The organism is Arthrobacter sp. ISL-65 (assembly GCF_018613795.1).
In the GTDB taxonomy this organism is placed as follows: domain Bacteria; phylum Actinomycetota; class Actinomycetes; order Actinomycetales; family Micrococcaceae; genus Arthrobacter.
The window spans coordinates 1-57,671 of record NZ_JAGGPN010000039.1 but is presented as its reverse complement, the minus strand read 5'-3'; the positions used below and the strand labels follow the sequence as shown (position 1 = coordinate 57,671).

Below are 57,671 nucleotides of genomic sequence, written 5' to 3'. Positions count from 1 at the left end.
AAGTACTCGGCTTTGGCCAGGAAAATGACGGGCCGCGGCACCATCAGCGGCATGAAGATAGAGTCCGAAAATGAGAGGTGGTTGGAGGCGATAATGGCCGCCCCCTCGGACGGGATGTTGTCCAGCCCTTTGACCCACGGCCGGAAAAGAGTGCGGACCACCGGCCCCAGGAAGATCCGCTTCATGACCCAATAGAACACGTGTCTTACCTCTCCGGAAGGCTACCGCCCGGGCGTTCCAAACGGCCCAGCGGCACTGCAATGCAACCCTACTCTAGTGAGAATTGTCTGGAACAGTGACACGATGGATCCATGACAGAAAGCAGCGACCGCACAAGGCCCGCCGCTTTCAGCTACGCGGGACACGGTGTCAATGCGCGGATCGGAATCGCGATTTCCCACGGCTTCACCGGCAGTCCCCTCAGCATCCTGCCGTGGGCTGAATTTTTGGCCGGGCGCGGTTTCGCCGTCACGGTTCCGCTGCTCCCCGGGCATGGCACGAGCTGGCAGGAACTGGCCAGGACAGGATGGCGGGAGTGGCACGGCGCCTTCGAACGGTCGTATCTGGAACTGGCGGCCAGGACCGACGAATGCTACGTGGCAGGCCTCTCCATGGGCGGTGCCATCGCCCTGCTCACCGCATCCCGCCACAACGTGGCGGGTGTCGCCGTCGTCAATCCGGGCCTGAGCTTTTACGACCGGCGCGTCCGGGTCATTGGCCTGCTGAAGTACATCCAAAGAACCACCGTGCCTATGGCGGAGGACAATCCGACGGCGGCCCCCACGGACGATGGCGACTACTCCCTCACGCCGCTGGCGGCGGTTCACCAGCTGAAGAGGCTGTTCGCTGCCGCCGTCCGCGGCCTGCCGCGGATCACTGCCCCGGTGCTGGTCTTCAAGTCGGTCAGTGACGCAGTGGTACCCCCGACATCGCTAAGCCTGATCCGGAGGCGCCTCGGCTCCGCGGCCCTCGACGTGGTGCTGCTCAGGAACAGCGGTCATGTGGCTACGCTGGACACGGACGCCCAGGAAATTTTCGAGTCCTCGGCGCGGTTTTTCCAGCTGCATTCCCGAAGCCACATACCGTCGGAGAAGTCATGACCACAGTTCCCGATCACAGCCCGTTCAGCAGCGCCTTCTCCGGCGAGGGGCCGTCCATCGGCATCGCCCTGTCCCACGGGTTCACCGGCAGCCCGCACAGCCTGCGTTCGTGGGCCCAATCGTTTGCCGATGCCGGCTTTGCCGTCAGGATGCCGCTGCTGCCGGGCCACGGCACCACCTGGCAGGAGCTGTCCCGCAACCGCTGGCCGCAGTGGCATGACGCGATGGACGCCGCGTACCTGGAGCTCGAGTCCGAGTGCGACCTTGTCTTCGCAGCGGGCCTGTCCATGGGCGGCGCCCTGGCACTGCGCATCGCCGCAACCAGGCCCGTCGCCGGAGCCATCGTGGTCAACCCCGGCCTTGTCATTGATGACCGCCGTGCCCCGCTGGCCGGGATCCTTAAGCTGGTCCTCAAGAGCACCCCGGCAATAGCCAACGACATCCGGAAGCAGGGCGTCGACGAGGGCGCATATCCCCGCACCCCTGTGGCAGCCGCCCACGAACTGAATAAAATGTTCAAAGACACGGTCCGGCTGCTGCCGCGCATAACGGCGCCGGTGCGCGTGTTCCGCTCCACGGTGGACCACGTTGTTTCCGATACCAGCATCACGGCGCTGCGGCGCGGGCTTACCCACGCCCCGCTGCAGCTCACACTGCTCGACAACAGTTACCACGTGGCCACGCTGGACCACGATGCCGCTCAGATCTTCAGCGGCTCGGTGGACTTCGTCCGCTCCGTGGTGGCGGGCGGCCACCAGGAATCCGCCGACTCCGCGACAGCCAGCCAGAAGGGCGCGACCGATGAATAGGCCCGATTCGAATTCATCCGATCCGAGTGCCAACCAGGATGACGCCGTCTGGCTCGACCTGGTGGCCAGGCTCCAGGGCGGCGACAGCCCGGCTCCGGATGCGGACGCCGTCCCCGGCGACGGGGAATCCCCCGCCACCAAGTCTCCGCGCCATCACGGCGGTCCCCGGCACAGCACGGCTACCAGCGACGACGCCGCCGGCTCTGCACGGGCAGAACAGCCGGACGCCGGTTCCGGTCCGGAAAGCGCGTCAAAACGCTTCACCGACTTCGATCCGCTGGGTCTGGCGCCACGGGCGCCCCGGGAACTGTCAGCCGCCGAGCGGCAGCAGGCCGCCGAGCGGGAGAAAGCAACCGGGCAGGAGAAGGCCGCCCGGTCCGGGCAGCCTGCCGTTCCCCCCGGCGCCGGGGACCCGCGCGACTACAGTGTCGAGGACGACGACGGTGAGTTCGTGCCGGAGGAGCCGCCCAAGCTTTCGGCGACGGACCCGCTGACGATGCTCGCGTGGCTGGGCGCCGTCGGCGCTCCGGTTGCCCTGGTCCTGTCGGCGATGTTTTGGCGCTCCGCGCCGCTGCTGGCAATCCTCGGCATGGTTGCCGCGTTCATCGCGGCTGTGGTGTATCTGATCATGAAGCTGCCGCAGGAGAAGGACGAGAACGACGACGGTGCCCGGGTCTGACGCGTCCGTCAGCGGCGCGTACGGCTACTGGCCCGGGACAGGTCGGCAGCCCCGATCAGGCCGGCATACGGCCCTAGTGCAGCCAGCTCTATTTCTGCGGCCGGACGGAATCCGCGGCCGGTGAGGTTGCGGGCGAACGCCTTGCGCGCCGGAGCCACCAGCAGTTCCCCGGCCGCGCACAGACCGCCACCAATCACGAACTTCCCGGGATCGAGGGCGGCGGCAAGGTTCGCCAGCCCCAGACCGAGCCAGTTCCCGACGTCCTCCAGGAGTTCCCGGGAGGCGGCGTCGCCCGCAATGGCCAGTTCCGTCACCGTCGTTCCGGTGATGCGGTCGGCGCTTCCGTCCACGGCCTTGAGAAGTTCCTGCGCCACGGGCGAATTCGCCATCGCCAGTTCCCGAGCCTCCCGGCCGAGGGCGTTGCCTGAGGCGTACTGTTCCCAGCAGCCGCGGTTGCCGCACTCGCACCGGTGGCCGCCGGGCATGATGATCTGGTGGCCGAACTCCCCCGCCACACCAAACCTGCCGCGCTCGACGCGCCCGTCCATCACCATGGCTCCGCCGATGCCGGTGCCAAGGGTGATGCAGACCAGCCGGTCCTGCCCCTGCCCGGCACCGAAGCGCCACTCGGCCCAGGCCGCAGCGTCGGCGTCGTTAACCAGCATGACGGGGCGGCGCAGCAGGTGCTGCAGGTTCTCACGCAGCGGTTCGTTCCGCCAGGCGAGGTGCGGGCTGAACAGCACCGTGCCGCCATCGAGATCCATCCAGCCAGCGGCGCCAATGCCCACCGACCGGATCCGGGCACCGGCGCTCAATTCCTCAACCAGTTCCACGATGACCCGCTCCACCGCACGCGGATCGCTTCCCGGCGTGGACCGGCGCGCCTCGCGCAGGATGCGGCCCTCGGCGTCCACCACGCCGCCGGCAACCTTGGTGCCGCCGATGTCGATGCCGATGGCAAGCCCCCGGCGGCCCAGCCGCAGTTGCTGCCGGAACAGGCGGTGGCCAGCCAACTGGCCCCCGAACCCTGAGGCCGGGCGCCGTGACATTGAGTGCCGCGACTCCGCGCGCCGGGACGCCCATCCCCCGGGCCGGCCGCTCCGGATGGAGTCAAGGGGCGGTGCTGGCTGCTCGTTGGGCGGGGAGGGCTGCATAGTCCCCCATTCTAGGTGTCGCCGCAGAACGTCTTCGCAGGTAGGACACGTGAACGACACGTCCTGCACACTGGCGGCCCGCACCCCTTAGCCGTAAAGTTACCGATGGGTAACCACGATCTGCAGGCCCCCGCCATGGGACGTACTAAGGTTAGGACTACCCGCTGCGGCCAACGGATATCAAAGGAGCTAACGTGCGCGAATTCAGCGTTCCGCCCTTGGCGAACGTCCCTCTGGACAGCAATATCACGGACCTTGTACTGCGCCAGGCAGCGAAGGCATCCAACCCTGCCCTGTTTTCGCGCCTCGACTCTGCCGGCCAGTGGCAGGACATCCGGGCCAAGGAATTTGTGGCCGACGTGTCCGCCCTCGCCAAGGGGCTCATCGCCAGCGGCGTCAGTGCGGGCGACCGCGTGGGCATCATGTCGCGTACCCGCTACGAGTGGGCACTCATCGACTTCGCCATCTGGTTCGCAGGTGGCGTTTCCGTTCCCATCTACGAAACGTCATCGCCTTCCCAAGTCGCCTGGAACCTGGGCGACTCCGGCGCCGTCGCTGCAATCGGCGAATCGGACCACCACGAAAACATCATCCGGCAGGCCGCTGCCACCGAAGGTCTCACGGCACTGACCCACGTGTGGCAGCTGGAGGGGGACGGCCTCGACACCGTACGTGCGGCGGGCACCGCCATCAGCGACGACGAACTCGACGCCCGGCGGCGCTCCGCCGGGCTCCGCGACCTCGCCACCATCATCTACACGTCGGGCACCACGGGCCGGCCCAAAGGCTGCGAACTGACCCACGGAAACTTCGTGGAGCTGTCCGAGAACGCCCTGGCCACCTCGCTGAGCGGCGTGGTCAATGAGCAGTCCCGCACCATCATGTTCCTGCCGCTGGCGCATGTCTTCGCGCGCTTCATCTCGGTCCTGGCCGTGGCCGCCGGCGTCACCGTGGCGCACACCCCCGACATCAAGCACCTGCTGCCCGACCTGCAGAGCTACAAGCCGACGTTCATCCTTGCCGTTCCGCGCGTCTTCGAAAAGGTATACAACTCGGCCCTCACCAAGGCCGAGGACGGCGGCAAGGGCGCGATCTTCCACAAGGCCGCCGAGACCGCGATCGCCTACTCCCGTGCACGGCAGGGCGGCGGCGTCGGCCTGGGCCTGAAGATCAGGCACGCGATCTTCGACAAGCTCGTCTACGGCAAGCTCCGGGCCGCCATGGGCGGCGAGGTGGCTCATGCGGTGTCCGGCGGCGGCCCGCTGGGCGAGCGGCTGGGCCACTTTTTCCAAGGCATCGGCCTGCAGATCCTGGAAGGCTACGGCCTGACCGAGACCACGGCCCCCGTCAGCGTCAACACGCCGGAGCGCATCAAAATCGGCACCGTGGGCGCCCCGATTCCAGGCAACAGCGTTCGGATCGCCGACGACGGCGAGATCCTCGTCAAGGGCACCTGCGTCATGCGGGGGTACTACCAGCGCCCCGACCTCACGGACGAGTCGTTCGCTGACGGCTGGTTCCGCACCGGGGATATCGGCCAGCTCGACGAGGACGGCTACCTGCTGATCACCGGGCGGAAGAAGGAAATCATTGTCACCGCCGGCGGCAAGAATGTGGTTCCCGCACTGCTCGAGGACCAGATCCGGGCGGATGCCCTGGTGTCACAGGTACTCGTCGTTGGTGACAACCGTCCGTTCATCGGCGCCCTCGTGACTCTCGATGAGGAAGCCCTGCCGGGCTGGCTGCAACGCCACGGGCTGCCGGCGGACACGAAGCTGAGCGACGCCGCCGACCACGCCGAGATCAAGGCCGCCGTGCAGGAGCTCATCAACCAGGCCAACCAGTCGGTCTCGCAGGCGGAGGCCATCAAGTCCTTCCGGATCGTGCCGAGCGACTTCACCGAAGCCTCCGGCCACCTGACCCCGTCCATGAAGGTCAAGCGCGCGCAGGTCATGAAGGACTTCGAAGCGGTGATCGACGACATGTACAAGTCGCCGAAGCCCACCCGCGCCTAGGGCTGGAGTACTTGCCTCGTTAGGGAGTTTTGTCCACTTGTCGGGACTTCCGGGGCCTCCGGAGGCCAATAAGTGTACAAAAACTCCCGACGGCGGCGGGTCAGGCCTGCTGAAGCTCGTCCACCACCAGCGCGGCCAGCTCCACGGCGGCGGCGCGGGTTGCCGGCTTCAGCTGGCCCAGGCGGATCCGCGAGCCTTCCGCCAGGTGCCGGTCATGCGGAATCCGCACCACATTCTTTACCCGGGACAGGAAGTGCTGCTCAATTTCGTCGATGTTGACCAGGGTGCGGTTGCCGGCAGCCATGTTAATGACCACTGTTGCCTTGGCGACGAGATCCTGCCGGCCGTGGGCCTCAAGCCAGGACAGCGTTTCGGACGCCAGCCGGGCCTCATCCACGCTGCCGCCCGAGACGAGCACCACGGCATCGGCCTTCTCCAGCGTGCCCTTCATGACCGAGTGCACCATGCCGGTGCCTGAGTCGGTGAGCACGATCGAGTAGTACCGGCCCAGGATGTCGGTGACTGCACGGTAGTCGGAGTCGTCGAAGGCGTGCGCCACCATGGGATCTGTGTCCGAAGCCAGCACATCGAGGCGCGAGCCCTCCCTGGCCGTGTAGTTGGACAACTGAGCGAATGAGTCGACCGTGAACCTGTCCTTCACCAGCTGGCGGGCCGTGAAATCGGCCCTGCCCGGCGACCGGTCCGATAGGGTGCCCCGGTCCGGATTCGCATCCATCGCGATGATCCGGTCCTCACGCAGCTCCGCGAGCACCATGCCGAGCAGCGTGGTGACGGTGGTCTTGCCCACTCCGCCCTTGCGCGAGAGCACCGGCACGTACCGGGTCCGCTCCCCCAGCCGCATGGCGATGCGGTGCTCCATGGCCCGCTGGATACGGACCTGGTCCGAGTCGCCCAGGTTCACGTAGCCCAGGGTTGCCTGGTACAGCCAGCGGCGCCAGCCTGACACCGGGGCGGCTGCGGCTCTGGTCAGGAGACGGTCGGCGGTGAGCGCAGCAGCGGGCTCCGGCCCCTCGGGCCGCTCACGGCGCCCGGGAAGGTCCTTCGCTTCTTCACTGATATCACCCGGCTCGGTCGCCGGTTCGGCGGCAGTGGCTGCGCCCGATGCATCAGCCGGCTCTGTGCCCGCAGCGGCTGCGCCGGTTGCGCTAAGTTCGTCGATGTCGCTGACGGTAACACCGGGGCCGGCGGTCACAACGGGCATGGCCGATGTCACCGTCCCCTGTTGCACCACGCCGCCGACTGCGGAGAGCGATCCGGCGGAGGTGCGGTCCTGGCCGTCGGAAACGGTCACCACGCTGATGTCCCCTGCCGGAGCCACGTCACTGGTCACCGCTGCGTCCGCGGCGTCCGCCGGAGACACGCCGCCCGGACCGGCCCCAGCCTCCCCCGCAACGTCGACGACGCTGCCTTGGGAGATTGAAGGCCTCCGGTCGGGGCGCGGCCCGGGCTTGGGCGTATTGGTCTGCGTCATGGCTTCCGCTCTGTTTCGTACTGGCTGCCGGCTGGGTTCCGGCAACCAATGTGGTTCGGAAATGGCTGTGGGGGCGGCTCAGCGCCGTCCCCACAACCTTTTTTCTGTCTTCCACCCTACCTGCAGGGTGGCCGCAGGCCGCCCTGCAGGCTATTCAGCGGTCGTCTAGCCGCCGGTCATCTGCTCAACAGTCATCTATTCGACGACGATCAGCAGGTCACCGCCCTGAACCTGTTCCACAGCGGAAATGGCCAGCCGCGTCACCTTGCCGCCCACCGGCGTCGTGATGGATGCCTCCATCTTCATCGCCTCGATGGTGGCAACCGTGTCGCCCGCGTTGACGGTGTCACCCGCCTTGACGGTGACCGTCACGGCGCCAGCGAAGGGAGCCGCGACATGACCCGGCACGGACGCGTCAGCCTTCTCCGCCGTCTTCACATTGCTGACCACGGACTTGTCGCGCACCGAGACCGGGCGGGACTGACCGTTGAGCGTGCACATGACCGTGCGCATACCCTTCTCGTCCGGCTCCGACACAGCTTCCAGGGACGCGATGAGGCGCACACCCTTTTCGAGCTGCATCACGTGCTCTTCGCCGCGCTGCAGGCCGTACAGGTAGTCGCGGGTGTCCAGGACCGACACGTTGCCGTAGGTCTCGACGCTCTTGAGGTAGTCCTTCGTCGGCCCCGCGAAAAGGAGCCGGTTCAGGGTCTGCTGGCGGGTCTTCGAGTCGCCGCGGAGAGCCGCGCTGTCCTCGGCGCTCAGCTCGGCGTCGCGCACCTTGACGCTGCGGCCCTGAAGGGCCTTGGTGCGGAACGGCTCCGGCCAGCCTCCCGGGGGATCGCCCAGCTCACCGGACAGGAACCCGATGACGGAGTCGGGGATGTCATAGTTCTGCGGGTTCTCGTTGAAGTCGGCCGGGTCTGCGTTCAGCCCGACGAGGTGCAGGGCAAGGTCGCCCACCACCTTCGACGACGGGGTCACCTTGACCAGGTGGCCCAGGATCCGGTCCGCGGCGGTGTACATGTCCTCGATCGCCTCGAAGCGTTCGCCCAGGCCCAGCGCCATGGCCTGCTGGCGGAGGTTGGACAGCTGCCCGCCTGGGATTTCGTGCTGGTACACGCGGCCTGTCGGACCTGGAAGGCCCGACTCGAAGGGAGCATAAACCCTGCGCACGGCCTCCCAGTATGGCTCGAGGGAACAGACCGCGGCCAGGCTGAGCCCCGTGTCACGTTCCGTGTGGGCCAGGGCCGCAACCAGTGCCGACGCCGACGGCTGGCTCGTGGTGCCAGCCAGGGACGCCGAGGCCACATCGACGGCGTCGACGCCTGCGTCGGCTGCCGCAATCAGGGTGGCCAGCTGTCCACCGGCGGTGTCGTGGGTGTGCAGGTGGACCGGGAGGTCGAACCGTTCCCGCAGCGCCGAGACGAGCTTCGCGGCGGCTGCCGGACGCAGCAGGCCTGCCATGTCCTTGATGGCCAGGATGTGGGCACCGGCGTCGACAATCTTGTCCGCCAGGCCCAGGTAGTAATCCAGCGTGTAGAGCTTCTCTTCCGGATCCAGCATGTCGCCCGTGTAGCACAGTGCCACCTCGGCGACGGCGGTGCCGGTGGCCCGCACCGCGCGGATGGCCGGCGCCATCTGGCTGACGTCGTTCAGCGCGTCGAAGATGCGGAAGATGTCGATGCCGGTGGCGGCCGCCTCGTTAACGAAAGCCTCGGTCACTTCCTCGGGGTACGGGGTGTAGCCCACAGTGTTCCGGCCGCGGAGCAGCATCTGCAGGCAGATGTTCGGCAGGGTCTTGCGCAGCGCGGCCAGCCGGTCCCAGGGATCTTCGCCGAGGAACCGCAGCGCGACGTCGTAGGTGGCGCCGCCCCAGGCTTCAACGGACAGCAGTTCCGGCAGGAGGTTGGAGACCGCGGGTGCGGCAGCCACCAGGTCCCTCGTGCGGACGCGGGTGGCCAGCAGGGACTGGTGGGCGTCGCGGAAGGTGGTGTCGGTGACGGCGACGGCCTTCTGCTCGCGCAGCGCCTTGGCGAAGCCCTCCGGCCCGAGTTCCAGCAGCCGCTGGCGGGAGCCGGGGCGTGCCTCGGCTCCGGCGACGGCCGGGAGCTTGTCTGCCGGGTCGGTGCGGACCGGAAGTTCGCCGTTCGGCTTGTTCACGGTGACCTCGGCCAGCCAGGTCAGCAGCTTGGTGCCGCGGTCCGCGGATACGCGCGACTTCAGCAGTTCGGGCCGTTCGTCGATGAACGATGTGGCCACGTTGCCGGCGATGAAGTCGGCGTCGTCAAGGACGGCCTGCAGGAAGGAGATGTTGGTGGAGACACCACGGATACGGAATTCCGCCAGTGCCCGGCGCGCCCTGGCCACCGCGGCGGGGTAGTCCCGGCCGCGGCAGGTGAGCTTCACCAGCATGGAGTCGAAGTGCGGGCTGATTTCGGCGCCCGAGTAGACGGTGCCGCCGTCGAGCCTTACGCCGGCACCGCCGGCGGAGCGGTAACCGGTGATCTTTCCGACGTCGGGCCGGAAGCCGTTGGCCGGGTCCTCGGTGGTGATGCGGCTCTGCAGCGCGGCACCCTTGAGGAAGACGGTCTCCTGGGACAGACCCAGATCGGCCAGGGTCTCGCCGGCGGCGATACGCAACTGCGCCTGGACGAGGTCGACGTCGGTGACCTCCTCCGTGACGGTGTGCTCCACCTGGATGCGGGGGTTCATTTCGATGAAGACGTGCTGGCCGGCGCGTTCGCCGACGGTGTCCACCAGGAACTCAACCGTTCCGGCGTTGACGTAGTTCAGGGCCTTGGCGAACTTCACGGCGTCCCGATAGAGGGCCTGGCGGATGCCTTCGTCCAGGTTGGGGGCCGGGGCGATCTCGATGACCTTCTGGTGCCGCCTCTGGATGGAACAGTCACGCTCGAAGAGGTGCATGACGTTGCCCTCGGCGTCGGCCAGGATCTGGACCTCGATGTGGCGCGGGCGGAGCACGGCCTGCTCAAGGAACATGGTGGGGTCACCGAAGGCTGCGTCGGCCTCGCGCATGGCGGACTGCAGCGCCTCCGGCAGGGCCTCGCGGGTGTCGACGCGGCGCATGCCGCGCCCGCCGCCGCCGGCTACTGCCTTGGCGAAAATGGGGAAGCCGATCTCATCCGCAGCAGCGATCAGTTCGTCAAGGTCCTTCGACGGCGCGCTGGACTTCAGCACGGGGACGCCAGCCTTGCGGGCGGCCTCCAGGGCGGCCACCTTGTTGCCGGCGAGCTCCAGGACCTCCGCGGGCGGGCCCACGAAGGTGATGCCTGCCGCCTTCGCGGCACGCGCAAGGTCGGGGTTCTCGGAGAGGAAGCCGTAGCCCGGGTAGATGGCGTCCGCACCGGACTCCTTGGCAACCCGCACCACTTCGTCGACGTCCAGGTAGGCGCGGACCGGGTGGCCCTCTTCGCCGATCAGATACGCCTCATCGGCCTTCTGGCGGTGGATCGAGTTGCGGTCCTCGTTGGGGAACACGGCGACTGTCTTGGCGCCCAGTTCGTAGCCGGCGCGGAAAGCACGGATTGCGATTTCTCCGCGGTTGGCCACCAGAATCTTGGAAAACATACTTCTCCTGCATCATTGCGGGTGTATCGGGTGAGTGGTCACAGTGTGTAAGACGGGCCGGACGAAACACAAATCATTGTGTCTACCATCACAGAATTATCCGTCATGTCCGGGCCAAATTCACTGCCGGTCCATATTTACTGCCGCTAAACCACCACCATTCGCTTTCGGCGCACTGCCGCGGACGGACGACGCCAGGCGGGCAGGCCGGGAAGGCATGCCCGGATCCGCATAAGAAGGGATTCGGGCCGAGGTCAACATATGATGAATGGGGCGGCGGAAGCCTGCCCCGGTTCCGGCAGCACCGGAACGGAACGTACCCCAACACGGCAACCGGCGTTAGGTATTGGTCTCTCAAGTGCAAGTAGTCAGCATCAGCAGCCTCAAGGGCGGTGTCGGCAAGACATCCGTTACAACCGGACTGGCGTCTGCGGCACTGGCCGCAGGCATCCCAACCCTCGTAGTGGACCTCGATCCCCATGCCGACGCAACCACAGCCCTCGGCGTGCAGCCCAGCGACAAGCTGGACATCGGCAGGATGCTGAAGAATCCACGCAAGGCCAGACTTGCGGAGAACGTCGTGCCCAGCGGCTGGATCAGCCGGGCGGCCGTCAACGGTTCCGGCCCAGCGGTCCTCGACGTCGCCGTCGGATCCGCGTACACCGGAATTTACGACCGTCCGGACCTTGGCAAGCGCGATTTGCGCAGGCTGTCCGCGGTACTGGCCGGCGCGGACTCGTACGAGCTCGTCCTGGTGGACTGCCCGCCGTCCCTGAACGGGCTGACCCGCATGGCGTGGTCGGCAAGCAACAAGGTTGCCCTGGTGGCCGAGCCCGGGCTCTTCTCCGTGGCCGGCACCGAACGCACCATGCGGGCCATCCAGCTGTTCCGGCAGGAATTCGCGCCGAACCTGTCCCCCGCCGGCATCGTGGCCAACCGCGTTCGCTCCGGGTCCTCCGAGCACGCGTTCCGCCTTGCCGAGATGCAGACAATGTTCGGCGACCTCCTGCTGGCTCCGCACATCCCGGAGCAGGCCAACTGGCAGCAGATCCAGGGCGCGGCCCATTCCGTCCACCACTGGCCCGGCGACTCCGCCAAGACCGCGGCCGGGCTCTACGACACGCTGCTCGGAAATCTTCTGGCCACCAACAAGACCAGCCGCAGCCGAAGTGCCCGCTAAACCGCACGCCGGCTGAAACAGAAGCTCCCGCTCCAAACGCGGAAGGCCGCCTCCCCGACGGGAGGCGGCCTTCTGCGTAAATCTTATGGCTGGCGCCGCTAGCCGATCTTGCGGGTCGCGCGGCGCTTGCTGAGTTCGTCGTCCGGGAATGTCTGTTCGCCGGCATGCTCGCTGGGCAGCGAGGCGAGGCTTCCCTCGACTTCGCGCCACACACGGCCCACGGCGATGCCGAACACGCCCTGACCGCCCTGCACGAGATCGATGACCTCGTCCGCGGAAGTGCATTCGTAGACGCTGGCGCCATCGCTCATGAGGGTGATCTGGGCCAGGTCCTCGACACCGCGTTCACGCAGGTGCTCCACAGCGCTGCGGATCTGCTGCAGCGATACGCCGGTGTCCAGCAGCCGCTTGACCACCTTCAGGACCAGGATGTCACGGAAACCGTAGAGCCGCTGGGAGCCGGAGCCGGCCGCGCCGCGGACTGCAGGCTCCACGAGGCCGGTGCGGGCCCAGTAGTCGAGCTGCCGGTACGTGATGCCGGCGGCTTTACAAGCCGTGGGCCCGCGGTAGCCGGCGTCCTCATCCAGAACCGGGAGGTCCTCAGTGAAGAGAAGGCCCTGAGCACCGCTTGCGGGCACGGCAACGCCGGCCGTCGAGGGCTGCTTCAGCTCGCCTGCTTCGCCTTTCGGACTCACGTGGATCCTCCTTGTCATGAGCTCCCCTGGGGAAGTTGCCGCAACAGCTGCTACGCGCATGAAGTCCGGATGAAATTCACGCTTGTAATTCGGCCGCAGTAGCACTTTCCAGTGTGACTTGCGCCGCTGTCGTATGCAATGGGAACTTGGTACCTTCGACGTTAGGCCTGCCATGGCCCAAGGTCAAAGACGTTCGCATGATTAGTAGGGCGTGTCGAAAGTTTCAGCCTTAACTTTAACCTTAACGTTACCTTTAGCCGTCGAAATCCTCGGGCTCGACGTCGTCAAGGAACTCCCGGAACCTGCGCAGCTCGCGCTCTTCCTCCACGGTGGGGCCGGGCTCCGTGTCCTCCCCCTCGTCGTGCTCGGTGATGCGCACGCCGGCCTCGTCCATGACGGAGTCAGCGCACCAGATCCTGCATTTGGCGCGCAGCGCGATGGCCAGGGCGTCGGACGCCCTGGAGCTCACAGTGGCGCCGTTGTCGAACTGGAGCTGGCCGTAGAAGATGTTGTCCTCCACGGCCACGATGTTCACGCTGACCACGGAATGGCCAAGCGTCTCCACGACGTCCACAAGCAGGTCGTGCGTCATGGGCCGTGGCGGCACCACGCCCTGCTGTGCCAGCGCGATGGCGCTTGCCTCGGGAGTCCCGATCCAGATGGGAACGTGCCGTTCTCCGTGCATCTCGCGGAGCAGGACCAGGGGCTGGTTTGAAGGCAGTTCGATGCGGACGCCCACAATCTCGACTTCGATCATCAGATTTCCATCCGCGAGATACGGTCCTGGACAAGGGCCCGGTGCAGGGTAAGGCAGAGGTCGCTGATTTCCCTGGCGGCTTCCGCAGCGCGGGCCTGTGACGCAGCGTCCCTGCGCGAGGTCAGGGTGGCCACAGCGCGTTCCACAAGTCCGAACTCGCGCTCCGCGGCAGCCTGGAAGGGGCGGAGGTGCCGGGGCTCCAGGCCGTGGCTCTCCAGCTGGACGCAGGCGCGGGCCACTTGGAGGGCGTGCTCGTCGAATTTGCCGTCGGTGTGCCCAATGAGGCCGAAGCTGAGGAGGGACTGCAGAAGCGGCACGCTGGCCCCCGACTCCGCGCGAAGCTGCTCCTCGCTGAGCCTGCGCGACTTGTTCTGCAGTTCCGCGGCGAGCTCGTCCGAGACGATCCGCGGGGACACGGTAACCCCGGGCGGGAGGTTCTCGGGCCGCTCGCCCCGGTCGATGGCGTCAAGGTAGTCCTTGATGACCTTGAGAGGCAGATACTGGTCGCGCTGAAGCGACAGGACGAAGCGCAGCCGTTCGACGTCGCTGTCCGAGTACTGCCGGTAGCCCGCGGGTGTACGCCGGGGGTTGATGAGCCCTTTTTCCTCAAGGAACCTGATTTTTGACGCCGTCATGCTCGGAAAGTCGTCGCTCAACTGAGCGAGCACTTCCCCGATGTTCAGGACCAGTGGTCCCCGGCGCTCCGGTTGTGCCATTGCCACAGGCAGCCGCTCCGAATCAGACGCGTCCTGCTGCGCGGGCAGGGCTCAGGTAGAAGGTGAGGCGGAACTTGCCAATCTGGACTTCGTTTCCGGACCTCAGTTCCACGCTGTCCACGCGGTCATGGTTGACATAGGTGCCGTTCAGGCTTCCGGTGTCCACCACCTCGAAGCTCCGCGAAGTGCGCCGGAACTCGACGTGGCGGCGGGAGACCGTCACGTCGTCGAGGAAAATGTCAGCATCCGGGTGCCGCCCGGCTGTGGTGACATCGGAGTCAAGGAGGAAACGGGCACCCGAGTTCGGCCCGCTGTGGGCCACGAGCAGGGCGGAGCCGGAGGGCAGTGCCTCGACTGCAGAGCGTTCCTCCGGGGAGAGCTTGGGTACGATCGTCGGCTCGTCATGAACCGGGGTGAGGTTGATCGAGGTGGTTTCCGAAGCCCTGCCCGCACCTGTGCCGTAATCGCCGCTGGTGTGGTTCTGTTCGCCGCCAACCATGGATTCCTCCTCATTCGTTGCAGATGTCCCCCTGCAATCAACGCGTACCGTCCGGAACTGCCTGGCAACTCCGATATGCCGCCCGCCGTCCGGCCGCAGGACTCCATGGCTGGAGTCCGGTGGCCGGCAGCGGGACCGGTTAGCTTTAGCCTACCTGTTGTTCGTACTCGGATGCACTGAGCAGGGAATCCACTGCATCAGGTTCGGCCAGCTTGACTTCAATGAGCCAGCCATCCCCGTAGGGATCAGAGTTGATGAGCGCGGAGTCGCCGTCGAGTGCCTCGTTGCGGGCCACGATCTCGCCAGAGACAGGCGCATAAATATCGCTGACGCTCTTGGTGGACTCAACCTCGCCGACGACGTCGTTTGCCTTAACGGTGGTGCCAACTTCGGGCATCTGGGCGTAGACGACATCCCCGAGGGCGTCCTGGGCGAAGTCGGTGATCCCCACACGGACCACACCATCGGCATTCGGTGCGGACACCCATTCGTGTTCGGCGGTGTAGGACAGATCAGAGGGAATGTTGCTCATCAGGGGCCTTTCATCGGGTCAATCACCAATGTCAACGGAGGCGTAGGGAACAGCCACCGGTTGAAAGTATATGCACAACTCCCTGGCCGCCGGATGAGCCATTAGGCCCGCGGGAACCGCCCAATCCGGCATCCCGTGTGGCAAAGTGGTGCCATGCCGGAACTACCCGAGGTGGCCGCACTGAGCTCGTTCCTCGACACACGGCTGCGAGGCGCGGTGCTGGAGAAGCTGCAGATTCTGTCCGTCGCGGTCCTCAAGACGGCGGACCCGCCCTACACAGCGCTGGCGGGCCGAGTTATCACCGGAGTGGAACGGTTCGGGAAGTTCGTCAGCATTGACGCGGACGGCCTGTATTTCGTCTTCCATCTCGCCAGGGCGGGCTGGGTCCGTTACACCGAAAAGCCCTCGCCCGATCCGCTCCGGCCCGGCAAGGGTCCCATCGCGGCCCGGCTGCACCTTGCCGGCGGCGACGGCGGGAAGTTGGGCATCGACCTGACCGAGGCCGGCACCAAGAAGGGCCTGGCAATCTACGTGGTGTCAAAGCCCGGCGACGTTCCCGGCATCGCAGACCTCGGGCCGGATCCGCTGGCCCCGGCCTTCAGCCGGGAGATGTTCGCCGAGATCCTCGCCGGGCACGCGCACCAGATCAAGGGCGTGCTGCGGAGCCAGAGTGTCATTGCCGGAATCGGAAACGCGTACAGCGACGAAATCCTGCATGCAGCGAGAGTTTCCCCGTTCGCCATGGCCAATTCCCTGGAGCCGGCGAAGGTCGAAATCCTGTTCGACGCCATCCACACCGTCCTGGGAGCCGCAGTGGCCCAGGCCCAGGGGAAGGCGCCCGCGGACCTCAAGGATGCTAAACGGAGCGGCATGAATGTGCATGGCCGCGCCGGCCAGCCCTGCCCGGTATGCGGGGACACGGTCCGGGAGGTCTCCTTCGCGGATACTGCACTGCAGTATTGCCCAACCTGTCAGACCAACGGCAAGGTCCTGGCCGACCGCAGAACGTCCCGCTTCCTCAAGTAGCACGTGCTGTTCCAAAAAAGAGCGCAGCATTCCGGGCAACAGAAAACCCCGCCAACCCTGTTGGGTTGGCGGGGTTTTTTTGCGGTCGGGCTGACAGGATTTGAACCTGCGACCCCTTGACCCCCAGTCAAGTGCGCTACCAAGCTGCGCTACAGCCCGTCAGTTCCGCCGTTCTCCGCCAGATGAATCTTCCGAAGAATTTCACCTAAGCAGTCCGGCCGAACCACCTAGAAGAGCTTACACGATTCCGGCGGCTGCCAGTGACACTTTCCGGTATTCGCCGCCCGGTGTGTCGTAATTAACGCTTCTTGCCGCGCTTTTCCCGCACACGCATGTTGACTTCGATGGGCGTTCCCTCGAAGCCAAAGGTTTCCCGCAGGCGGCGGGTGATGAACCGGCGGTAGCCCGGGTCCAGGAATCCCGTGGTGAACAGGACGAACTTCGGCGGCCGGCTGGAGGCCTGCGTGCCGAAAAGGATGCGGGGCTGCTTGCCGCCGCGGACCGGGTGCGGGTGCGCCGCCACCAGCTCGCCCAGGAAGGCGTTGAGCCGTCCGGTCGGAATGCGCCTGTCCCAGTTTTCCAGCGCCAGCTCCAGGGCCGGCACCAGGCGGTCCTTGTGCCAGCCCGTCTTGGCGGAGATGTTGACGCGCGGCGCCCACTCCACGTGCGCCAGGTCCTGCTCGATCTCGCGTTCCAGGTAACGGCGCCGTTCGTCGTCCAGAAGATCCCACTTGTTGAAAGCGAGCACCAGGGCACGCCCCGACTCAATGGCCAGCTGCAGGATGCGGACGTCCTGCTCGCTGAGCACCTCATCAACAGCCAGAAGAACGACGGCGACCTCCGCCTTTTCCAGCGCACTCTGGGTCCGGAGCGAGGCGTAGAAATCGGCGCCCTGCGCCATGTGCTGGCGCCGGCGGATGCCGGCGGTATCCACGAAACGCCAGGTTTGGCCGCCGAGCTCGATGAATTCATCAACGGGGTCGCGCGTGGTGCCGGCAGTGTTGTCCACCACCACACGCTCGGAGCCGGCCAGCTTGTTCAGGAGGGAGGACTTGCCGACGTTGGGGCGTCCGATCAGGGCGATCCGGCGCGGGCCGCCGGAGCGTTCGACGCCCTCAACGGTGGAGAACTCCGGCAGGGTGTCCATGACGTGGTCCAGCAGGTCGGCGACGCCACGGCCGTGCAGCGCGGAAACGGGGTACGGCTCGCCGAAGCCCAGGCCCCACAGGACTGCGGAGTCGGCTTCCTGCACAAAGTCGTCCACCTTGTTGGCCACGAGGATGACAGGCTTCTTGCTCCGCCGGAGCATCTTCACGACGGCCTCGTCGGTGGCGGTTGCGCCCACTGCCGAGTCGACGACGAACAGCACTGCGTCAGCCAGCTCCACTGCCATTTCGGCCTGCTCCGCCACCCGGGCATGGATGCCGCGGGCATCGTGTTCCCAGCCGCCGGTGTCAACCAGCGTGAAGTTCCGCCCGTTCCAGTTCGCCGAGTACATCACGCGGTCGCGCGTCACGCCCGGGGTGTCCTCCACGACCGCCTCGCGGCGGCCCAGGATGCGGTTGACGAGGGTGGACTTGCCAACGTTCGGGCGGCCGATGATGGCGAGCACGGGGTCCAGCTTGAGCGGGCCCTCAAGCTCATCCTCGTCGTGCAGGCCGCTGAGGAGTGCGGCGTCTTCCTCGTCGAGTTCGTAATCGTCCAGTCCGGCGCGGAGGGAGGCGGCGCGAAGCTCCGCCTCGTCGTCGTCCATGGCCGCCAGATGTTCAGCCACCTGGTCTGTGCCCGTGGGCGTGTATTCGTCTTCGCCGGCGCCGGAGTGGCCGGAAGTTTGAGTCGTATCGCTCATTGCGCTTTCCTTAGTGGTGGTCTGCCGGCGGTCCGGCTACTGCGGTGGAACGTTGGTGCGGATGATCCGCGGAGGGCAATGACATCCCGCTGTGCCGGACAGTGTTCCGGACGTGCGCGGCCAGAGTGTCCCGGATTTCCGTGGCCGCCCTGTCCATTGAAGCACGCCCGGTTTCATCCGGATTCCGGTCGAACGCGAGAGGCTTGCCAAAGCTGACGTGCAGCCTGCGGCCCGGTTTCGGGATGCTGTCCAGGTGCTCGCCGCCCTGCCGTGTGCCCAGGATGGCCACCGGCACCACGACGGCATCCGAATTCAGGGCGAGCCAAGCCACCCCGTTGCTGATGCCCGTTGCCGTGCCGCTCCCCCGGGTCCCTTCGGGCAGGATGCCGATGCAGCGGCCGGCGTCGAGCACGTCCTTGCTGAGCTGCAGGACCGAGCGGTCCCCCGCCCGGTCAACCGGAAGCTGGCCCGAGGCCCTCAGCACGCGGCCGAGGAAGCCCTTGAACATCTCCTTCTTAACGAGGATGTGCATGGGCCGGGGCGAGGCGCCGAACATGACGGGTCCGTCGAGGAAACTGACGTGGTTGCCTGCGAAAATCACCGGTCCCGCGGCCGGAACGTTGGTGTGCCCGGTGACGGATGTGCGGTAGACAGCGTTGTTCAGGAACCGGCCGACGGGCCGGCTCCACGCCATGGTCCAGGCGCCGGGAACGACAGTCCCCGGCAGCCCGGTCCGGGGCTTCCTGGCGGAATCACTCATGGTTGATGACCTTTGTGACGATGCGCAGCGCGGCAACCACGGTTTCCTCGAAATCCAGTTCGGACGAATCCAGCGTCACCACGCCGTCCGCCGCCTGGGTGAAGTTCACCACGGTGGAGTCCTTCGCGTCCCGCTGGGTCACCTGGGCGGCCAGTTGCTCAGCGCTTTGGGTCCCGCCGAGCTGGATCCCGCGGCGGCGAAGCCGGGCTTCCTCGCTGGCGGTCAGGAGCATGCGCACCTGTGCACCGGGCACGACGACAGTGGTGATGTCCCGGCCCTCCACCACCATGCGGCGGTTGTGCTTTTCGATCAGGGCGCGCTGGCGGCGGATGAGTTCGGTCCGGGCACCGAGCGTGGTGGCGACGGCGCTGACGGCCGAGGAGATGCCCGGTTCCCTGATGGCGTCGGTGACGTCGGCGCCGTCGACCCGCACAAACTCGGTGAGTGGGCTGGTGCTGATGTCCAGCGGCAGTTCTTCGGCTGCCAGTTCGACGGCGGCGGCATCGGCAAGGTCCGTTCCGCGGTCCAGGCAGTACCAGGTGAGGGCCCGGTACATGGCGCCGGTGTCCAGGTAGGCGAGGTTGAGGCGGCGTGCCACTTCCTTGCTGACGCTGGACTTCCCCGAGCCTGATGGCCCGTCGATGGCCACAACCAGCGGTCGGCCCAGCCGGAGGGCAGGCAAAGTGTCGATCAGTTCCTGTGTCATTACTGAAGTACCCGCCATCCACGGTCGCTAAGTGCTTCTACAAGTAGGTCATGCGCGCTCGGCAGCACCGAGATCTCCACCATGCCCACGTTCTGTCCGGAGGAGTGGTCCAGCCGCAGGTCTTCGAGGTTGACGCCGATCTCACCGATCTCGGTCAGGAGCCTGGCGATCTGGCCGGGCCGGTCATCGACAAGCACTGTGAGCCAGGAATAGGCCTGCGGAGGTCCGCCGTGTTTACCCGGAATCCTGGCCTGCCCGGCATTGCCTTCGCTCATCAGCTGGGCCAGGTCAAGACGGGCCCCGGCGGCCGCGGGGTCTTCCAGTGTCCCGATCAGCCGGTTGAGGTCTTCGCGCACACCGTAAAGGATGTCCACCACCTTTCGGGCATTCGCCCCCAGGATCTGGACCCACAGCGTGGGGTCGCTGGCTGCGATGCGGGTGGTGTCGCGGAGCCCGTTCCCGGCGAGGGAAAGGGCATGCATCGGAGTGTCCTGCAGCCGGCTGGCCAGCAGCGAGGACATCACCTGCGGCAGGTGGGAGACCAGGGCCACGGCCCCGTCATGTTCCTCGGCCGTGAACTGCGAAACGAGGCCACCCAGGTCGGTGGCCAGCGCCCGCGCAGCCTGGACCGCCCCGGCCGAGGATTCCTCGGTCGGGCACATGACCCACGGCATGGAGGTGAAAAGCTCGCCCCGGGCGGCGACGGGCCCGGACTTTTCGCGTCCTGCCATGGGATGGGTGCCCACGTAGCGGCTCAGGTCCGCGCCGCGGCTCCGCAGGTCATGCAGGATCGCTGCCTTGACGCTGGCGATGTCGACGACGGTGGCGTCCGGGAAGTCTGCCAGCGCGCGTTCCACAACGTCCGCGGTCACGTCCGGCGGCGACGCGACGACAACGAGTTCAGGACGTTCGTCACGCATGGCAGCCAACGGGAGGCCGGCGCCGATGTCGACGGCGACTGCCTGGTTGGTCGGCGACGGATCGGACAGGTACACGGCAACGCCGCGGCCGCGCAGGCCGAGGCCGATGCTGGTGCCGAGCAGGCCCGTGCCAATAACGACGATCGGGCCGTTCAGGTGTCCCCGGCCGTGCGTACGGAATGCCGACATCCCTTACAGCCCCACGGATGCCAGCAGGTGGCCGACTTCCTGCTTGCCGAGGTTGCGGATGCTTCCCTGGCGCTGGTCGCCCAGGCCGATGGGGCCGACCTTGACGCGCACCAAGCGCAATACCGGGAAACCGACGGCGTCGAACAGGCGCCGGACAATGCGGTTCTTGCCGGAGTGCAGCACCACTTCGATCAGGACATGGCCCGGGGTCGAGTCGACCAGGCGGAAGGAGTCGACCGACGCGAAGCCGTCCTCGAGTTCGATGCCGTCCTTGAGCTGTGCGCCGATGCCCTGCGGGAAGGGCCCGCGGACCTGGACCAGGTACGTCTTGGGAACCTCGTAGGACGGGTGCGTCAGGCGGTTGGCCAGCTCGCCGTCGTTGGTCAGCAGCAGCAGGCCCTCGGTGGCGACGTCCAGGCGGCCGACGTGGAAGAGTCGCTCGCCATGGGTGTTGCGGACGAAATCGCTGATGCAGGGACGCCCGTCCGGGTCCTCCATGGTGGACACGACGCCCTTGGGCTTGTTGAAGACCATGTACACGAGCGACTCATCCAGCTGGATGCGGAGGCCGTCCACGTGAATAACGGATGTCTTGGGATCGACGCGCACACCGAGTTCGGTGACTACCTGGCCGTCGACCTCCACGCGGCCTTCGGCAATCATCTCTTCGCAGACGCGCCGCGAAGCCACTCCGGCCTGGGCCATGACCTTCTGCAGGCGGACGCCGTCGGCGTCGTGCAGTTCGGACTGCGGCACGGGGCCACTGGGGCCGCGCTTGCGCGAAGGCTTGCGGACGGCGCCGAGGCTCTGGCCGAACCGTTCGCCGCCGAACGCGCGCGTACCGAAGGTCTTGGCCGCAGCGGAACGCGGCTTGGGCTTGAGCGCGCCAGGAGTGCCGGGCGTCTTTCCGGCCCCGGGCTTGCGTGCTCCGGGCTTCCGGGCTGCCGGCTTGGCGCCGGACTTCCAGTCGCCTGCGGCAGGCCGGCCCGTCTGAGCGGCGGGCGATTCGTCGGGATCGACAAAACGCTCTTCCCGCGGCTTGGGTGCCTTGTACGGGCGGTCGCCGCCCTTGGAGAAGTCCCGCTGGCCGGCGCCGAATCCGCCGCCCCGCGGGCTGGGGGCACCGCGACCTGCGCTGCCCGCTGAATTGCGTTCCGGACCTTTACGTCCTGAACTGTTACGTGGTGAACCCTGGCGTCCCGCCTGTGTCATGACCCGTCCTCTGTGATTTTGACCGGCAAAGGTTGTCCAAAGACAACACTAGCCAGCCGTGCAGATTAAATCTGCCCTGGTAAAAACTGCTTCGCAGGCGTGCCGCCTACATTCTTCCGGCGTCGTAGAACTCTTCAATTCCTTCAAGCCCCGGAAGGTGCGGTGAAAGCTGAGGCAACTCAGCCACCGAGCCGATTCCCATGCGTTCAAGGAAATACGACGTCGTGCGGTACAGGACAGCGCCCGATTCCGGATCTGTTCCGCCATCCTCGATCAAGCCGCGCTGGGTCAGCGTCCGCACAACAGAGTCAACGTTGACTCCACGAATTGCAGACACCCTTGCCCTGGATACCGGTTGCCGGTAGGCGATGACGGCAAGTGTCTCGAGCGCCGCCTGGGTCAGCCTGGCTGTCTGCCCCTCCAGGACGAAAGTACCGACGACGTCGGCGAATTCAGCCCGCGAGTAGATGCGCCAGCCGCCGGCGACATTCCGCAATTCAAAACCCCGGGGGCTGGAAGGGACTTCATGCTCAGGTCCATTACTGCCAGTTTCCATATCCGGGGCTTTAACAGTATAGCCGTCATAGTCGCGCTGCAGATCCAGCAGCAGCGCCTCGACGGCAGCCACCGTCAGGTTCAGTCCTGCGGCAAGGTCGGTGGCAGAGGTGGGCTCGTCCAGCACCATCAGCACCGCCTCAAGCGCGGCGCGTTCCCGGCCCGCAACTGGATCCGTCATTGCTGCTCCTCGTATTCCTCGCTCAGGTGCTCCCCGGTCCATCCGGTGCCCGCCGCGGTCCAGCGCACAGTCAGGTCTCCCAGCGGCGCCACCTGGTCGAAGGCCACCACCTGGTCCCTGAACAGCTCCAGCAGAGCCAGGAAGCGTGCCACCACAACCAGCGTGGATTCGGCGTCGGCTATCAGTGCGCGGAATGTCAGGGGCCGGCCGTCCTGCAGCCGCAGGCCGATCAGCTCAGCCTGTTCGCGGACGCTCACCGTGCTGCCGTGCAGGTGGGCCACTCCGACCTCCGTCGGGGCCGGGGCCTTTGGCTTGAGCGCTGCCTCGGCCAGTGCCGCGAACTGTGCGGGGCTGTGCTTCCAGACGAGTTCCGGCAGCATCGCTGCGAAGTGTTCCTCGAGGGCCACCTGCCGCGGATAGCGCCGGGACTCCAGTTCCAACGTGGCGTCCATCAGCGCGGCAACCTTTTTGAAGGCCTTGTACTGCAGCAGCCGGGCAAAGAGCAGGTCACGTGCCTCGAGAAGGGCGATGTCGTCGTCGTCCTCCACTTCACCAGCGGGCAGCAGGCGCGCTGCCTTCAGGTCCAGAAGCGTGGCCGCGATGACGAGGAACTCACTGGCCTCATCAAGGGCCCACTCCTCCCCCAGCTCCTGGAGGTTCCGGATGTACCGGATGAACTCGTCGGTCACCGTGGCAAGAGCCACCTCGGTGATGTCCAGCTGGTGTTTGGAGATCAGCCCCAGCAGGAGGTCGAAGGGGCCGCTGAAGTTGGCCAGGCGTACTTCGAAGCCGGACCGCCTGGCCTCGGCGGGGGGCGTTGCCGGCTCTGCGGTCATCCCGGCTAGGGCGCGCCGCCGCGCGAAATCAGTTCCTTGGCGAGGCGGCGGTAGGCGTCGGCACCCACATGGTTTCCGGCGTAGCTCGTGATGGGTTCGGCGGCCACGGTGGCGTCGGCGAACTTGATGGAACGCTTGATGACGGTTTCGAAGACCTTGTCCCCGAAGGCTTCCACCAGGCGGCTGATGACTTCCCGGCTGTGCAGCGTGCGGGCGTCGTACATCGTGGCCAGCACGCCGTCCACCTGCAGCCGCGGGTTGAGCCGGTCCTGGACCTTGTCGATGGTTTCGACCAGCAGGGCCACCGCGCGCAGGGCGAAGAATTCGCAGATCAGCGGAATGATCACGCCGTGGGCCGCGGTCAGGGCGTTGACGGTGAGCAGGCCGAGGGAAGGCTGGCAGTCGATGAGCACGACGTCATAATCGTCCTCGACCTTCTTCAGGGCCCGGTCGAGGACCTGTTCGCGGGCGACCTCGTTGACCAGCTGCACTTCCGCTGCGGAGAGGTCGATGTTGGCGGGCAGCAGGTCCACGTTTTCCACCCCGGTCTGGTGGATGGCGTCCCGGATGTCCACCTTGCGGTCCATCAGGACGTTGTAAACGGTCAGGTCCAGTTCGTGAGGGTTGATCCCGAGCCCGGCGGAGAGGGCGCCCTGCGGGTCGAAATCCACCAGGAGCACGCGGCGGCCGTATTCGGCGAGCGCTGCGGCGAGGTTAATGGTGGAGGTGGTCTTCCCCACCCCGCCTTTCTGGTTGACCATGGCTATGACGCGGGCCGGTCCATGGGAGGACAGCGGCGCGGGCTCCGGAAATTCGCGGTGGGGGCGGCCTGTGGGACCCATGACGGCGTCTTCCAGGTCGAGTTCCGTGCCTTCCAGAGTTGCTGAACCCTGTTCGCTGCTCACGTATCAATCCACACTTTCGATGACGGTGATTTTTCTGCCGCTGTCTGCCAGCGCCCCTGCTTCTTCCACCCCAAGGCTACAGCGCCCGACACGGCATTCCGTGGACCTTGACTTTTGGTGGCGTTTGAGCCTTTACCTTGTACCTGAGGTCGAAGGTTACTGCGCCGGCAGCAATGAAACCGCCCGCACAGCGGGGCCTGTGCGGGCGGTTTCACTTTGGCTGTACTGGCGCCGGGCCTTAGGCCTTGGCAGGTACGGCTTTCTCGGGGATTTCGGCCAGGCCGTGGTGGTGGGCGACCATGGTCTGCTCGTCGAAGGGCTCTTCGCCGGACAGGACACGCTCCACCTGGCCGCCGTCGATCTCCTTGACCCAGGTGCCGATCAGGACGGTGGCTACCGCGTTGCCGGTGAAGTTGGTCAGGGCGCGGGCCTCTGACATAAAGCGGTCGATGCCTACGATCATGCCCACGCCGCCAAGCAGCTGGGGTGCGTGGGCCTGGAGGCCGGCCGCAAGGGTGGCCAGGCCGGCACCGGTGACACCGGCGGCGCCCTTGGAGGCGATGATCATGAAGATCAGCAGGGAAATCTGGGCGCCCAGGTCCAGCGGGGTGCCCATGGCGTTGGCCACGAACAGCGACGCCATGGTCAGGTAGATGGCTGTTCCGTCGAGGTTGAAGGAGTAGCCGGTGGGAACCGTGACGCCGACAACCGGCTTGGAGACACCCAGGTGTTCCAGCTTGGCGATGAGGCGGGGCAGTGCGGCTTCGGAAGATGAGGTGGAGAAGATCAGCAGGTATTCCCGGGCCAGGTACTTCATGAGCCTAAAGATGTTGACGCCTGCCACGACCTGCAGCAGTCCGCCCAGGATCACGACGATGAACAGTGCACAGGTGATGTAGAAGGCGATCATGAGGGTGAACATGCTCACGATTGCCTGGAAGCCCGTGGCACCGACGACGGCGGCGATCGCACCGAAGGCGCCGACCGGGGCAAGCCACATGATCATGATCAGGATGCGGAAGACCAGAGCCTGGCCATGTCCGATCGCTTTGAGGATGGGAGCGCCCTGGGGGCCCATCCTCTGCAGGGCGAAGCCGACCAGGATGGCAGCGAGGAGGGTGGGGAGCACCGGAATGTCGCCGGGAATGATGCCAAGCAGGAAGTCGACGGTGCTGTCAGTAGCCGCCTTCTTGTTGGGGTCGTATGGCGTCAGATTAAGCCCTTCGCCGGGGTGGATGAGGTTACCCACCACCAGGCCGATGGCCAGTGCGAACGTGGACATAATGACGAAGTAGCCCAGGGCCAGTCCGCCGACTTTACCAACGGTGGCAGCCTTGGCGATTGAACCGATACCCAGCACGATCGTGCAGAAAATGATGGGGGCGATCATCATCTTGATCAGCTTGATGAAACCGTCACCCAGCGGTTTCAGTGACTTGCCGACCTCCGGGAACAGCAGCCCTACCAGAGCGCCCAGAATAACGGCCGCGATGACGGCCATGTAAAGGTAGTGGGATTTGTCCAGCCCTTTGCGCCCGGCTTTGGCCGGTGCAGCCGACTCTCCTCGTTGAGAAGCCATGATGTGTCTCCTTATGGATAATCTGGAAGACGCTACGGCACAGCCTCTGGGCTCTTCGCGTCGGTCCTTTGTGATTTCCATCATTCGCCACGGAGTGACTTGGCTCACCGTTGCGTTCATATTGGTCATGGGAGGTGTTGATGATCCACCGCTGGAGCATCGCGAGGCGGCTGTTCGTGGCGAACCTGCTGTTCATGCTGGCTCTCACGGCCATCGTCGGGACGGCAGTCTTTGTGGACGCCAGGGACCATGCCTACGAAGAGGCCGGCCGCCGTATGGGGGTCCTGGCAACGTCCATCGCCGATAACCCCCTGGTTCTGCAGGCCGCCGGCGCCGGGAACCCCTCGGCGCAGCTGCAGCCATACGCGCTGAGGGTCATGGCCGACTCCGGAGCCGATTTCATCACCATCATGGCGCCGGACCGGACGAGGTGGACGCACCCGCTGGACGAGGAGCTTGGCCGTCCCTACATCGGTTCAATCGAGGAGGCCCTCAAGGGCCGTGTGTTCACGGAGATCACTGCAGGCACGCTCGGGCCGTCCGTGCGGACGATCGCCCCGGTCAAGGATGCCCGGGGTACGGTTCGTGCGCTCGTGGCGGCCGGTGTGACCGTTAATACGGTGGACGTGGCGGTCTCCGGCAGGCTGCCGGCACTGCTGGCCGTATCCGGCTTCCTGCTTGCGGGCGGATCGCTCGCGTCGTGGTTTCTTGGCCGCTACCTGCGGCGGGTGACGAGGGGGTGGGGTCCCGAGCAGCTGGCCCAGCTCTTTGCCTACTACGAATCAGTGCTCCACTCGGTCAGGGAAGGCGTTGTACTGATTGACCCGGCCGGAAGGGTGGTCATCTACAACGACCAGGCGGCCGAACTGCTGGGACTGGAACCGCGGGAAGCGGAGGACGACCACGCGGACACGCCGCTGCTCGCCGACCTGCCCCTCGCCCCCAGCCTGAAGGAACTCTTTGAGTCGGGGCGCACGGCCCACGACGAAATCCACCTCACCCGTGACGGTGTCCTGGTGGTTAACCAGCGGCCGGCAGTGGGGCCAGGATCCTCCGCCGGACGGCAGCGGGGCCCGCTGTTCGGCACCGTTGCCACCATCCGCGACCGCACGGAAATCGAATCCCTGGGCACCGAGCTTGAGAGCATGCGGACACTTTCCGATGCCCTCCGTGCGCAGACCCACGAGCACGCAAACCGCCTGCATACCATGGTCTCCCTGCTGGAGCTGGGCCGGACTGATGAGGCCCTCGACTTTGCTACGAAGGACCTCGAGCTAAGCCAGCAACTGACGGACGACATGGTCAATACAGTCCAGGAGCCGGTGCTTAGCGCACTGGTCATGGGCAAGGCAGCCGAGGCCCACGAGCGCGGCGTCGAGCTGGTGGTCGAGGCGTCCGGGCCGGCCCTCAGCGGAGAGTTGGCCGTACAGGACCTGGTCACCGTCCTAGGCAATCTGCTGGACAATGCCATCGACGCTGCCGGCGACGCCCCCGCACCAAGGCGGGTGGAGCTGCTGGTGGACACAGCGGGCGGCGGCCTGGACATCACAGTGCAGGATTCCGGCAAAGGCATTGACCCAACAGCTGTGGACGACGTGTTCCGCTACGGTTTCAGCACCAAGACGGCCGGGCCCTTCGGGCGGGGCCTCGGCCTTGCACTGGTGAAACAGGCCGTCCAGCGCCTGGCCGGTACCATGAGCATCAGCAACTCGAGCACCGGCGGGGCACGCTTCCACATCGCGCTTCCGGCCACGATCGCTTCGGACACATTGCTCCCAGACACATTGGTCCCAGACACTTTTCCACCCAGCACCCCGCCGTCAAACACATTCCCGTCAAGCACGGCCGCATCGAGCCCCCCGGAGGAGCACGCGTGACAGACATCCGAGTCCTCGTCGTCGAGGACGAGCCCGTAGCGGCTGCGGCACACGCCGCGTACGTGGGCAGGGTGGACGGCTTCACGCTGGCCGGAACGGCCCCGGACGGACAGTCGGCGCTCCGGATGCTCACCGAATTCTCCGCCGCTGGCAGCCCGGTGGAGCTGGTGCTGCTGGACATGAACCTGCCGGACCTGCATGGCCTCGACATCGCCCGGCGGATGCGCTCCGCCGGGCACTTCGCCGACATCATCGCGATCACAGCCGTTCGGGAACTGGCCATTGTCCGCAGCGCCGTCTCCATCGGCGTCGTGCAGTACCTCATCAAGCCGTTCACCTACGCAACGTTCGCGGACAAGCTGGAGAGTTACCGGCAGTTCCGTGAGCAGCTGGCAGGACCGGCGGCGGGACGGGCGAAGGCAGCCGCATCGCAGAGCGACGTGGACCAGGCCTTCGCCAGCCTGCGGGCGCCGTCCGAGCTGCCGCTGCCGAAGGGCCTGGCCCCTTCAACGCTCGACGCCGTCCGCGACTTCATGAAGGAACAGCCCGGGGCCGTCTCGGCCACCGAAGTCATGACGGCCTTGGGGATGTCGAGGGTCACCGCGCGGCGCTACCTCGAGTACCTTGCCGACGCCGGAACGGTCTCGCGCACGGCACGGTACGGGGCTCCGGGCCGCCCTGAGAACGAGTACCGCTGGTCCCGCGCCTGATCACTGACGGGCAGGGTGGGTTTTGCAGCCCTTCGGCAATCCGACGCTTACGCACCCGAGTAAAGAACAGGCACCGGAACCGAGATCCGTCCTCAGGCGGCCGCGGGTGAGGACCAGTAAGGCCAGGGATCCAAAGGCAGCGGTGGATCCAGGTCGTCGGGTCTGTCCGGCGGCTCCAGCCAGTCTTGCGGCTCCGGCCAATCCTGCGGGTCCGACCAATCCTGGCCGGGTGCTGGTTCGGGCCAGTTCTGGCCGGGTGGCCGTTCTTGCCAGTCCGGCGGTTCCGGCCAGTCCGCGACGTGTGGTGGTTCCGGCCAGCTGGGTGGTTGCCAGTCCTGGTATTCGGCCGGGTAGGACCTTCCCGAGGGTGAGACCCAGCCCGGTGGGGCGTCCCGGGTGGCACCGACCGGTCTCCACGCTGTGGTGTGTTTCAGGCGGTGGTGTTTCGGGCAGGGCTGGCCAAGATTGGCGACGCCGGTCCCGCCGCCGTCGGACCAGACCAGGATGTGATCGGCGTCGTTGTCCAGGGAGTGGTTGTTGCAGCTCGGGAACGTGCACCGCGCGTCACGGAGCCGCAGCCACTGGCGCATCGGCTTCGTCAGCCGGTAGCTGGTCCGTCCGATTTCCAGAGGTGCACCGTCCCGCGGGTCGGTCAACACCCGCAGGAACGACGTCCCGCCGCCGGCGACGAGCCGGCGGGCCATGGACGGTGGAATCGGCCCGTGACCATCCAGCGTGGCCGGTTCCTCGGTCAGACCGAGCAGCGAAAACACCGGAACGGTGACCAGGACTTGCGCCGCCGGGGACGGCACACCACCGGCTGGCACCTCACCGGCCGGGACGGAGCCTGCGGGGACCGCGGCTGCGGGCAGGGACCCTACGGCCGGGCCCTCAGCCGCGCTGTCGACCCCGGAGCCCGCCGTGAGCAGCCATGTGGCGGCGGCATCGACCCGCAACTGGGTCAGGGTCCGCGATTCTGTCGGGCCCTGCATGGCGCGGGCGGCGGTGGTGCGGTCCCAGATCCCGGCAACCTGATCCGCCGGCAGGTAGGCGGAGAGCCAGCCATGCCGTCCCGGTCCGGGACGTATTCCAGCCACCGGTCCTTCGCACTGTTACGGTGCCGGGTTTCGATGCTGACCGGGTGGTGCCGTTCCCGCCAATACCGGACCTTGGCCCGAAACCTCGCCGGCGTCAGCTCCCCGGCCGCGCAACCCCGGGCAGCCCCTGGCGCGTCCGGGTCCAGGAAATGCACCTCAAAAGCCGCGGCCGCTCCGGGTTCCAGTCCATCCGTTTCGTCGCACATGATGCGCCCGTGCTGCCAGGAGATTGTTCCTGAGCCCAGCGCGGCCAGCGTCAACGGCAAATCCGTGCTCAGCCTGGAGGATTCCTCCAGAAACCGTGCCGCCGCCCCTTCACTCACGGTCAGCGCGCCAGCCACCTCCGCGGTCAGGGACATCTGCCGGACGGATTGTTCCTGCACAGACGCGTCGGGCGTCGCCATCGCCACTTCGGCAGCAGCGAATCCGGCGCCGAGGTGCACCTTCACGGCCGCTAGGCGGGCCTCCATCCCGGCCGCCTCGGCCAGGCCGTTCAGGCAGGCGTCCGCTATCTGCTGCAGGGGATTCGACTGATCCGCCAACGGATCCACGCCCGCCAGACGCGGCTCAGCCGTCCTGCGCAGCTCGGCAGCCAGCGCCGCGGCAGAGGCACTAATAGCCTCCAACGCCTCCACCGCAGCTGTGCTTTCCACACCCACAGCATGACAGCGGGGTATGACAAAAACACCGGCCATGGGACACCTTCTCATGCAACACCCGCCTGCCGTCCCAAGCACTGCGGGTCACGCGATGCCGGCCCGCGATTCCAGAAACCGGCGAGACAGGAGGCCCCTCGGCGAGCACGGCTCGCCTTTAGCCAACATGGTCGGCCATGTATACACAAGGCCAGATTTTAGAGGTGGCGTCCGCGGAATCGCTAGTCAAACGCTCCAGCCCGTGTATACACTCAGATTGAATCGAAACGACGGAAGGAGGCGGGATGCGTGCCAGTGACAGGGCCTATGCGGCACTGCGCGAAGACATTATCGAGTGGCGCCTCCTCCCCGGCACGGTACTCGCCGAGGTCGAGCAGTCCGCCCGGCTGGGAATCTCCCGGACGCCACTTCGCGAGGCCCTGAGCCGCCTCACGGCGGAAGGACTGACGAAGGCGGGCGGCCGCGGCGTCGTCGTCACCGATATCTCACTGGACGACATTGACGAGCTGTTCGAGCTCCGCGAAACCCTCGAGGGCAAGGCTGCCGCGCTGGCGGCGCAGCGCGGCGATGCCGCCATTTTCCGCGGACTGCGGGAAGAACTGCTGGACGCACCCGCCCTGCTCAACTCCCCGGACCCCGCCCGGCACGACTATTACGAGCTCGTCGGCCGCCTGGACGCCGCCATCGATGCGGCCATCTCCAACTCCTACCTGGGGCAGGCCATGCGGAGCCTGCGCGTCCATCTGGTCCGGGTCCGCAGGCTGGCGGCCGACGACCACGCCCGGCTCACAGCCGCCGCAGCTGAACATGCCGCCATCGCCGAGGCGATTGCGGCCGGCAACCCCCGGCTTGCCGAGGCCGCGACCACAGTCCACCTGCACCGCAGTCTTTCCCACGTCAAAGCCGTCCACACATCCGTCCAGAAGGAGCCCCATGGTTAAGGAACACCACGTCCGCGTCTACAAGAGCGAGGAAAACCTCGCCCGCGAGGACCAGCTCGCCCACAAGATCGCCGTCGTCGCCGCCGACACGGTAGAGGTCACCGCCGACGTCACGGACATGGTCATCAACCGGATCATCGACAACGCCTCGGTGGCCATCGCCTCGCTGAACCGCGCCCCCATCGTCGCGGCCCGGGCCCAGGCCCTCACGCACGGCCCGTCCAACGGCGGCAAAGGGGCCAAAGTCTTCGGCATCGGCGAGCGTGTCTCCCCGGAGTGGGCAGCGTGGGCCAACGGCGTGGCGGTCCGCGAACTGGATTACCACGACACCTTCCTCGCCGCGGACTACTCGCATCCGGGCGACAACATTCCGCCGATCCTGGCTGTCGCCCAGCACGTTGGCTCCAGCGGCCACGAGCTGATCCGCGGCATCGCCACCGGCTATGAGATCCAGGTGAACCTGGTGAAGGCGATCTGCCTGCACAAGCACAAGATCGACCACGTGGCCCACCTTGGCCCCTCCGCCGCGGCGGGCATCGGCACCCTGCTGGGGCTGGACGTGGAAACCATCTTCCAGTCCGTGGGCCAGGCGCTGCACACCACCACGGCCACCCGCCAGTCCCGCAAGGGCGAGATCTCCACGTGGAAGGCGCACGCACCGGCCTTCGCCGGCAAGATGGCCGTCGAGGCGGTGGACAGGTCCATGCGCGGACAGACCTCCCCGGTGCCGATCTACGAAGGAGAGGACGGCGTCATCGCCTGGCTGCTGGACGGCCCGGACGCCTCCTACGAGGTCCCGCTGCCCGAAGCCGGCGAGGCCAAGCGCGCCATCCTGGACACCTACACCAAGGAACACTCGGCCGAGTACCAGGCCCAGGCCTGGATTGACCTCGCCCGCAAGCTGAACAGGGAGCACCCCGAGGCGACCGATCCCGCCAACGTGAAGTCCGTCCTGATCAAGACGAGCCACCACACCCACTACGTGATCGGCTCCGGCGCCAACGACCCCCAGAAGTACAGCCCCGCCGCCAGCCGGGAAACCCTGGACCACTCCATTCCGTACATTTTCACCGTCGCGCTGCAGGACGGCGCGTGGCACCACGTCGATTCCTACTCCCCCGAACGCGCCGCCCGCGCGGACACCGTGGAGCTGTGGCAAAAGGTGTCCACGGTGGAGGATCCGGAGTGGACCCGCCGCTACCACTCCCTGGACATCAGCGAAAAGGCCTTTGGCGGTTCGGTGGAAATCACGCTCACCGATGGCACAGTCATCCGGGATGAGATCGCCGTGGCCGACGCGCACCCCCTCGGTGCCAAACCGTTCACCCGCGAGCAGTACGTGAACAAGTTCCGCACGCTGGCTGCCGGGCTGGTGACGGAGGACGAAATCGAGAGGTTCCTTGCCGCCGTCGAACGCCTCCCGGAACTGGCGGCAGGCGAACTGGACCAGCTCAACATCGCGGCGGCGCCTGGCGTCATCGATTTCAGCGCCGCGCCCAAGGGGCTGTTCTAGATGCTGTACTCCGCCGCCACCCCGGAGCAGAAGCGGCTCCGCTTCCGTGAACTGCTGGCTTCCGGAACCATCGCCCAGTTCCCCGGAGCGTTCAACCCGCTCTCCGCCCGGCTAATCGAGGAAAAGGGTTTTGCCGGGGTGTACATCTCCGGCGCCGTGCTCGCGAATGATCTTGGCCTGCCGGACATCGGCCTGACCACGCTCACCGAGGTGGCTACCCGGGCAGGACAGATCGCCCGGATGACCGACCTGCCCTGCATAGTGGACGCTGACACCGGTTTCGGCGAGCCCATGAACGTGGCCCGCAGCGTGCAGGAACTGGAAAACGCCGGGCTCGCGGGCTGCCACATCGAGGACCAGTTCAACCCGAAACGCTGCGGCCACCTCGACGGCAAGAACGTCGTGGACCTGGACACCGCCACCAAGCGGATTCGCGCCGCGGCGGATGCGCGGCGGGACCCGAACTTCCTGATCATGGCACGCACCGACATCCGTGCGGTGGAAGGTCTGGAAGCAGCGAAGGACCGGGCCAGGGCCCTCGTCGAGGCCGGCGCCGACGCTATCTTCCCGGAAGCCATGGCGGACCTGGCGGAGTTCCAGGCCATCCGCGACGCCGTGGACGTGCCGATTTTGGCCAACATGACCGAGTTCGGCAAAAGCGACCTCTTCACCGTGGACCAGCTGCAGGCTGTGGGCGTGAACATGGTGATTTATCCGGTGACCCTACTCCGTAGTGCCATGGGGGCCGCTGAGCGTACGCTGGACTCAATTAAGGCTGACGGAACGCAGGAATCGCAGGTAGGGACCATGCTGACGCGCGCGCGGCTGTACGACCTGGTGGATTACGAGGCCTACAACCGCTTTGACACCGGCGTCTTCAACTTCCGGATCCCCGGAACCGACTGACGCCCAAATCCCCGCAGGACCACCGGCCTTTCCGGCCGGTAATCGGACGCAAGGAACAAAGGAGTTCAGCATGGCTGAAGAAGAGATCAAGAAGGGCCTCGATGGCGTCGTGGTGGACTACACCGCGGTATCGAAGGTCAATCCCGACACGAACTCACTGCTGTACCGCGGCTACCCCGTCCAGGAGCTCGCCGCCAGGTGCAGCTTCGAAGAGGTCGCTTACCTCCTGTGGAACGGCGAGCTGCCGTCTTCCGGCGAGCTGGCTGACTTCACGGCCCGCGAGCGCGCCGGACGGCCGCTGGATCCCGTGGTCAAGCAGGTGATTGATGCCCTGCCGACGACGGCGCACCCCATGGATGTCTGCCGCACCGCGGCATCGGTGATGGGCGCCCGCCACACTCTCGCGGAGGATTCCTCCCGGGAGGCCAACATGGCCAAGGCCCTGGACCTGTTTGCCGCGATGCCGGCCGTGGTGGCGTACGACCAGCGGCGCCGCCACGCGGCCGGGCGCCCCGTTGATCCGGTGGAGCCGCGGGATGACCTGGGGTACTCGGCCAATTTCCTGTGGATGACCTTCGGCGAGGAGTCCGTCGCCGAGGTGGTGGAGGCCTTCAACGTCTCCATGATTCTTTACGCGGAGCACTCCTTCAACGCCTCCACCTTCGCCGGGCGCGTCATCATGTCCACGCTATCCGACCTCCATTCGGCGGTGACCGGCGCCATTGGTGCTCTCAAGGGGCCGCTGCACGGCGGAGCCAACGAGGCCGTGATGCACACCTTCGACGAGATTGGCATCCGGCCCGAGGAGTCCCTCGAGGAAGCCGCCGATCGCGCCAAGGCATGGATGGAAAACGCCCTGGCCGAGAAAAAGAAGGTCATGGGTTTCGGCCACCGGGTCTACAAGCACGGCGACTCGCGCGTGCCCACCATGAAGGCCGCACTCGACAAGATGATCGCCCACTACGGCCGGCCCGAACTGCTGGGCCTGTACAACGGGCTCGAATCGGCCATGGACGAGGCCAAGGGCATCAAACCGAACCTCGACTACCCGGCCGGCCCCACGTACCACCTCATGGGCTTCGATACGAACATGTTCACCCCGCTGTTCGTGGCCAGCCGGATCACGGGCTGGACCGCCCACTTCATGGAGCAGTTGAACGCGAACTCGCTCATCCGCCCGCTGAGCGCCTACAACGGTCCGGACGAACGGCACGTGCCGTAGCCCCTCACCTGTAACGCGTACGACGCCGGGCCGGTCACCTTTCGGGGTGGCCGGCCCTGCGTCCTTGACCGCGGGTCTCAGGAGGCAGCGGGCTGCAGCGCCAGGGAGACCAGCATGCGCTTGACGTCCTTGTACTCCTGCGTGCCCGTATAGGCCTTCGCAGCGGCAACGGAATCAAATGTCAGCGGAGCGTCCCTTCCGTCCGCAGTGAGCCAAACAGTGTCGCCAAATTGTGCGATGGGAACGTTGTCCGGGCCGAGAATGCCGTTGTACAGGCCACATGTCGTGGTCTGCGGCGCCAAATCTCCGTCAGCCAGGGCAACGGATCCGTAGACCTTGTCACCCTGGATCACGCGGAAGACGAAGGCGGACGGGCCTTGAGGGTGTTCCCTGAGCTTGGCCGCCTTCTGCGGAACGTCCACGATCACCGAGTCGAGGGTCTGGTAGGGCTTCGGGTCCGGGCACACCGGGCCACCCGTGACGTCGTAGACCAATCGCAACGTGGCCACGGTCTTGCCGGCGGCATTCTTCACCTCGACGATGTTGTAGGAACCGCCCGCGATTGTCTGCGGCGATTGGGACACGGTCCACCCCAGCGGGTGTTCAAAGGTGGCCTGGCCGGTGGCGTCCGTGAAGGCGGTCCACGAAGCTGCGGCGGCAGTGGGTGTCGGCGTCGGCGTTGCTGTCGCCGACTGTGTTGCGGAGGGCGTAGCCGTCGGCGTTGGCGTGGCCGGCCCCGCCGTTTCGGACCCGGACGGCACCACGGTGCCCGCCGGAGCGGGAGCCGATACCAGCGGTCCGAGGTTCGTCGCCACCAGCACGCCGGCGGTCACCGCCGCTGCAGCCAGGGTCAGCACACCGGCCACGCGCGCCCGCCGCCGTTTCCGGTCCTCGAACTGCAAGACATTCGGCGGCAGGCTGTCCGTGAACATCGGGGCCCCGGTGGTGACCCGCCGCAGGGCCTCGTCGGCGTCGGGCACGGCGGCAGGATCGTTGCGGATCGGGTCAGACCCGGAAATCAGGTTTTTGATCGGATCCATCTCATGCACCCATCTTCTGTGTGAGCGAGTTGTGTCTGCCCGCGCTCTTTTTGCCCGAGTTCTGTCTCCCCGACCCTGCGGGCACCGGCATTTGCTTGCGGAAGGCGGCCCTGGCACGGTGCAGGCGGACCTTGGCAGCAGCTTTGCTGCACTGCAGGACGCTAGCAATCTCCGCCACGCTCAATTCGTCCCAGTAGGCCAATTGCAGGATGTCGCGCTCAATGTCGCGCAGCGCGGCCATGGCGTCGTGGACCACCAGGTCCTCGGACTCCGCGCCGGAGCGGAGCTCGGCGGACGCCCGGAGCTTTGCCTGCAGCGCCACGAGGCGGTCGCGGCTCCGGTAGGCATTTCCGATCAGGTTCCGCGCCACGGTCAAAAGCCATGCGATGTCCGAGTGCGGCTGGTCGTGCCATTTTTGCCATACGACGCGGAACACGTCGGCGGCGAGCTCTTCAGCGAGCTCCGGCGATTCCACCCGCCGCCGCACGTACCTGTAAACCCGCGGATAGCTGTCCCTGTGAACGGCGATGAACGCCAGTTCGCGTTCCGAATCCACATCTCCCCCAAAGTAAGAAGTAGTGTCCTGACCTGGCAGGCTAACCGTATAGTTTCCGCCAGGGAACGGGCGGTTACACGGCCCGGAAAGAATATTCGGCGGACGCCACGGTCTCATTGTCCTCGTTCAGGGTGATGACGGCATCGACGACGCTCCCGGCCAGCGCCAGGGGCAGCCAGTGCTCCGCATCCTGCCACATGCGCTCCAGCGGAAGGGCGGAAACCAGGAACCACTCCGGAATGATCTCGGAGCTCTCGACGGGCTCACCGGCCCACCGGCGGGTGGTGAACAGGCTGGAGGACATGTTCCAGTCAGGGCGGGCGGGAAAAATGAACTCCACTGTTCCCGCGTCGAACAGGTCCTCCTCGAGGACCACGACGCCGGCTTCCTCCAGCACCTCACGGCACGCCGCCTGGGCATCGGTTTCGCCGGCCTCCACGTGGCCGCCGAGTCCCACAATTTTGCCGGTTCCGAAGCCGGTCCTCTTCAGGCCAAGGAGCACCTCGGGCCCAACCTCCGCGCGTTCCCGTAGCAGGAAGCAGAGGGTGACGGCCACGGAAGTCATGCAGACCAGCCTAGCGTTGCCGGCGCTACCCCAGCACTGGGCTTCCCCAGCTGGGCCTATCCCAGGGCCCGGGGGTGTGCTGCGGCGTAGACTTCCCGCAGCGTGTCGGCGGTCACCAGGGTATACACCTGTGTGGTGGTCACCGAGGCATGGCCGAGCAGCTCCTGGACCACGCGGACATCCGCTCCGCCTTCGAGCAGGTGGGTGGCGAAGGAGTGCCGCAGCGTGTGCGGGGACACATCCTTGGTGATATGGGCCTTGTCCGCCGCGGCTTTCAGGATGGTCCAGGCGCTTTGCCGGCTGATGCGCCCGCCCCTTGCGTTGAGAAACAGCGCAGGGGTGCCCTTGCCTTTCCCCGCGAGCAGTGGGCGGCCCCGGACCAGGTAGGCGTCGAGGGCGCGGGCCGCGAAGGAGCCGAGCGGGACGAGGCGTTCCTTGGAGCCCTTGCCGAACAGCCTCACGATGGCCGGGCCGGATTCGGCGGCCTGCACCGAGAGGTCGTCGACGTCCAGGCCCACGGCTTCGCTGATACGGGCTCCGGTGGAGTAGAGGAATTCAAGCAGCGCCCGGTCCCGGAGGCCGGTTGCGGTGTCCGTACCGGCGGCTTCCAGGATCTTGGTGACTTCCTCCACGGTGATGGCCTTGGGCAGCCGTTTGCCGGGCATCGGCGGGTGGACGTCGCTGGCGGGGTCCGCCGTCGTCGTCCCTTCCAGCGCCCAAAAGCGGTGGAGTCCGCGGACGGCCACCACGGTCCGCGCTGCGGACCGCACCCCCAGCGGAGTGCCGCCGTCGGCTCCGTCGGAGAGCGCCTGCGCGAAGCCCGTCACGTGGTGGCGGGTGATGTCGGCCGGGCTGCTGAGGCCCTGCCCGGCGAGGTAGGTCGAGTACCGGGCGAGGTCGCGGCGGTACGCAGACAGCGTGTTGGCGGCCAGGCCCCGTTCGACGCCCATGTGCTGGAGGTAGTCGGTCACGCCGCGGTCAATGGCCGTGCGGGGCCGTCCGGGCGGTACCGCGTCCGCGCCGTCTATCAGCTTTGCTGCCGCCGTGGCGGAAGAATTCTCCGGTGCCGCCGTGTCCGCGGACATCAGCGCTGGCTGGGGTGGGCCGGCCAGGGGGCGTCGCCCGGCCGTAGTCCGCTGAAGCTGTCCGCTTTCGCGGCGGCGGCGGCGAGGATTCCGACGACGGCGGACGGGTTATGCAGGCGTCCCTCCAGCACTGCGGCAACGGCATCCTCCAGCGGGATCCAGTGCAGCTCAATTTCCGCTTCCTCGTCCGTGCGGACGTGGAGTTCGTGATGCGGGACCTCGGTGAGGCCGCGGGCCAGGTAGATGCGGATCGCCTCGCTGGAGGATCCGGGCGAATTATAAAAGTCCACCAGAACATTCCAGTCACTGGCGATCAGGTCGGCTTCCTCGGCGAGTTCCCGTGCGGCGCCCACCACGAAGTTTTCCCCCTCGACGTCGAGCAGGCCGGCGGGAATCTCCCACAGGTCCATGCCCACCGGGTGGCGGTACTGCTTGATCAGCAGCACCTCGCCGTCGTCGTTCATGGGGAGCACAGCGACGGCCCCGGGGTGCTCGATGTAGTCCCGGACCAAGGGATCACCCTCGGCGGTGAGCTTGAAGCTGTCGCTGACAACGTCCCAGATCCGGCCGTTGTAGACCCGCTCCCGGGAGAGCAGACGGCGCGGGCTCGGCGCATCCGAAACCTGCCGGCCAGCAGGTGTATCTTCAGAATTGCCGGGCATCGCGCCGTCCTTACTCTATGGGTGTTGTGAAATTACTCTGCGGCGGCTTCGCCGGAGCCGGCCGCGGCGGGTTCGAAACCGCCCCCGGCGCTGCCGCTCTGGTGGTCCAGGGCCGCCTTCACCAGGCCGGCAAAGAGCGGGTGCGGCCTGGTGGGCCGCGAGCTCAGTTCCGGGTGCGCCTGGGTGGCCACGTAGTAGGGGTGAACCTCGCGGGGCAGTTCCACGTATTCCACCAGCTTGCCGTCCGGCGACGTGCCGGAGAACACCAGGCCCTCGGCAGCAATCTGCTCGCGGTACTTGTTGTTCACCTCGTACCGGTGGCGGTGGCGTTCACTGACGGTGGTGGTGCCGTAGGTCTCGGCGATGACCGAGCCCTCGGCCAGCTTGGCCTCGTAGAGGCCAAGGCGCATGGTGCCGCCGAGGTCGCCGCGGCCCTCGACGAATTCCAGCTGCTCTTCCATCGTGGCGATGACCGGGTACTTGGAGTCCGGCTCGAATTCGCTGGAGGAAGCACCCTCCAGGCCGACGACGTTGCGCGCGTACTCGATGACCATGCACTGCAGGCCGAGGCAAAGGCCCAGCACGGGCAGACGGGACTCGCGTGCAAACTTCAGGGCGCCCAGCTTGCCTTCCAGGCCGCGGATGCCGAAGCCGCCAGGAACACAGATGGCGTCCACACCCTCAAGGGAGCGAACCGCACCTTCGTGGCTTTCGCATTCGTCGGACGGCACCCAGCGGATTTTGACCTTGGCGTTGTTGGCGAATCCGCCGGCGCGCAGGGCCTCCGTAACGGAGAGGTAAGCGTCCGGGAGGTCGATGTACTTGCCCACCAGGGCAACCTCGACCTCGTGCTTGGGGTTGTGGACAGCTTCGAGGAGCTTGTCCCAGCTGGTCCAGTCCACGTCCTTGAACGGCAGGTCCAGCGCCCGGACGATGTACGAATCCAGGCCCTGGGTGTGCAGGGTCTTGGGGATGTCGTAGATGCTGGGAGCGTCGGCGGCGTTGACCACGGCGTCGATGTCGACGTCGCACATGCGGCCGATCTTCTCGCGCATGGCATCGGGAACTTCGCGGTCAGAGCGGATCACGATGGCTTCCGGCTGGATGCCGATGGACCGGAGTGCGGCCACGGAGTGCTGCGTGGGCTTGGTCTTCAGTTCCTGCGAAGGACCGATGTACGGGACCAGGGAAACGTGGAGGAAGAAGACGTTGGTCCGGCCGATGTCCTGGCGGACCTGGCGGGCGGACTCGAGGAAGGGCTGCGACTCGATGTCGCCCACGGTGCCGCCGATCTCCGTGATGATGACGTCCGGCGCGTTCTTGCCCTCGGCGGGAAGCCGCATGCGGCGCTTGATCTCATCGGTGATGTGCGGGATGACCTGGACGGTGTCCCCGAGGTACTCGCCGCGGCGTTCTTTGGCGATGACGGTGGAGTAGACCTGGCCGGTGGTCACGTTGGCCGAGCCCTCGAGGTTTTCGTCGAGGAAGCGCTCGTAGTGTCCGATGTCGAGGTCGGTTTCAGCACCGTCGTCTGTGACGAAAACCTCGCCGTGCTGGAAGGGGTTCATCGTGCCCGGATCCACATTCAGATAGGGATCGAGCTTCTGCATAGTTACAGACAAGCCGCGTGCCCGCAGTAGGTGGCCGAGGCTTGAGGCCGTCAGTCCCTTGCCTAGCGAGGACGCCACACCGCCGGTGACGAAGATGTGTTTGGTCGTCTTGGACGAGCCCGGGAACCGGGAATTTATACGGGAATTTGATCGCTGCACCACGGAATTCGAGCCTATCATCAATTGAGCCTTCCACGGATCGGGTATGCGTCCCCAAAGGCTTCAGTTTTCCCTGTCCGCGCGCTCCCGGCAAGGGGTTGGCCCGGGGGCTGCAGGGCCGTCGCCGGGCTCAGGCCTGCTGGGGCAGGAGCTTGGCGTCGTCCAGAAGCTCCTGGGCGTGGGCCTGGGCGGTTTCGGAGTCCTCCTGGCCTGCCAGCATCCGGGCCAGTTCCCTGACGCGTTCGGCCTCGTCCAGGAGCTGGACGTCGCTGGAGGTGAAGCCCTTGGCGGTGGAGCCGTCGGAGCCGCGCACCGAGGTCTTGGTCACACGGATGTGCTGGTCGGCGAACGCCGCAACCTGCGGCAGGTGCGTCACCACCAGGACCTGGACATGGCGTGCCAGCATGGCCAGCCGGCGGCCGATCTCGACGGCGGCACGCCCGCCCACGCCGGCGTCGACCTCGTCGAACACGAACGTCGGCACTGGGTCCACGGCGGCCAGCACCACCTCGATGGCCAGCATGACCCTGGAAAGCTCACCGCCGGACGCGCCCTTGCCAAGCGGCCGTGCTGGGGCGCCGGAGTGCGGCTGCAGCAGGAAGGAGATCTCGTCCGCGCCATGGGGTCCCAGCTGGGCGGCGGCCTCGATGGTGATCACCAGGGTGGCATCGGCCATGGCGAGGGCCTTCAGCTCGGCGCTGACCCGGGCGGAAAGGTCCTTGGCGGCTTTGGCGCGGACCTTGCTGATGGCCGCGGCCTGTTTCTTCAGCTCGGCCGCGGCCATGGCCACCTCGGCTTCCAGGTTTTCGATCCGTGTGGAGTCGCCCTGCAGTTCGTCAAAGCGCGCCCGGGCGTTCTCCGCCCAATCGAGGACCTCGTCGATGCTCGGCGCGTACTTCCGGACCAGCTTGGCCAGCGACGCCCGGCGTTCCTCGATTTCGGCCAGGCGCTCCGGGCCCTCCGAGTCCAGCCCGGCCTGGTAGCTGGCCAGTTCGGTGGCGATGTCGTTGAGCAGGAATCCCACCTCGGCGAGGCGGGCCGCTGCCGATCCGAGCTCCTCGTCGTGTTCGGCCACGTGTTCCAGGGTCCGCTTGGCCGCATCGACGAGAGACGTGGCGTCGCCGGCCTCGCCGAAGTCCTCGGCGATGAGGGCCTGATGCGCGGTGGTGGCGGCGATCCGGAGTTCCTCGACGTTGGCCAGCTTCACGGCCTCGGCCTTAAGGGCCTCGTCCTCCCCCGGCTGCGGGTCCACGGCATCGATCTCCGCCAGCGCGGCCTCCAGGGACTCGGCCTCGCGGAGCCGCTCGCGCTCCGCGCTGCGCAGTGAGTCCAGCTCTGCCTGGCTGGATTTCCAGGAGGTGTAAAGGTCCCGGAATCCGCCGAGCGCCGACGCCAGCCCATCCCCTGCGAACTTGTCGAGGGCTTCGCGCTGTGCCGCGGCGCCCTTGAGCCGGATCTGGTCCGTCTGCCCGTGCACCACCACGAGGGACTCGCCGATTTCGGCCAGCACGCCCACCGGGGCGGCCCGCCCGCCCAGGAAGGCCCTGCTGCGTCCGTCGGCGCCGAGGCGCCGCGACAGCAGCAGTTCCGCGCCGCCGTCGAACTCCTCAATCTCAGCACCTGCGTCCCTGGCGCGTTCCAGGGCGAGGTGCCCGGACTGCAACTGCACCACTGCCTCCGCGGAGGCGCTCTTGGCACCGCTGCGCACGGCGCCGGCGTCAGACCGGGCTCCCAACAGCAGCCCGACGGCGGTGACCACCATGGTCTTGCCGGCACCGGTCTCACCGGTCACCACACTGAGCCCGGGGCCCAGCGGCAGGGTGGCGTCGGTGATGACGCCGAGATCGCGGATTCTCAGTTCTTCAAGCATGGTTCACTTTTCAGTCGGAGGATCGGATTCTGAACCGGGTTCGTGCGGCCGAAGGCCCGAAGGCGGCGCCATGGTCCGGGGCGTGCGCACAATCGGCACTGGACCGGTATGGACTTCCTCGGACTGAGGTACGGGGCCGCGCCAGCCATGGATGGGAAGCTGGAACTTGCGGACCAGCCGCGCCGAGAACGGGGTCTGATGCGTGCGGGCCAGGCGGACAGGGGTGGCGGACCTGGTGACCTCCACGCGGGCGCCTGGAGGCAGGTCCACGGAACGTCTGCCGTCACACCACAACACGCCCACGGCGTCCGTCCTGTTGAGGACTTCCACAGCCAGCCTGGAACGGGGCGAGACCACCAACGGCTTGGCGAAGAGGGCATGCGCGCTGATGGGCACAATCAGGAGGGCCTCCACTTCCGGCCACACGACGGGGCCGCCGGCAGAGAACGCGTAGGCCGTGGATCCGGTGGGGGTGGCCAGCACCAGGCCGTCGCAGCCGAAGGAGGTCAGCGGGCGTTCGTCCACCTCGGTGACCAGTTCCAGCATGCGCTCCCGGTCGCCTTTTTCGATGGCGGCCTCGTTCAGGGCCCAGGTGTGCCAGATCTTTTGGCCGCGGACCCAGACCTGGACGTCGATGGTCATGCGCTCCTCCACCGTGTATTCACGGCTGGCGATCCATTCGACTGTCTGGGCGAGGTCCGCACGCTCGCTTTCGGCGAGGAAGCCGACATGGCCGAGGTTCACGCCCAGCAGCGGCACATCCACTTCGCGGACCAGCTCAGCCGCCCGCAGGATGGTCCCGTCCCCGCCCAGCACCATGACCAGTTCGACGTCCGGAAGCTGGATATGGTCGTGGAGGATTTCGACCGGCTGCTCCAGCTGCCCAAAGAAGCCCTCCATGTCGCTTAGTTCGGACTTCTGCATGACCGGGATGATGCCGAAGGCGTGGAGCTGGGCGCACGCCTCCCAGGCCGCTTTCAGGGATTCCTCGCGGCCGGTATGGGCAAGTACCAGTACACGCCTGCTCATCGCGTTCCGCTCTCTAGTGGTTCGGCCAGATCTTTCCCAGCAACGCAGCCACGGCTGCGTCCCGCTCTTCGATCTTAGGCAAGTCTTCGGACATTCTTTGCGTTATCCACAGGAAGTATTCGACATTTCCGTCCTGGCCAGGCAACGGGCTGGTTGCCAGCCCCCGCAGTTCCAGGCCGGCGTCGAGCGCCGCCCCCGCCACTTTACCGACAGCGAGCCGCCGTTCGCGCTCCGAGGTGACCACGCCTGTGCGGGCGAGCCGCTCCTTGCCGATCTCGAACTGCGGCTTGACCATGAGGACCAGGTCGCCGCCCGGGGCCGTGCAGGCTGCCAGCGGCGCCAGCACCAGCGTCAGGGAGATGAAGGACAGGTCGGCAACCGTGACCTCGGCCGGGCCACCGATCTGGCCGGGGTCCATGTAGCGGACGTTTAAACCTTCATGCACAATCACGCGCGGATCGCTGCGGAGCTGCGGCACCAGCTGGCCGTGCCCGACGTCGACGGCCACCACTGCTGCGGCGCCCCGCCGCAGCAGGACGTCGGTGAAGCCGCCCGTGGAAGCTCCGGCGTCAAGGCACCGTTTGCCGCCGACGGCGACCTCGGGGAAAGCGTCGAGAGCCCCGGCCAGTTTGTGGCCGGCCCTGCTGACGTACGCGTCTGCCGCGTCTTCCGCGACGCTCAGGTCACGGTCGTCGCCCACCTGTAGTGACGCTTTGGCGAGGATATCGCCGGCAGAGGACACTTTGCCCTCGGCGATGAGCCGGGCAGCATGCGTGCGGGACCGCGCCAGTCCCCTGCTGACGAGCAGTTGGTCGAGTCTGGGCATGGTCAGGCGGCACCCGGACCAGGCGGCGCCTGTTTACGCGGCTCGTCATGCTGCGGCTCTTCGTTCAGGGCTTCCAGCAGAGCGTCGTGCATGTCTGCATAGGCGGCGGGGTGCTCCGAAACCGGGAGGCCGGGGACCTGGCGGACCCGGCCCAGGATGGCCAGCACCGCTGGGTCGGCGATGTCGGCATCAGCGCGGCTGCCGGGCAGGGTCAGCTCCGGCCAGGCGGTCTCTGGCACCGCCGTATCCGATACTGCACCGTCCGACGGGTCGTTGTTCAACTCGGGCATGGCACCAGTCTATTGATCCAGCCACTGGAGTTCGGGAGCTGTGGGGCTGTCGGCGTCGGGCAGGGCCGCCCACCACGCGGCACACGCCGCGCGCCACGAATCGAGGTTGTCCTTGTGCCCGGTGATGCGGATGGCGTCTCCAGCCACGGTTGCGGTGGCGTTCCCGCAACCGAACGTCCCGCCGTCGCTATCGATTTCCGGATACGCCTCGTAGAGGCCGGTAAGGTCACGGATGATGTAGCGGGGCCGCTCATCGGTCCGGGCCGCGAGGATGGTTTCCAGTGTGTCGACGCCGGTCAGCACGGCCACCGTGGCGAAGCCCGCCCGGTTGCCGCCCAGGATGTCGGTGTCCAGCCGGTCGCCGACCACCAGCGGCCGGTCCGACGACAACCGCTTGGCTGCAGCATGGAACAGCGGAGCCTCGGGCTTGCCGGCGACGAGCGGCCGCCGGCCGGTTGCCGCGGCCACGGCGCCCACCAGGGTTCCGTTGCCGGGAGCCATCCCGCGCGCCTGCGGGATGGACATGTCCGTGTTCGTGGCAACCCACAGCACGTCCGCGTCGGCCAGGACAAACGCTGCCTCGGCGAGCTCCTTCCAGCCGATCGCAGGGTTGAAGCCCTGCACCACGGCCACGGGGTTGTCCTGCGCGCCGTGGACCGGCTTCAGGCCAACGAGCTCAACCTCGTGGGCCAGCGCCGGGCTACCGGTGATGAGCACGGCAGCGCCCGGGGACAGCAGCGACGCCAGCAGGTCGGCCCCTGCCTGGGAGGAGCTCACCACCTGCTGGTCCTCGGCGGGGGCGCCAAGCTCGCGCAGGTGGGCGGCCACCTGCGCAGGCGTGCGGGAAGCGTTGTTGGTGACGTATCCCAGGCCGACTCCGATCCCGGCCAGCCGCTGCAGTGACTCCACCGCTCCGGGGATGGCGTGGGCGCCGGCGTAGACCACGCCATCCAGGTCGGACAACAGCGCGTCGAACCGCGAGATCAGTTGGGCATCACTCATGCGGGGCTAGTCCTCCGCGCCGTCTTGGCGCCGGTCAGCATCCTGCTGTTCGGTGTGCTCAGCTTCTGCGTCCCCGGTTTCGGCGTCCTCGGCGGAATCCTCGTCGGACTCGGCGTCGTCGGATTCAAAGTAGTCCGGTCCCGCGTCGTCCAGGTTTTCGTCTGCAAGGTCATTTGAGGGCCGCTGCGCGGCAGCCTCCTCCTGGGCGCTGACGCCGTGGGTCGCCTGGCTGCCGGAAGACTCGGTTCCGTCCTGCGCCGACGTGCCTGCGGCGTGCGCAATCCGCTTCCGGCGTTCGGCTTCTTCCCGGGCTTCCTCTTCCTCGTCCCAGCCGAGGTCGATGATGTCGGGTTCCTCGGCCATGCCCAGGCCCAGGGCTTCCTCAGCCACGACGGCCTGCCGCTGCCACTTTCCGGCCTCGGTTTCGCGGCCAACGGCCGTCAGGGCATCCGCATAGGCGCGGAACAGGCGCGGGCTGTAGGAAAAGGCGCGGTTGAGGTCCAGTTGCGGGATCTCCAGCTCCGCCACGGCGGCGTCCAGCTGGCCAAGGTCGCCGCGGGCCCCGGAGGCGACAATCGCCAACTCCACCTTGCCGGGCGCGTCGAGGTCCTGGGCCTCCTCGGAACGGACGACGTCCAGGGCGCGGTCGGGGCGGCCCAGGCCACGTTCGCAGTCCGCCATGACGGGCAGGTGGACGTTGGAACCGCTGATCCGCCGGTAGGTGCGGAACTCACGCAGGGCCTCGCCGTAGTGTCCGGCGGCATAAGCTGTCAGGCCCACTGCCTCGCGGACGGAGGCAAGGCGTCCGCCGCGGCGGCTGGCGGCGAGGGCATGCTGGAACGCCAGTTCGGGCTCGTCGTCGATGAGCCGTCCGGCCATCACGAGGTGGCGGGCCACCCATTCCGCGCTGTTTGCTTCCAGGGTCTTGATCTGGTGCTGCGTGGCGCGGTCAAGTTCCTTGCCCGTGACGTCCTCGTCGATTTCGGGCGAACGCTCACGGTCCGGGCGGTTGGCGCTGCGAAGGTCGCGGGCGTTGGGAACACGTGCGGGGCGGTCCTCAGCCCTGTCGCGGCCGAACTGGCGGGGGCCGGAGTCGCCGCGGTCAAAGCTGCGGGGTGCACGGTCCTCGCGGGGTGCACGGTCCTGGCGGTCGCCGAACGGGCGGCGGTTTTCTCCTCCGCCAAAGCTGCGGCGGTCGCCCTCGCCCTCGCGGCGGGGACGGTCACCGAACGGCTTACGGTCACGATCACCAAACGGCTTACGCTCGCCACCACCGAAGCTGTGGCGGTCGCCCTCGCCCTCACGACGCGGACGATCAGAGAACGGCTTACGCTCGCCGCCACCGAAGCTGCGGCGGTCGCCCTCGCCCTCACGGCGAGGACGGTCACCGAACGGCTTACGGTCACGATCACCAAACGGCTTACGCTCGCCACCACCAAAGCTGCGACGGTCGCCCTCGCCCTCACGACGCGGACGATCACCAAACGGCTTACGCTCCCCGCCACCAAAGCTACGGCGGTCGCCCTCGCCCTCACGACGCGGACGGTCACCCTCGCCCTCACGACGAGGACGGTCACCGAACGGCTTACGGTCACGATCACCAAACGGCTTACGCTCCCCGCCACCAAAACCGCGACGGTCACCCTCGCCCTCACGACGCGGACGATCACCGAACGGCTTACGCTCCCCGCCACCAAAGCTGCGGCGGTCGTCCTCGCCCTCACGACGCGGACGATCAGAGAACGGCTTACGGTCAGGGTCACCGCTGGAACCGCGGCCTTCACGGGCGCGGAAGCCCCGCGGATCCCCGCCGGAGTTATTGGTCCCCCTAAAAGGGCCCCCCTGTCGTCCCCGGTTGCTTCCCGAGTCCCCCCGGTCATTTCCGCCGCGGTAACCGCCGCCCTTGTGCTCAGCCATGGTGGAATCCTCCTGTAGTGAGCCGACCACTGGCGCGATGTGCAGCCGCTCTTATCCGTGTTTGGTTGTCCTGCGCGACCCGTGGTGAAGCATCCGGTGTCCGCATATCTCTATCAATTCTAGGTGAGAGCCGGTGCCAGCCACTAACGGCGAGGGCCCTTCCACGGGCAGGCGTGTGCATCCTCACAGGATCGTGGGCCACTCCATTTATTGCGGGCCGCGGCGGCCATGCGTGATTTCGCACGTCCGGCAGAGCGCACCATCCCACAGGGAAAATCCAAGGAGGCGTGGCAAGACTGGCCCCGACAGCATCCGCCGAGGGGGAACCATGAAGAAATCACGGACGAAGCCGGTGGCCGCTGCTGCCATGATCCTGGGTTGCGGGCTACTGGCACTGTTCATTGCCTACTCGACCGAGGCCGGCAAAGAAGCAGCACTCCTGGACCGGACCGGCGCAGCGGTCATCTGGGGGCTTCCTGTTGCCAAACTTATTTTCAATGTCGCGGCCGCCGGTACTGCCGGGCCACTCGTTTTGGCACTCTTTGCCCTGCCCCCGAAGGGGAAAGCGTTCTCGAAGGCACTGGCCCTTGCCGGTGTTTCTGCTGTGCTCTGGACAGCAGCCGCAGCCGTGATCAGCGTCCTCACCTTCCACTCGTTGGCTAACCTGCCGCTGTTTTCGGAAGGTTCCGGAGCAATCTTTGTCAGTTTCCTCACGGACGTCGATGCTGGCCGGAGAGGCGCTCTAACAGTGTTGATCACGGCAACCGTGGCGCTCCTGTGTTTTGGCGTCCAGAGTCAGCGGGCTGTTGCCGTCACGGCTGTGCTGGCTTCCACAGGGCTGATACCACTGGCTCTGAACTCCCATGCCGCGGGCGGCGCGAGCCACGCCGACAGCACGGTTTCGGTGGTCATGCACATGGCCGCCGCAGCCATCTGGATCGGCGGTCTGGCAACCCTCGTCCTCCTGCGCCGGACGCTGGGAACGGAGCTGCTGGCCGCGGTCCGGCGTTACTCCACGTTGGCGCTGCTGTCCTTCCTTGCCCTAGCACTCTCGGGTGTAGCGGCTGGGCTGACAGGCATCGGATCAGTTCAGGGGTTGGCTTCACAATACGGCCTCATTCTCTTGGCCAAGACGGCCATTCTGGGACTTCTGGGCGTGTTCGGGGCGCTCCACCGAAAGTGGATTCTCACGCAGCTGGCATCGATCCCAAGCAAGGCACGGACCACGTTCGCAACTCTGGCTGTGGCCGAACTCGCCGTCATGGCAGCCGCATCGGGACTCGCTGCCGCCCTGGCACGCACCCCGCCGCCAACGGTCTCGCAGGCCGCACCGGCCCAGGTATCCCTACGAGTTCCGAGTTTTGTGGATGTGTTCAGCAGCTGGAAGCCGGACGCCCTTTGGATCTTCCTCTGCGCCGTCGCGGTGTTCCTGTATGCGGCCGGAGTGCGGCGCGTCAGGAACCGTGGCGGGCACTGGCCTGCCTACCGAGCCGGCCTTTGGTTCACTGGAGTCGCGCTGCTGTTCCTGGTCACCAACGGAGGACTCCGCGTTTACCAGGAGTATCTGATCAGCGCGCACGTCGTGACCCAGATGCTTCTTATCGCCGTCGTTCCGCTCCTGCTGGTTCCCGGCGCCCCGCTGACATTGGTCAAGCTCGCCGTTGCGCCCAGGCAGGACGGAACGGTAGGCGGTGCAGAAGCTCTCACCGTGACGCTGCGTCTGGTTCTGAGTGCCACGTCTGCGCCCTACTTCGCAGCCGCCGGTCTGGCGGCGGTGATGGCGGCCCTGTATTACACGCCGTTGCTGGACTACTCGTCACGCACCCAGTTCGGGTATCAGGGCATGGCCCTGTTGGCATTGCTCTCCGGTTGCCTCTTCACCGCTTCCCTGGCCCGCGCCGCTCACGGTCCTGGCTCGTCGCTGGCTTCCAGGCTGGTGACCATAGGTGCCGTGGCCGCGCTCTACGCGGTGCACGGCTGGGCCCTTGCCCAACAGGCAGACCAGCTTCCCGATTCGCGGCGGCAGGAATGGCTGATCGCCGTCGGTCAGCCTTGGGACCAGCCAGTTCTGGCGTTCGTGGAGCCGGCGGGCATAGCCATGTGGATCATCGCTGCCGGCGCACTTCTCGTAGCGGCCGCGACTGAGCTGTTCCAGGCTCGCCGACGCCGCGATGTGCGCGCTCGGAACCGTTCCGCTTCTGAGCGCACCCACGACCTTGTGATGTCGTCAGAATCCTGATCGGCCCCCTCCCCGCATGGGGCGATTCTTGGGTGGCTTCCACCCAAAGAAGGCCACCGCCAGCCCTGCCTGTCTCAAGGTTTCCGCAGGGTAGGTATTACATCCTTCAACTAAATCAATTGGACTTTCTAACGACGTCGGAGGTTGTCGTGTCAGTTACACGCCGTCAGGCACTGCAAATAGGTGGAGTGGGAATCATCGGCGCCTTTGGCCTAGCCGTCCCGTTGACGTCGGTCAACGCCAAGTCGGCAAGCCAGCTGGCATCCCGCAACATGCCCAAGCCCTACCAGAGGGAACTTCCCATTCCGGAGGTACTCAAGCCCAAGAGCACCGTGGTGGACCCGGACGGCCAGAAGAGGCACCTGTACCAGATCCAGCAGAAGGCAGCTTGGGCCAACATCGTGCCCGGCCTCAGCACTCCTATCCTCGGCTACAACGGAACATTTCCAGGGCCGACCATCAAGGTGAACCAGGGCGAACGCATCACCCTGGAAATGGACAACGTGCTGCCCCTGTTCCATCCGCAGTGGGGGTATCGGCTCGACACCTCCACCCACCTTCACGGGTCAGCGTCGCTGCCGCAGTTCGACGGCTACGCCAACGACCTCACAGCCCGGGACCACTGCAAGGATTACGAATACCCGAACTTCCAGCCGGCACGGACCCTGTGGTACCACGACCACGCGGTTCACAATACGGGCCAGAGCGTCTACTCCGGCTTGGCCGCCCAATACCATCTGCACGACGAAGTGGAAGGCAACATTCTTCCGCAGGGGAAGTTCGATGTACCCCTGACCGTTTCTGACGCCATGTTCGCTGCCAACGGCTCCCTCGGCTACAACGACAACACCCACTCAGGCCTGTGGGGCGACGTCATTCTTGTCAACGGTGCGCCATGGCCCGTGATGAAAGTCCAGCGACGGATCTACCGCTTCCGGATTCTCAACGCGTCCATTGCGCGTTCCTACCGCTTTTCCCTGAGCACGGGAGACGCAATGACCGTGGTCGCGACGGACGGAGGCCTGATGCCCGCCGCCCAGCAGGTGACGTCCTGGCGGCACGGCGGCGCTGAGCGCTACGAGGTTCTCATCGACTTTTCGAAGTATCCCGTCGGCAAGCGGGTTGAACTGCGCAACCTGTCCAACAAAAACAATGTGGACTACGACTTCACCAACAGGATCATGGCCTTCGATGTGACGAACGAACCTGTCGACACGTCCGGGCCCGGCGCCAGGGTGCTGCCGACGCTCCTCGCCCCCAGCACGACCATGAGCCTCAAGGCTTCTGATTCGGTGAAGACCAGGCGCATGCGCGTGAAGCGGGACAATGACGTCTGGACGATCGGGGGCATGACCTGGGACGAAGTGGTCGAAAGCGGCTACAGGAAGGTCCTCGCTGATCCGGACCTCAACGATGTGGAAATCTGGGAAATAGAGAACAGTTCGGGTGGCTGGTTCCATCCTGTCCATATTCACTTGGTGGACTTCCAGGTCCTGAGCCGCAACGGACAGGCACCCTTGGCCCACGAACGCGGGCCCAAGGACGTGGTCTACGTCGGCGAAGGCGAGACGGTCCGGCTGCTCATGAAATTCGAACATCATCGTGGGCGCTACATGATCCACTGCCACAACCTGCCTCACGAGGACCATGACATGATGGCCCAGTTCAGCGTTGGCCTCGACACGAACGACCCCGATCCCAACCATCCAGTCGAAGCAGTCCGGCCCCACCTGATCAACCAGCCTGTCCCGGCGCCAGTCGCGGCGGACGTGCCGGCATCTCAGGCCACAGAGCCGACGGAGGTGGCTGCGCCGGTAGCACCGCAGCCCGCCCCAGCGCCGGTAGCACCGCAGCCGGCACCTGCCCCTGTTGCGGCACCTGTAGGGCAGAAGGACCTCGTGACCATTACCTCCGCCCGCCACCGGCTCAAGAAAGACATGACTTTCGCCGGAACTTCCAAGTTCACCGGCTCGACGGCGGCGACCTCGGCTACCGTCGTGCTGTACGACGTCACGCCGGGCCGCGCCTCCACACGATTGGGTACGGTGAAGGCCAACTCTCTCGGGGCCTGGACGCTCACGGTCAAGCCGGGACCAACCAAGCAGGTCACAGTCGTCAAGGCCGAATCGAGCCTCGGCGGGACAGCGACCACGAGCGTAAGGACCAGCTGAATACGAGATGAGCGGGTTAAATGCGGGAGAGCCCCAACCGTTTGGTTGGGGCTCTCGACCGTTTTTTTAATGGTTGTCCGGCGGTGACCTACTCTCCCACACCCTCCCGGGTGCAGTACCATCGGCGCTGTGGGTCTTAGCTTCCGGGTTCGGAATGGGACCGGGCGTTTCCCCCACGCTATGACCGCCGTAACCCTTGCTCCCGCAACCCGGTGGGGGGTGGGGAAATCTGTGGTTACACACGTTGCTGCAGGTTGTTGCAGCTGTGGTGTTGTTATTCAGTTGTTTTGGTTCCTGGACCGTGAAACCCGGTGGCGGGTTTGTTGGTTGGGAACCACATAGTGGACGCAAGCAGTCTTGTTTCTTTTCCTCTCCCCATGGGTGTGAACGTCTTTTGAATCCGTTCACGAAGGAGAGTGTGTGGTGTAAGTTATCGGCCTATTAGTACCGGTCAGCTTCACGAGTCGTTAGTCCTCGCTTCCACATCCGGCCTATCAACCCAGTGGTCTGGCTGGGGGCCTCTCACACACAAGGTGTATGGAAATCTCATCTCGAAGCGAGCTTCCCGCTTAGATGCTTTCAGCGGTTATCCCATCCGAACGTAGCTAATCAGCGGTGCACTTGGCAGTACAACTGACACACCAGAGGTTCGTCCGTCCCGGTCCTCTCGTACTAAGGACAGCCCTTCTCAAATTTCCTGCGCGCGCAGCGGATAGGGACCGAACTGTCTCACGACGTTCTAAACCCAGCTCGCGTACCGCTTTAATGGGCGAACAGCCCAACCCTTGGGACCTACTCCAGCCCCAGGATGCGACGAGCCGACATCGAGGTGCCAAACCATGCCGTCGATATGGACTCTTGGGCAAGATCAGCCTGTTATCCCCGAGGTACCTTTTATCCGTTGAGCGACGGCCATTCCACAATGTACCGCCGGATCACTAGTCCCGACTTTCGTCCCTGCTCGAGATGTCTCTCTCACAGTCAAGCTCCCTTGTGCACTTACACTCGACACCTGATTGCCAACCAGGCTGAGGGAACCTTTGGGCGCCTCCGTTACTTTTTAGGAGGCAACCGCCCCAGTTAAACTACCCATCAGGCACTGTCCCTGACCCGGATTACGGGCCGAAGTTAGATGTCCAAAGTGACCAGAGTGGTATTTCAACGATGACTCCACCCGAACTGGCGTCCGGGCTTCAACGTCTCCCACCTATCCTACACAAGCCACTCCGAACACCAATACCAAACTATAGTAAAGGTCTCGGGGTCTTTCCGTCCTGCTGCGCGTAACGAGCATCTTTACTCGTACTGCAATTTCGCCGAGTTTATGGTTGAGACAGCGGGGAAGTCGTTACTCCATTCGTGCAGGTCGGAACTTACCCGACAAGGAATTTCGCTACCTTAGGATGGTTATAGTTACCACCGCCGTTTACTGGGGCTTAAATTCTCAGCTTCGCCTTGCGGCTAACCGGTCCTCTTAACCTTCCAGCACCGGGCAGGAGTCAGTCCGTATACATCGTCTTGCGACTTCGCACGGACCTGTGTTTTTAGTAAACAGTCGCTTCCCCCTGGTCTCTGCGGCCCCGATCCCCTCCCACCAGCAAGTGGTGTTCAAGGTTGGGGCCCCCCTTCTCCCGAAGTTACGGGGGCATTTTGCCGAGTTCCTTAACCATAATTCTCTCGATCGCCTTAGTATTCTCTACCTGATCACCTGTGTCGGTTTGGGGTACGGGCGGCTAAAACCTCGCGCCGATGCTTTTCTAGGCAGCATAGGATCACCGAATCCCCCCTTTACGGGAGTCCCGTCAGATCTCAGGCACATGAACGGCGGATTTGCCTACCGTTCGCCCTACATCCTTGGACCGGGACAACCATCGCCCGGCTCGGCTACCTTCCTGCGTCACACCTGTTAATACGCTTGCCTCCCAGGATCAGGTCCCGCGCTCCACCAAAACCCTTCCATCCAAAGGACGGTCAGGCAGGTCTCGGGCGGTTAGTATCCCCTGTTCAACATGGGCGGTTTTTCGCCGGTACGGGAATATCAACCCGTTGTCCATCGACTACGCCTGTCGGCCTCGCCTTAGGTCCCGACTTACCCAGGGCAGATTAGCTTGACCCTGGAACCCTTGATCATCCGGCGGACGGGTTTCTCACCCGTCTTTCGCTACTCATGCCTGCATTCTCACTCGTGTAGGCTCCACCGCTGGTTTACACCGCGACTTCACCGCCCACACGACGCTCCCCTACCCATCCACACTCCTGAACCACGAAGGCTTGGAAAATATGTGAATGCCACAACTTCGGCGGTGTACTTGAGCCCCGCTACATTGTCGGCGCGGAATCACTTGACCAGTGAGCTATTACGCACTCTTTTAAGGATGGCTGCTTCTAAGCCAACCTCCTGGTTGTCTTCGCAACTCCACATCCTTTCCCACTTAGCACACGCTTAGGGGCCTTAGTTGGTGGTCTGGGCTGTTTCCCTCTCGACTATGAAGCTTATCCCCCACAGTCTCACTGCTGCGCTCTCACTTACCGGCATTCGGAGTTTGGCTGACGTCAGTAACCTTGTAGGGCCCATTAGCCATCCAGTAGCTCTACCTCCGGTAAGAAACACGCAACGCTGCACCTAAATGCATTTCGGGGAGAACCAGCTATCACGAAGTTTGATTGGCCTTTCACCCCTACCCACAGCTCATCCCCTCCATTTTCAACTGAAGTGGGTTCGGTCCTCCACGACGTCTTACCGTCGCTTCAACCTGGCCATGGGTAGATCACTTCGCTTCGGGTCTAGATCACGCCACTGCAACGCCCTGTTCAGACTCGCTTTCGCTACGGCTTCCCCACACGGGTTAACCTCGCGACGTAACACTAACTCGCAGGCTCATTCTTCAAAAGGCACGCCGTCACCAGAATCAGACTGGCTCCGACGGATTGTAAGCACACGGTTTCAGGTACTGTTTCACTCCCCTCCCGGGGTACTTTTCACCTTTCCCTCACGGTACTGGTCCGCTATCGGTCATTAGGGAGTATTTAGGCTTATCAGGTGGTCCTGACAGATTCACACGGGATTTCTCGGGCCCCGTGCTACTTGGGATACTCATCAAAGGCGGTGCACAGCATTACGGTTACGGGGCTCACACCCTCTACGGCCGGCCTTTCAAGACCGTTCACCTATACCAGCACTCACACCTCCCCGGTCCGGCAGAACCGGGACAACAAGTCCCACAACCCCGCCCATGCAACGCCCGCCGGCTATCACACATGGGTCGGTTTAGCCTGATCCGCGTTCGCTCGCCACTACTAACGGAATCACTGTTGTTTTCTCTTCCTGCGGGTACTGAGATGTTTCACTTCCCCGCGTTCCCTCCACGCACCCTATGTGTTCAGATGCGGGTCACCAGATCACTCGCGCGTCTGGCGGGGTTTCCCCATTCGGACACCCTGGGATCACAGTCCGGTTATCGACTCCCCCAGGCTTATCGCAGATTCCTACGTCCTTCTTCGGCTCCTAATGCCAAGGCATCCACCGTGTGCTCTTAAAAACTTGACCACAAAAGATCAAGGAGTAATTTTCGAGAGAACCATGAAAACCACCCAGGCCCGCCACACCCCGAAAGGCGACAGCAGCCCGGACAGATCCAGGTTCATATTCTTGGAAATTGCTTCTTATAAAAGATGCTCGCGTCCACTATGTAGTTCTCAAACAACAACCCCGTACCACACACCCCACACACCAGCCCCCAAAAGGAACCAAAAAACCGTGTCATCGGTGCAGCCAGGAAACCAGAAACAAACAAAACCCGGACACAGGAAAAAACCCCCCGCCCCCGGCCCTGTTGCCTCAGGACCCAACAGTGTGCCAAACACTAAACCGCATCACCCCGCCCCGCACCGTTCCAGGACAGCCACCCCCGAAAGGGAAACCGTCCGTACTAGACACAGGACAAAACCACGCGGCCGCTATTTGTTGATATTCCACCCATGAGCACCCGCCGCAGAACGATCGCCTGCGCAGCGGGCCTTTACTCCTGACAGACCACACACCCCGCATACACGGAAAAGCATGGGCCTGTAGGTGCTCCTTAGAAAGGAGGTGATCCAGCCGCACCTTCCGGTACGGCTACCTTGTTACGACTTAGTCCCAATCGCCAGTCCCACCTTCGACGGCTCCCTCCCACAAGGGGTTAGGCCACCGGCTTCGGGTGTTACCAACTTTCGTGACTTGACGGGCGGTGTGTACAAGGCCCGGGAACGTATTCACCGCAGCGTTGCTGATCTGCGATTACTAGCGACTCCGACTTCATGGGGTCGAGTTGCAGACCCCAATCCGAACTGAGACCGGCTTTTTGGGATTAGCTCCACCTCACAGTATCGCAACCCTTTGTACCGGCCATTGTAGCATGCGTGAAGCCCAAGACATAAGGGGCATGATGATTTGACGTCGTCCCCACCTTCCTCCGAGTTGACCCCGGCAGTCTCCCATGAGTCCCCACCACTACGTGCTGGCAACATGGAACGAGGGTTGCGCTCGTTGCGGGACTTAACCCAACATCTCACGACACGAGCTGACGACAACCATGCACCACCTGTGAACCGGCCCCAAAGGAGAAACCACATTTCTGCGGCGATCCGGTCCATGTCAAGCCTTGGTAAGGTTCTTCGCGTTGCATCGAATTAATCCGCATGCTCCGCCGCTTGTGCGGGCCCCCGTCAATTCCTTTGAGTTTTAGCCTTGCGGCCGTACTCCCCAGGCGGGGCACTTAATGCGTTAGCTACGGCGCGGAAAACGTGGAATGTCCCCCACACCTAGTGCCCAACGTTTACGGCATGGACTACCAGGGTATCTAATCCTGTTCGCTCCCCATGCTTTCGCTCCTCAGCGTCAGTTAATGCCCAGAGACCTGCCTTCGCCATCGGTGTTCCTCCTGATATCTGCGCATTTCACCGCTACACCAGGAATTCCAGTCTCCCCTACATCACTCTAGTCTGCCCGTACCCACCGCAGATCCGGAGTTGAGCCCCGGACTTTCACGGCAGACGCGACAAACCGCCTACGAGCTCTTTACGCCCAATAATTCCGGATAACGCTTGCGCCCTACGTATTACCGCGGCTGCTGGCACGTAGTTAGCCGGCGCTTCTTCTGCAGGTACCGTCACTTTCGCTTCTTCCCTACTGAAAGAGGTTTACAACCCGAAGGCCGTCATCCCTCACGCGGCGTCGCTGCATCAGGCTTTCGCCCATTGTGCAATATTCCCCACTGCTGCCTCCCGTAGGAGTCTGGGCCGTGTCTCAGTCCCAGTGTGGCCGGTCACCCTCTCAGGCCGGCTACCCGTCGTCGCCTTGGTGAGCCATTACCTCACCAACAAGCTGATAGGCCGCGAGTCCATCCAAAACCGCAAAAGCTTTCCACCCCCCACCATGCGATGAGGAGTCATATCCGGTATTAGACCCAGTTTCCCAGGCTTATCCCAGAGTCAAGGGCAGGTTACTCACGTGTTACTCACCCGTTCGCCACTAATCCCCGGTGCAAGCACCGGATCATCGTTCGACTTGCATGTGTTAAGCACGCCGCCAGCGTTCATCCTGAGCCAGGATCAAACTCTCCGTTGAAGTAAAACAGACACAACCAGGCACCACGGAAATAACGCGGAACCAGGCTGCACAAAATTTGAAACCAGCTAAAAACACCAGACCACACCACGGAGGTGGCAGGCCCGGCAAATTCAACCAATTTAATAAAAAATCGGTATCAACAAACTTGGCACACTATTGAGTTCTCAAACAACAGACACA

The 57,671-nt window shown here is 65.4% G+C and carries 46 protein-coding genes, 1 tRNA gene and 3 rRNA genes (1 of these 50 running past the window's edge); 15 read left to right on the top strand and 35 right to left on the bottom strand.

Translation table 11 applies throughout. The features are described from left to right. Nucleotides 1–200, bottom strand: the start of a protein-coding gene (locus tag J7I85_RS17330; protein WP_214854069.1) for a 1-acyl-sn-glycerol-3-phosphate acyltransferase. It extends 529 nt beyond the left edge of the window; the window shows 200 of its 729 coding nt (coding positions 1–200); the start codon lies at nucleotides 198–200; the stop codon falls past the left edge of the window. A gap of 111 nt (nucleotides 201–311) precedes the next feature. On the opposite strand from J7I85_RS17330, the gene J7I85_RS17325 reads away from it, so the two are divergent. Genes J7I85_RS17325 through J7I85_RS17315 form a run of 3 tightly spaced genes read left to right on the top strand, consistent with a single transcriptional unit; the run spans nucleotide 312 to nucleotide 2,588 of the window. Beyond that, nucleotides 312–1,100, top strand: a complete 789-nt coding sequence (locus J7I85_RS17325) for a carboxylesterase (protein ID WP_214854066.1) — start codon at nucleotides 312–314, stop codon at nucleotides 1,098–1,100. Continuing rightward, on the top strand, nucleotides 1,097–1,909 hold the full coding sequence (locus J7I85_RS17320; protein WP_214854064.1) for a carboxylesterase: 813 nt from the start codon (nucleotides 1,097–1,099) through the stop codon (nucleotides 1,907–1,909). Before J7I85_RS17325 ends, J7I85_RS17320 begins: the two co-directional genes overlap by 4 nt. Then, nucleotides 1,902–2,588: a hypothetical protein gene (locus tag J7I85_RS17315; RefSeq protein ID WP_214854062.1), complete on the top strand. Its 687-nt coding sequence runs from the start codon at nucleotides 1,902–1,904 to the stop codon at nucleotides 2,586–2,588. Before J7I85_RS17320 ends, J7I85_RS17315 begins: the two co-directional genes overlap by 8 nt. A gap of 8 nt (nucleotides 2,589–2,596) precedes the next feature. Here the strand turns inward: J7I85_RS17315 and J7I85_RS17310 are convergent, their stop codons facing one another. Beyond that, nucleotides 2,597–3,742, bottom strand: a complete 1,146-nt coding sequence (locus tag J7I85_RS17310) for an ROK family glucokinase (RefSeq protein WP_214854060.1) — start codon at nucleotides 3,740–3,742, stop codon at nucleotides 2,597–2,599. A gap of 194 nt (nucleotides 3,743–3,936) precedes the next feature. On the opposite strand from J7I85_RS17310, the gene J7I85_RS17305 reads away from it, so the two are divergent. Then, the gene (locus J7I85_RS17305) at nucleotides 3,937–5,757 is read left to right on the top strand and encodes a long-chain fatty acid--CoA ligase (RefSeq protein ID WP_214854058.1); all 1,821 of its coding nucleotides are present in this window, start codon (nucleotides 3,937–3,939) and stop codon (nucleotides 5,755–5,757) included. Between the two features lie 100 nt (nucleotides 5,758–5,857). Here the strand turns inward: J7I85_RS17305 and J7I85_RS17300 are convergent, their stop codons facing one another. Beyond that, the gene (locus tag J7I85_RS17300) at nucleotides 5,858–7,249 is read right to left on the bottom strand and encodes a MinD/ParA family protein (RefSeq protein ID WP_214854056.1); all 1,392 of its coding nucleotides are present in this window, start codon (nucleotides 7,247–7,249) and stop codon (nucleotides 5,858–5,860) included. 195 nt (nucleotides 7,250–7,444) lie between these two features. After that, nucleotides 7,445–10,840 (bottom strand): pyruvate carboxylase, encoded by a 3,396-nt coding sequence (locus J7I85_RS17295; protein WP_214854054.1) that lies wholly within the window; start codon nucleotides 10,838–10,840, stop codon nucleotides 7,445–7,447. A 358-nt stretch (nucleotides 10,841–11,198) separates the two neighbouring features. On the opposite strand from J7I85_RS17295, the gene J7I85_RS17290 reads away from it, so the two are divergent. After that, complete coding sequence (locus J7I85_RS17290) at nucleotides 11,199–12,020, top strand: ParA family protein (RefSeq protein ID WP_214854052.1); 822 nt, start codon at nucleotides 11,199–11,201, stop codon at nucleotides 12,018–12,020. Between the two features lie 98 nt (nucleotides 12,021–12,118). On the opposite strand, the gene J7I85_RS17285 is transcribed toward J7I85_RS17290, so the two are convergent. From J7I85_RS17285 to gcvH, 5 genes are all read right to left on the bottom strand, one after another. After that, nucleotides 12,119–12,715, bottom strand: coding sequence for a MerR family transcriptional regulator (locus tag J7I85_RS17285; protein WP_214854049.1), 597 nt, complete (start codon nucleotides 12,713–12,715; stop codon nucleotides 12,119–12,121). A 253-nt stretch (nucleotides 12,716–12,968) separates the two neighbouring features. Further along, entirely contained in the window at nucleotides 12,969–13,472 is a 504-nt protein-coding gene (locus tag J7I85_RS17280) for a bifunctional nuclease family protein (protein WP_076798054.1), read from the bottom strand. Beyond that, entirely contained in the window at nucleotides 13,472–14,188 is a 717-nt protein-coding gene (locus J7I85_RS17275) for a MerR family transcriptional regulator (RefSeq protein WP_214854046.1), read from the bottom strand. The genes J7I85_RS17280 and J7I85_RS17275 overlap by 1 nt, the downstream gene beginning before the upstream one ends. A 22-nt stretch (nucleotides 14,189–14,210) precedes the next feature. Continuing rightward, on the bottom strand, nucleotides 14,211–14,687 hold the full coding sequence (locus tag J7I85_RS17270; RefSeq protein ID WP_214854043.1) for an FHA domain-containing protein: 477 nt from the start codon (nucleotides 14,685–14,687) through the stop codon (nucleotides 14,211–14,213). Between the two features lie 145 nt (nucleotides 14,688–14,832). Continuing rightward, nucleotides 14,833–15,219, bottom strand: coding sequence for a glycine cleavage system protein GcvH (gene gcvH / locus J7I85_RS17265; RefSeq protein WP_214854040.1), 387 nt, complete (start codon nucleotides 15,217–15,219; stop codon nucleotides 14,833–14,835). Between the two features lie 153 nt (nucleotides 15,220–15,372). Here gcvH and J7I85_RS17260 point away from each other — a divergent pair, with 153 nt between their 5' ends. Beyond that, nucleotides 15,373–16,245 carry an Fpg/Nei family DNA glycosylase gene (locus tag J7I85_RS17260; RefSeq protein ID WP_214854037.1) on the top strand — a complete coding sequence of 291 codons (873 nt, stop codon included), beginning with the start codon at nucleotides 15,373–15,375 and terminating at the stop codon, nucleotides 16,243–16,245. An 85-nt stretch (nucleotides 16,246–16,330) separates the two neighbouring features. On the opposite strand, the gene J7I85_RS17255 is transcribed toward J7I85_RS17260, so the two are convergent. From J7I85_RS17255 to J7I85_RS17210, 10 genes are all read right to left on the bottom strand, one after another. Further along, a tRNA-Pro gene (locus J7I85_RS17255) sits at nucleotides 16,331–16,404 on the bottom strand. Between the two features lie 139 nt (nucleotides 16,405–16,543). Next, the gene (der, locus tag J7I85_RS17250; protein ID WP_214854035.1) at nucleotides 16,544–18,094 is read right to left on the bottom strand and encodes a ribosome biogenesis GTPase Der; all 1,551 of its coding nucleotides are present in this window, start codon (nucleotides 18,092–18,094) and stop codon (nucleotides 16,544–16,546) included. Nucleotides 18,095–18,104: 10 nt separating this feature from the next. Continuing rightward, nucleotides 18,105–18,788: a 1-acyl-sn-glycerol-3-phosphate acyltransferase gene (locus tag J7I85_RS17245; protein WP_214854157.1), complete on the bottom strand. Its 684-nt coding sequence runs from the start codon at nucleotides 18,786–18,788 to the stop codon at nucleotides 18,105–18,107. 58 nt (nucleotides 18,789–18,846) lie between these two features. After that, nucleotides 18,847–19,560 (bottom strand): (d)CMP kinase, encoded by a 714-nt coding sequence (gene cmk / locus J7I85_RS17240; RefSeq protein WP_214854033.1) that lies wholly within the window; start codon nucleotides 19,558–19,560, stop codon nucleotides 18,847–18,849. Further along, nucleotides 19,560–20,669 (bottom strand): prephenate dehydrogenase, encoded by a 1,110-nt coding sequence (locus J7I85_RS17235; protein WP_214854031.1) that lies wholly within the window; start codon nucleotides 20,667–20,669, stop codon nucleotides 19,560–19,562. The genes cmk and J7I85_RS17235 overlap by 1 nt, the downstream gene beginning before the upstream one ends. 3 nt (nucleotides 20,670–20,672) lie before the next feature. After that, entirely contained in the window at nucleotides 20,673–21,881 is a 1,209-nt protein-coding gene (locus J7I85_RS17230) for a pseudouridine synthase (RefSeq protein ID WP_214854029.1), read from the bottom strand. 106 nt (nucleotides 21,882–21,987) lie between these two features. Further along, nucleotides 21,988–22,617 (bottom strand): SMC-Scp complex subunit ScpB, encoded by a 630-nt coding sequence (locus J7I85_RS17225; protein ID WP_214854027.1) that lies wholly within the window; start codon nucleotides 22,615–22,617, stop codon nucleotides 21,988–21,990. After that, complete coding sequence (locus tag J7I85_RS17220) at nucleotides 22,614–23,453, bottom strand: ScpA family protein (RefSeq protein WP_214854025.1); 840 nt, start codon at nucleotides 23,451–23,453, stop codon at nucleotides 22,614–22,616. Before J7I85_RS17220 ends, J7I85_RS17225 begins: the two co-directional genes overlap by 4 nt. Nucleotides 23,454–23,458: 5 nt before the next feature. Further along, nucleotides 23,459–24,358, bottom strand: coding sequence for a ParA family protein (locus J7I85_RS17215; RefSeq protein WP_214854023.1), 900 nt, complete (start codon nucleotides 24,356–24,358; stop codon nucleotides 23,459–23,461). Nucleotides 24,359–24,596: 238 nt separating this feature from the next. Then, the gene (locus J7I85_RS17210) at nucleotides 24,597–25,937 is read right to left on the bottom strand and encodes a cation:dicarboxylate symporter family transporter (RefSeq protein WP_214854021.1); all 1,341 of its coding nucleotides are present in this window, start codon (nucleotides 25,935–25,937) and stop codon (nucleotides 24,597–24,599) included. Nucleotides 25,938–26,077: 140 nt separating this feature from the next. On the opposite strand from J7I85_RS17210, the gene J7I85_RS17205 reads away from it, so the two are divergent. Further along, a complete protein-coding gene (locus J7I85_RS17205; RefSeq protein ID WP_214854018.1) occupies nucleotides 26,078–27,814 on the top strand; it encodes a sensor histidine kinase in 1,737 nt (578 codons plus the stop codon). After that, nucleotides 27,811–28,524, top strand: a complete 714-nt coding sequence (locus J7I85_RS17200) for a response regulator (RefSeq protein ID WP_214854016.1) — start codon at nucleotides 27,811–27,813, stop codon at nucleotides 28,522–28,524. The genes J7I85_RS17205 and J7I85_RS17200 overlap by 4 nt, the downstream gene beginning before the upstream one ends. 961 nt (nucleotides 28,525–29,485) lie before the next feature. Here J7I85_RS17200 and J7I85_RS25960 read toward each other — a convergent pair. Then, nucleotides 29,486–30,274, bottom strand: coding sequence for a DUF222 domain-containing protein (locus tag J7I85_RS25960; RefSeq protein ID WP_374102487.1), 789 nt, complete (start codon nucleotides 30,272–30,274; stop codon nucleotides 29,486–29,488). Between the two features lie 287 nt (nucleotides 30,275–30,561). Between J7I85_RS25960 and J7I85_RS17190 the strand changes: the two genes are divergently transcribed. The 4 genes from J7I85_RS17190 to J7I85_RS17175 all read left to right on the top strand — a co-directional run bounded on the left by J7I85_RS17190 (nucleotide 30,562) and on the right by J7I85_RS17175 (nucleotide 34,859). Beyond that, entirely contained in the window at nucleotides 30,562–31,218 is a 657-nt protein-coding gene (locus J7I85_RS17190; RefSeq protein ID WP_214854014.1) for a GntR family transcriptional regulator, read from the top strand. Continuing rightward, complete coding sequence (locus J7I85_RS17185) at nucleotides 31,211–32,731, top strand: MmgE/PrpD family protein (protein WP_214854012.1); 1,521 nt, start codon at nucleotides 31,211–31,213, stop codon at nucleotides 32,729–32,731. Before J7I85_RS17190 ends, J7I85_RS17185 begins: the two co-directional genes overlap by 8 nt. After that, complete coding sequence (gene prpB, locus J7I85_RS17180) at nucleotides 32,732–33,637, top strand: methylisocitrate lyase (RefSeq protein ID WP_214854010.1); 906 nt, start codon at nucleotides 32,732–32,734, stop codon at nucleotides 33,635–33,637. It abuts the gene before it with no gap. Nucleotides 33,638–33,707: 70 nt separating this feature from the next. Next, the gene (locus J7I85_RS17175) at nucleotides 33,708–34,859 is read left to right on the top strand and encodes a bifunctional 2-methylcitrate synthase/citrate synthase (protein ID WP_214854008.1); all 1,152 of its coding nucleotides are present in this window, start codon (nucleotides 33,708–33,710) and stop codon (nucleotides 34,857–34,859) included. Nucleotides 34,860–34,936: 77 nt separating this feature from the next. On the opposite strand, the gene J7I85_RS17170 is transcribed toward J7I85_RS17175, so the two are convergent. From J7I85_RS17170 to J7I85_RS25145, 12 genes are all read right to left on the bottom strand, one after another. Further along, nucleotides 34,937–35,899 carry a hypothetical protein gene (locus J7I85_RS17170; protein ID WP_214854006.1) on the bottom strand — a complete coding sequence of 321 codons (963 nt, stop codon included), beginning with the start codon at nucleotides 35,897–35,899 and terminating at the stop codon, nucleotides 34,937–34,939. Nucleotide 35,900: 1 nt separating this feature from the next. Continuing rightward, on the bottom strand, nucleotides 35,901–36,455 hold the full coding sequence (locus J7I85_RS17165) for an RNA polymerase sigma factor (protein WP_214854003.1): 555 nt from the start codon (nucleotides 36,453–36,455) through the stop codon (nucleotides 35,901–35,903). Between the two features lie 73 nt (nucleotides 36,456–36,528). Then, the gene (locus J7I85_RS17160; RefSeq protein ID WP_214854000.1) at nucleotides 36,529–37,020 is read right to left on the bottom strand and encodes an 8-oxo-dGTP diphosphatase; all 492 of its coding nucleotides are present in this window, start codon (nucleotides 37,018–37,020) and stop codon (nucleotides 36,529–36,531) included. A 56-nt stretch (nucleotides 37,021–37,076) separates the two neighbouring features. Beyond that, entirely contained in the window at nucleotides 37,077–38,105 is a 1,029-nt protein-coding gene (gene xerD / locus J7I85_RS17155; RefSeq protein ID WP_214853997.1) for a site-specific tyrosine recombinase XerD, read from the bottom strand. Continuing rightward, nucleotides 38,105–38,767: an NUDIX hydrolase gene (locus J7I85_RS17150; protein ID WP_214853994.1), complete on the bottom strand. Its 663-nt coding sequence runs from the start codon at nucleotides 38,765–38,767 to the stop codon at nucleotides 38,105–38,107. The genes xerD and J7I85_RS17150 overlap by 1 nt, the downstream gene beginning before the upstream one ends. Nucleotides 38,768–38,799: 32 nt before the next feature. Beyond that, nucleotides 38,800–40,557, bottom strand: coding sequence for a CTP synthase (locus J7I85_RS17145; protein ID WP_214853992.1), 1,758 nt, complete (start codon nucleotides 40,555–40,557; stop codon nucleotides 38,800–38,802). A gap of 109 nt (nucleotides 40,558–40,666) precedes the next feature. Then, on the bottom strand, nucleotides 40,667–42,406 hold the full coding sequence (gene recN / locus J7I85_RS17140; RefSeq protein ID WP_214853990.1) for a DNA repair protein RecN: 1,740 nt from the start codon (nucleotides 42,404–42,406) through the stop codon (nucleotides 40,667–40,669). Between the two features lie 3 nt (nucleotides 42,407–42,409). After that, nucleotides 42,410–43,435 carry an NAD kinase gene (locus J7I85_RS17135; protein ID WP_214853987.1) on the bottom strand — a complete coding sequence of 342 codons (1,026 nt, stop codon included), beginning with the start codon at nucleotides 43,433–43,435 and terminating at the stop codon, nucleotides 42,410–42,412. Between the two features lie 13 nt (nucleotides 43,436–43,448). Further along, entirely contained in the window at nucleotides 43,449–44,261 is an 813-nt protein-coding gene (locus tag J7I85_RS17130; RefSeq protein WP_214853984.1) for a TlyA family RNA methyltransferase, read from the bottom strand. A 2-nt stretch (nucleotides 44,262–44,263) separates the two neighbouring features. Beyond that, nucleotides 44,264–44,551: a hypothetical protein gene (locus J7I85_RS17125; protein ID WP_214853981.1), complete on the bottom strand. Its 288-nt coding sequence runs from the start codon at nucleotides 44,549–44,551 to the stop codon at nucleotides 44,264–44,266. Nucleotides 44,552–44,560: 9 nt separating this feature from the next. Next, complete coding sequence (locus tag J7I85_RS17120; RefSeq protein ID WP_214853977.1) at nucleotides 44,561–45,553, bottom strand: HAD-IIA family hydrolase; 993 nt, start codon at nucleotides 45,551–45,553, stop codon at nucleotides 44,561–44,563. A 6-nt stretch (nucleotides 45,554–45,559) separates the two neighbouring features. Further along, complete coding sequence (locus tag J7I85_RS25145; RefSeq protein WP_251024489.1) at nucleotides 45,560–46,432, bottom strand: hypothetical protein; 873 nt, start codon at nucleotides 46,430–46,432, stop codon at nucleotides 45,560–45,562. On the opposite strand from J7I85_RS25145, the gene J7I85_RS25140 reads away from it, so the two are divergent. From J7I85_RS25140 to J7I85_RS17105, 3 genes are all read left to right on the top strand, one after another. Next, complete coding sequence (locus tag J7I85_RS25140; protein ID WP_251024488.1) at nucleotides 46,385–47,488, top strand: hypothetical protein; 1,104 nt, start codon at nucleotides 46,385–46,387, stop codon at nucleotides 47,486–47,488. The genes J7I85_RS25145 and J7I85_RS25140 overlap by 48 nt on opposite strands. A gap of 310 nt (nucleotides 47,489–47,798) precedes the next feature. Further along, nucleotides 47,799–49,709, top strand: a complete 1,911-nt coding sequence (locus J7I85_RS17110) for a cytochrome c oxidase assembly protein (protein WP_214853971.1) — start codon at nucleotides 47,799–47,801, stop codon at nucleotides 49,707–49,709. Between the two features lie 149 nt (nucleotides 49,710–49,858). After that, complete coding sequence (locus J7I85_RS17105; protein WP_214853968.1) at nucleotides 49,859–51,880, top strand: multicopper oxidase family protein; 2,022 nt, start codon at nucleotides 49,859–49,861, stop codon at nucleotides 51,878–51,880. 75 nt (nucleotides 51,881–51,955) lie between these two features. On the opposite strand, the gene rrf is transcribed toward J7I85_RS17105, so the two are convergent. The 3 genes from rrf to J7I85_RS17090 form a co-directional block, all read right to left on the bottom strand. Then, nucleotides 51,956–52,072, bottom strand: a 5S ribosomal RNA gene (gene rrf, locus J7I85_RS17100). A 228-nt stretch (nucleotides 52,073–52,300) separates the two neighbouring features. After that, nucleotides 52,301–55,427 (bottom strand): 23S ribosomal RNA (locus J7I85_RS17095). Nucleotides 55,428–55,963: 536 nt separating this feature from the next. Then, nucleotides 55,964–57,488 (bottom strand): 16S ribosomal RNA (locus tag J7I85_RS17090). The 16S, 23S and 5S rRNA genes sit together here, the layout of an rRNA operon. Nucleotides 57,489–57,671 lie beyond the last annotated feature (183 nt).

Excerpts from the sequence above, each read along its gene's own strand:
- J7I85_RS17270 (WP_214854043.1), bottom strand. The coding sequence starts at position 14,687 with ATGGTTGGCGGCGAACAGAACCACACCAGCGGCGATTACGGCACAGGT.
- J7I85_RS17260 (WP_214854037.1), top strand. The coding sequence starts at position 15,373 with ATGCCGGAACTACCCGAGGTGGCCGCACTGAGCTCGTTCCTCGACACA.
- J7I85_RS17205 (WP_214854018.1), top strand. The coding sequence starts at position 26,078 with ATGATCCACCGCTGGAGCATCGCGAGGCGGCTGTTCGTGGCGAACCTG.
- J7I85_RS17275 (WP_214854046.1), bottom strand. The coding sequence starts at position 14,188 with ATGGCACAACCGGAGCGCCGGGGACCACTGGTCCTGAACATCGGGGAA.
- J7I85_RS17110 (WP_214853971.1), top strand. The coding sequence starts at position 47,799 with ATGAAGAAATCACGGACGAAGCCGGTGGCCGCTGCTGCCATGATCCTG.
- J7I85_RS17170 (WP_214854006.1), bottom strand. The coding sequence starts at position 35,899 with ATGGATCCGATCAAAAACCTGATTTCCGGGTCTGACCCGATCCGCAAC.
- J7I85_RS17190 (WP_214854014.1), top strand. The coding sequence starts at position 30,562 with ATGCGTGCCAGTGACAGGGCCTATGCGGCACTGCGCGAAGACATTATC.
- gcvH (WP_214854040.1), bottom strand. The coding sequence starts at position 15,219 with ATGAGCAACATTCCCTCTGATCTGTCCTACACCGCCGAACACGAATGG.
- J7I85_RS17300 (WP_214854056.1), bottom strand. The coding sequence starts at position 7,249 with ATGACGCAGACCAATACGCCCAAGCCCGGGCCGCGCCCCGACCGGAGG.
- J7I85_RS17320 (WP_214854064.1), top strand. The coding sequence starts at position 1,097 with ATGACCACAGTTCCCGATCACAGCCCGTTCAGCAGCGCCTTCTCCGGC.
- cmk (WP_214854033.1), bottom strand. The coding sequence starts at position 19,560 with ATGACACAGGAACTGATCGACACTTTGCCTGCCCTCCGGCTGGGCCGA.
- J7I85_RS17135 (WP_214853987.1), bottom strand. The coding sequence starts at position 43,435 with ATGAGCAGGCGTGTACTGGTACTTGCCCATACCGGCCGCGAGGAATCC.
- J7I85_RS17310 (WP_214854060.1), bottom strand. The coding sequence starts at position 3,742 with ATGCAGCCCTCCCCGCCCAACGAGCAGCCAGCACCGCCCCTTGACTCC.
- J7I85_RS17235 (WP_214854031.1), bottom strand. The coding sequence starts at position 20,669 with ATGTCGGCATTCCGTACGCACGGCCGGGGACACCTGAACGGCCCGATC.
- J7I85_RS17185 (WP_214854012.1), top strand. The coding sequence starts at position 31,211 with ATGGTTAAGGAACACCACGTCCGCGTCTACAAGAGCGAGGAAAACCTC.
- J7I85_RS17175 (WP_214854008.1), top strand. The coding sequence starts at position 33,708 with ATGGCTGAAGAAGAGATCAAGAAGGGCCTCGATGGCGTCGTGGTGGAC.
- der (WP_214854035.1), bottom strand. The coding sequence starts at position 18,094 with ATGAGCGATACGACTCAAACTTCCGGCCACTCCGGCGCCGGCGAAGAC.
- J7I85_RS25140 (WP_251024488.1), top strand. The coding sequence starts at position 46,385 with ATGCTGGAACGCCAGTTCGGGCTCGTCGTCGATGAGCCGTCCGGCCAT.
- J7I85_RS25145 (WP_251024489.1), bottom strand. The coding sequence starts at position 46,432 with ATGGCCGGACGGCTCATCGACGACGAGCCCGAACTGGCGTTCCAGCAT.
- J7I85_RS17210 (WP_214854021.1), bottom strand. The coding sequence starts at position 25,937 with ATGGCTTCTCAACGAGGAGAGTCGGCTGCACCGGCCAAAGCCGGGCGC.
- J7I85_RS17325 (WP_214854066.1), top strand. The coding sequence starts at position 312 with ATGACAGAAAGCAGCGACCGCACAAGGCCCGCCGCTTTCAGCTACGCG.
- J7I85_RS17120 (WP_214853977.1), bottom strand. The coding sequence starts at position 45,553 with ATGAGTGATGCCCAACTGATCTCGCGGTTCGACGCGCTGTTGTCCGAC.
- J7I85_RS17315 (WP_214854062.1), top strand. The coding sequence starts at position 1,902 with ATGAATAGGCCCGATTCGAATTCATCCGATCCGAGTGCCAACCAGGAT.
- J7I85_RS17145 (WP_214853992.1), bottom strand. The coding sequence starts at position 40,557 with ATGATAGGCTCGAATTCCGTGGTGCAGCGATCAAATTCCCGTATAAAT.
- prpB (WP_214854010.1), top strand. The coding sequence starts at position 32,732 with ATGCTGTACTCCGCCGCCACCCCGGAGCAGAAGCGGCTCCGCTTCCGT.
- J7I85_RS17125 (WP_214853981.1), bottom strand. The coding sequence starts at position 44,551 with ATGCCCGAGTTGAACAACGACCCGTCGGACGGTGCAGTATCGGATACG.
- J7I85_RS17150 (WP_214853994.1), bottom strand. The coding sequence starts at position 38,767 with ATGCCCGGCAATTCTGAAGATACACCTGCTGGCCGGCAGGTTTCGGAT.
- J7I85_RS17295 (WP_214854054.1), bottom strand. The coding sequence starts at position 10,840 with ATGTTTTCCAAGATTCTGGTGGCCAACCGCGGAGAAATCGCAATCCGT.
- J7I85_RS17220 (WP_214854025.1), bottom strand. The coding sequence starts at position 23,453 with ATGACCGCAGAGCCGGCAACGCCCCCCGCCGAGGCCAGGCGGTCCGGC.
- J7I85_RS17245 (WP_214854157.1), bottom strand. The coding sequence starts at position 18,788 with ATGGCGTGGAGCCGGCCCGTCGGCCGGTTCCTGAACAACGCTGTCTAC.
- xerD (WP_214853997.1), bottom strand. The coding sequence starts at position 38,105 with ATGTCCGCGGACACGGCGGCACCGGAGAATTCTTCCGCCACGGCGGCA.
- J7I85_RS17230 (WP_214854029.1), bottom strand. The coding sequence starts at position 21,881 with ATGACACAGGCGGGACGCCAGGGTTCACCACGTAACAGTTCAGGACGT.
- J7I85_RS17160 (WP_214854000.1), bottom strand. The coding sequence starts at position 37,020 with ATGACTTCCGTGGCCGTCACCCTCTGCTTCCTGCTACGGGAACGCGCG.
- recN (WP_214853990.1), bottom strand. The coding sequence starts at position 42,406 with ATGCTTGAAGAACTGAGAATCCGCGATCTCGGCGTCATCACCGACGCC.
- J7I85_RS17225 (WP_214854027.1), bottom strand. The coding sequence starts at position 22,617 with ATGACGGATCCAGTTGCGGGCCGGGAACGCGCCGCGCTTGAGGCGGTG.
- J7I85_RS17130 (WP_214853984.1), bottom strand. The coding sequence starts at position 44,261 with ATGCCCAGACTCGACCAACTGCTCGTCAGCAGGGGACTGGCGCGGTCC.
- J7I85_RS17280 (WP_076798054.1), bottom strand. The coding sequence starts at position 13,472 with ATGATCGAAGTCGAGATTGTGGGCGTCCGCATCGAACTGCCTTCAAAC.